The sequence below is a fragment of the Saonia sp. genome, assembly GCF_056326165.1.
The window spans coordinates 92,836-150,506 of sequence record NZ_JBWFBN010000002.1 but is presented as its reverse complement, the minus strand read 5'-3'; the positions used below and the strand labels follow the sequence as shown (position 1 = coordinate 150,506).

Here is a 57,671-nt window from a genome sequence, read left to right as displayed (position 1 = left end):
CAGTTGAAACTTCATGAGTTCCATTAAGTGATTCCCAACCTGTAAGACCGTCTTCAAAACCTCCATTGGCATTCAAAGGTGCAGACGGTGCTTCGTATTCCCTAACATTGACTGCATCCACAAAGAAAGTTTGACCTGTTTCTCCCATATCGAATAACAACCTATATACACCTGATGCAGGTTGAGGAACATCATTCAAAACAAAAGAGAAATATGTCCAGTCCTCTGGAATGTCCAAATTATCTGAGTAGAAGAAATCTGAACCGTCTCCACCATTATATTGCGACATGGAAATTCTGAAGAAACCATCTGGTCCAGCAGCTTTTGCCCAGAAACTTATTTCATAATCATTTCCTGCCACCATATCCAATGGATCAGAAGCCATTTGTGTATCCCAAGGGTTACTGGCTGCACCAGTAGCGGTTAAAGAACTACCTCCACAATAAAATTCAGTGGTAGAAATTTCATGAGTTCCATTAAGTGATTCCCATCCCGTAAGACCATCTTCAAAGCTACCATTGGCAAGGATTGAAGGAGCTATTCCTCCTCCTGCTCCTACTGCCCCAGGAACCAAACCAATATGATCTATTAAAAATGCTCCTGTAGAAGCCCCCATATCCAAAACAGCTCTGTGCTCTGGCAAATCATTAGTTACTGTAAAAGTCCAACTATAAGGCAGCCATATATCCTCTAACACTTTGTCCTCTCCATAAAAATAATCAGCACCATTACCATCCCATTGAGAAATTGAGAATCTAAAGAAAGCACCTTCATCAACAGCTTTTGCCCATAAAATTAGAGTGTATGTTTCACCAAAATTCAATTGTACAGGATCAGAAGCAAATTGATTGTCCCAAGGGTTTCCACTTGCAGGGTCAACCCTCATAGATCTTCCTCCTCCATAGGCGTCTTCTCCAACTACAGCTGTCATTCTATCACCTCCATTTAATTTTTCCCAGCCAGGGAAATCATCCCCAGATCCATCTTGCATTTCTCCATTGGTCAAAACACTTTCACGCGCCATAAAACCTGTTGTAGCAGTAGTTTCTCCATGAATTGAAGATATACCTATTTCCAAAAATTCATCATCTGCCAGTCCGCTTGGAACTGTTACAACCAATTCGGTTGGTGAATTAGACGTTATTGTAGCTGATACACCATCAATTGTAACCACTGGAGTGTATTCAGAGTTAAAACTTAGTCCTTGAATGACCAAATCGCCTCCAACAGGTACAAAAGCATCAAACTTTTGGATAACTGGTATAGGTCTTAGCAATACTTCAAAAGGAGCAGTTACTCTATAGTTATTAGCCATTGCAAAAGTGATGGTGTTATTACCAATCTCAGCACCTTCAGGGACATTAAAGGTAATTATGTCGCCATTCAATTGAAAACTAGCCTGTACATTACCTACAAATATAAATTGTATGGTATTAAAATTGGTGCCTGTAATAGATACTGGGTCACCAGGAAAAGCACTAGTTACATCAAAACTATTTACCTCAACATCTGGTGCAATAAAATCGTCTTCTTCGCAATTGGTCAGTCCAAGCCCCATTAAAATAGCCAAGAAACCAATTAATATTTTTTTATTCGTTTTCATAATATCTAAATGTATATTTATATTAATAACCAGGGTTTTGTTGACTACCAGTTTGATCTATAAAAGATAATGGTATTGGCCATAACCTGTGTCTATCCTGTACATTTGGAGAAGCATCCACATTATGCATTTGAACTCTTTCAACCAATATGTTATTTCTTTTTAGAAAAGACCAGCGATGCCCTTCATGCCCTAATTCTCGAGCATGCTCCTCAACTATATCTTCCAATGTTATACTACTGAAATTCCCAGATGTATCACCGTAAGCTCTTTCTCGTAAAACATTCAATAATTGCATTGCCCTAGCTGCATTTCCAGCTTTAAAGTGTGCCTCCGCCCCAGAAATGAAGGCATGAGAATATCGGTAAACAATAATGTTTCTCCAACCCTCTGCTTGTGCTACTGTTCTACCCAGTGAACCATCTTCCCAGGTTTTAATGGTAGTTGGTTCTACATATCTCCATTCTCTGCCTTCGGTTGGCCATTGTTCTTGTAAGTGATCTAGTGTAACTACATCACCTAAATTTACACCGTCAGGTAAATTTTCAGCATCATCAAAAGTCCATTCCAACTTATGCCATGCAGCTATTCTGCCGTCTGCTTCATCCATAACATCTCCATCATTATCAGTATCAAACAATGTCCAATAATATGCAGATGGCGATAATCTTGACCAAGGACGTCCTCCGTTTTCCATTGTTCTAGCAACTCCATTAACCCTGTCATATAAAGGAACAAATTGTTGAGATTGCCATTGTACTGTTTCTGGAATTGCTTGGTCAAACCCAATTGAAAAAACAACCTCATCATTTGTCTCGGTATCGCCTTCTAAACCAAAAATATTGTCCAAAGGCTGTAACAAATACGATGCGTCAGCAACTAGCTCGTCTGCTGCTGTTGCTGCTGCTGCGTTATTACCCAAATCTAAATTAGCTTCGGCCAATAATATTAAAGTTAGTCCCCTTGTAGGTCTTTCAATAGGCTCCACAATATTCGGATCAACCTCAGCTCTAGTTCTAATTATCGGAAGGGCCTTGTTCAAATCAGAAAGAATTAAACTGTATACTTCAGAACTTTGTCTTTGTTCTGTTTCAAATTGTGGACCATCTTTGTCCAAATCCCTTACGTCTATAATAGGAATATTATCAAATCTACGCACTAATTCTAAATACAGGTAAGCACGCATGGTGTACGCCTGGCCTAAATTGTCAGCACCAGTTTCACCCAGTTCGGCAACAGGTAAATCCCCAAGTGCCGAAATAATTGTATTGGCAAAAACAATACCGTTGTAGTGTCTGTTCCACAAAGATTCTATTTGCTCACTCTGAGCCGAAAAGTTTCCATCATAAGTATTCATTCCAAACAAACCAGAAGCTGGCTCATCTGCTAAATGTGTACCGTTTCTTACAATATCAGTTCCGCATTGCCTGTTGACCGATACCCTAATATCGCTGAAAATGCTTTTTAATTCCGTTACAGCACCTTCAACAATAGCTTGCGCTCCTTTTGCTGTTTGAGCCGAATCACTACCGGATAAAGAGGTTACACGATCTACCTCTAAAATATTCTCTTCACAACTTTCAGTTATAAATGCAACTGAAATCAATGTTATTAATGTTAAAAATTTATTTAATCTTTTCATGATTTTTTTTTTTTAAAATGTAAGATTAACTCCTAATGACCAGTTTCTTGATATAGGATATTGACCTGTATTTGTCTGCTCAGGAGAATAGGCATTTGTATAATCTGTCCAATATTTTAAGTTATTACCTCGAATAGAGAATTTAAGATCACTTATAAAGGTTTTGTCTAAATACTTATTTGGAAAATTATAAGATAATGATACATTACGCAATGCAACAAAACTTGCATCTTCAACGTGAATGGAATTTCTAAACTGACCTCCATTGGTCAAATGTGTACCATCACCCACTCGTGGATAATCATTGGTAGGATTTTCTGGAGTCCAGTAATTAATATTTACAGTATTTCCTCTTGTTTGGTTATATGATCCATAAATTCCATTAATTCTTGACACTCCTTGAACTGCCTCTAATAGAACAGATAGTTCTACATCCTTATATCTAATTACATTATTAAATCCTCCATACCAATCTGGAGTTGGGTTTCCTAAGAATGTTCTATCATCAAAATCGATATTTCCATCTCCATTGATATCGGCATATTTACCATCACCGGGTGCTGGAGTATTACCAAAATGAGTAACAGCTGGTGTTTCATCTAATTGATATACGCCTTCATATTCAAACCCATAAATTTCTCTAATATCCTGTCCAATAAACCATCCATTATCAACATCGTCGTTTTGACCGGTAAGTGTTGTATTTAAACTAACTATTTCGTTTTTACTTTTAGCCCAATTAACTGTAGCGGTCCATCCAAAATCATCTGTACTAACAATATCGGCTTTCAAAGAAACTTCAACACCCTCGTTCTTGGTTTCACCAATGTTAGAAGGATAGAACTCAAATCCATTATTGAGTGCGGGAGGTATGTTTTGGAAAAGAAGTAAATCTGTAGTATTAGTTCTATACACTTCTACCGATCCTGAAATCCTATTGTTAAAAAATCCAAAATCAAGACCCGCATTTAACTGCTTACTAGTTTCCCATTTTATGTTTTTGTTACCAGCAACATTATTTTGTCTAAATGCAGTTGTACCATCTAAAAGAGTAACCAATTGGCTACCTGGCGTTGCAGAAAACGAGGGTACATTGTCATTACCCAATTCACCGTAACTAAATCTGAACTTTAATTGATTCAAAGCATCTCCACCAAACCACCAGTTTTCATTATGTACATTCCATGCAACGGCTGCAGAAGGAAACCAGCCTATTCTATTATCACCTTCAAATTTAGTAGAAGCATCACGTCTTAAAGTTAATGTAAGACTGTATTTTCCACCATAGTTATATCCTAACCTACTGGCAAGATACAGTTTACCCCAATCATCTGATTGAAGTTGAAACCTTTCCATTGCTTGTGGTGCAGCACCTATTCCTAGATATCCTAATTCATCGGAAGCCGTATTTTCCCCAAACATAATGCTACGTCTCCATTCAAATTGCTGAAACCCAAAAACAAAGTTTGCATTGATGCCATGATCGCCCCAATTCTTTTTATAGGTAAGAATGTTGTCAAGCAAATATGTAGTTGACTCTGTATCTTGAATTTCACCTTCGTTATTGGCCCCATCGGTAAATTGACTACTTCTAAATTCACCCGTAAACTCATCACGCTGTTCTACAAAAGAGTTAAGATTATAGGTTAACCCGTCCGCTAATTGCATTTCTATATATGGGTTAATATAAATTCGATCTACTTTTCTGTCAAAAAGACCTTCTTTTAATTGATGTAAGGGATTTATTGCAAATCTATCTTCGGTAGTAAACTTTGTAAAGTTACCTTCCTCATCATACAGATTGCCATATGGAGAAGTCCCAACCGCTGCATTTAAGGTCAAGTCTAACTCTATTGCCCTTTGATCAGCCTTGGATTTAGAAAACTGTACTCGAGAACCAATCTTAAACCAATCGTTAACATTTAATTCTCCATTAAATCTAAAAGAAACCCTATTGTAATCAGCCCCATCAACAGGACCTGTTTCATTATATATATTTCCACCTAAATAGAAATTTCCAAGTTCTGATCCACCAGTGAAAGTTACTCCAGCTGTATTTTGAATACCAGTTCTTAACACTTGGTCCAACCAATTTATTTCTTTACCAGCTATATAATTTGGATATTCAACAGTGGCATCCAACAAACCTAAAATGGTAGCAGGATTGGGCGCATTGGGGTCTCCCGCCTTAGAAATGTCAATAAAAGTTCTAAGCAGTTGATCACCAGTCATAACTGCTGGCCTTTGAGCCAAATCAACAAAACCGGTTGATGTACTTACTTTAACTTGTGTTCTACCAGATTTTCCACTTTTTGTGGTAATAAGGACAACACCATTGGCTCCAGAAGTACCATATATAGAAGCAGATCCTGCATCCTTTAAAATATTGATACTTTCAATATCATCTGAATTAAATTCTGACAAACTCTGATTCACTAAAGGCACACCATCCACAACAATTAACGGTGTGTTATTTTGATCTATAAGCTCACTACCATTAGTTGAAGCCCCAAGCGAATTGTTACCCCTGATTTTAAAGGTTGGTGATGAACCAGGTGTACCAGAAGATCTAGTTACCTGTAGACCAGCTACCTGGCCTCTAAGAGATTCCACAACATTTGGAACAGGTGCTTTACCTATTTCCTCTACATCTACAGTAGTAATTGCCCCAGTTACATTTGCTCTTTCCATAGTTCCGTAACCAACAACAACAACCTCTTCTAGCTGTTGTAAATCTTCAACCATTTTAATGTCAATGGTACTTCTACCTCCAACAGAGATTTCTTGGTTAACAAAACCTATGTAACTAAATTGCAATACGGCATCGGATGGAACAGTAATAGCATAAAGTCCATCAAAATCTGTGGTAGTTCCTGTAGCAGTCCCTTTAACCACAACACTCACCCCAGCCAAAGGAAAGTTTGAATCATCTGTAACCGTTCCGGATACAGAAACATCTTGAGCACTTAATGAATACGATAGCACCAAAAAGAAAAACAGGAAGTGCCATTTCCTATTCACAAGAATGTTTCTCATTAAATAATTGGTCATGTTGTTAAGTTTTAAATTTAATAAGTTAGTTTATGAGGTTTCAACAATAAAACCTAGGTATTATTTTTAATGTGATAAATATACATAAATATTCAAATTATGCAATCGATTGCGTAAAAAATTTGTAAACCAAGCAATATCTTTAAGTAAATTAAGCTTTAGGTTTACACTTAATTTATTTTATATCAATGAGTTACAATAATTTTAGTATGAGAAAATATCAATAGATTATTTAAAAAGAACGAGAAGATCGTTCCAATATGAGAAGGTTTTTATTTACAATAAAAAGAATAATTAGGTATTAAAACATCAATTATTTAAATAAGCAGCATCTAAAATGGTATTATAATATTTAAATTCTAATAAAAAAGTAATATTACATATGAGTTAAATTTCATTTTACCTGTAAAGTGTAAAATGCCCAACATATTGATGCTTGTTGGAATCATTGGCATTTACAACATACCAATAATCACCTGAGGGAAGTTCGCTGCCTTCATATTTTCCATCCCACTTTGATACTTGATCTAATATGGCAACAACTCTACCATAACGATCATATATTTTAACATCCACATTGGCAAACATTTCTCTGTTACGTGGATACCACTCATCATTCATATTGTCCCCATCTGGAGTAAAATAATTTGGAATATCCAACATACCTGTAAAATTGAATGGCATCATTATGGTTGCAGTACATCCGTTCTGGTCTATTACAGTAATGGTAACTGTATCGTCCATATTAATAGTATACACATTATTCTCACCAGATGATTCTCCTTGGAAAAAATATTCATATCCTCCAAAACCACCAGCAGCTATGGCTGTAATCTCGTTAGGACCAGTTGTTGTTGCCTCTAAAGTTAAGGGATCGTATGCATCTATTGTAAATTCTGCCATTGCCACACAACCGTTCTCATGATAAATATATACGGTATGGTCACCAGGTGCCAAATCTCCATAAGTTCTAGTTGTAGAAGCCTCAAGAACATCATCAACATCTAAAGAAAATAGGAGTGACGGCAATAGACTATCATCCAACATTTCAATAGTTGTAGTGCTGTTAGGGAAAATACCATCACAGCCATATTGCACAATCGGTTCCGCAACCAAATCTACCCCAATTCCTACTGGTACAATTACATTAGTTTCACACCCTTGGGAATCTCTTATAAATACTACATGTGTTTCCCCTCCACTAAGATTATCCAAAAACAAAGAGTCATTCTGAACAAAATCAGCATCATCTGCAGAATCTACACTTGTATAGTATGGCGGTGTTCCTCCAAATACTTCCAAAGTAATGGTGCCATCATTATCTCCTAAACAGGTTTCTGGGGTAGAGCTTGCGACTCCACTTACTAAGGCCATTGGCTCTAAAATTTCCAAGGTTTGGGTAATTGTACAACCTAATTCATCCTGTACAATGATTTCATATACTTGGGGTGCTAAGTCTGTAAATGTTTTTCTATTAGGGAACATGGGGTCATCTCCTTCAAAAAATTCACTTAAATTTTGTGAAATAGCATATCTTATATTACCTGTACCTCCACTGGCTTCAATGGTGATTTGACCATCCATTTCACCATTACAACTAACAGGAAACGCTTCAACATATTCTAATACCAAAGGAGGTTTTGGTTCTATAACAATAGGTGTAGATATTGCTGTACAACCACCACTTTGTGCATAAACATAATAAGTTCCAGGACCTAAGTCTCTAAAAATTCCTGAGGATTGTGCCGTTCTCACAGTATTTGATGCTACTGGATTTGGTGGTGTATTGGAGTTTAATAATGTATAAATGTAATTTCCTATTCCTCCAAAAGCTTCTGAACGAATAATCCCTGTCGCCTCACCAGCACAATTTATTGTTGCATTTGTTAAATCCAAGGAAATAACCAAAGGCAATGCCGCATCAAGAGATATTTGGTTGGATTTTTCAAAAGGACATCCATTTGAGTTTTGTACATCATATTGGAATGGTCCTGGGTCTATTGTTATATCTGCTGGAATTTGAACACTAGCTACTCCACTACCAAAAGGCAAGAACGGGTCTGTTGTGCCTGCCCTTCTGTAAAAGTAATCTAGTCCAACTTCAGGGTTTGTAACGGTTAATTCCATAAGACCCACGTCACCACAACCAGGAGGTTGCAACTCAACCAATTCAGCTACAACAACTTCTGGATCCATTACTGTAATAGGAATTGTGGTATAACTACAATCCCATCCATCAAATACAGTAATTGTATAATCTCCTGCAGAAAGGTTTGCAAAAGTAGGTGTTGTTTGCAATCCACTGGTAGAACCATCTATCAATCTATTCAATTGAAATAAATAATTACCTGTTCCTTGACCTCCCGTAATATTGTATGCTTCTATAATCGCATCATTATCATTATTACACTGTAATGGGCTAACAACTTGTATATCTGAATAAATGGCTGTCGGCGGTAATAAATCAATTGTATTAGATGATATACATCCTAACACATCACGAATATTTATTGTATGAATACCACTAGACAAATCTGTAAATATATTATTAGTATTAGGGAAATCTTGAATAACAGTTGTTCCATCTGGAGCAATTACCTGATATTCATACCCTCCCCAACCACCATCTCCAGTAGCAGTTATTTCTCCTAAACCAGGAACAGCACATGTAACTTCGGAAGTTTGTTGCAATGCTACTGTAAGTGCTCTATCTGGAGAGGTCACTGTTGCTACATTACTAACTGTATCGCAAAAAGGAGTGTCCAGTGCCTCTACTCTAACCACCAAATTCCCAGCTGGAAGCCCTGTTATTATTTCTGGCGTAGCAATAGGTGTTGTGGTATCAAAGGTTCCTATTACACCAGTAGTAGTTTCAACCCCAGTGTTATCTCTAGAGAACACCTCATAATTATACACACCTACATAATTATTTATTTCAATGCTTATTTCCCCATCATTTCCATTAAAACAGGTAACCGGTCTATGTTCAGCAATAATGGCTTCTATTGTGTTATAATCTGGAACATTTACAATAGGAGTTAAATAATTACAACCTCCCAGACCTAGATCTCTTACTGCAAAAATATAGTCTCCTGGCGTGCTAATATCCCATGTAACAGTATCTGTACCTCCAGAACTTCTGGGAGCTTCTGATCCCAATGGAAGAATTTCAACTTCATAATTACCCGCACCTTCATTAACTATTATATCTATAGTTCCGGGATTTACACCAACACCAGTAGCATCACAAGTAATTGGGTTTACGTTAAAACTGAATGTTAAATCTGTTGGAGTGTTTATGGTAAAGGTATCTGTTATTTCACATCCATTTTGATCTCTTGCTGTTATGACTATGGTACGATCTACTCCATTGTCTACAACTTCAAAAATATTACTTGTTTGAAAATTTGTACCATCAAAAGCTGCTGTACCATCATCCATACTATAGGTATATGGAGGTGTACCTGTCAAGGTTCCTGAGCCATCTCCATTGGTATCGTTAAATACAGTAATTATTGATGTGTTGAATTTGTTGTTATTGGGGTCACATGTAAAATCTGTATTTGTTGTATTAATTAAAAAATCTGGCGGGTTTATAATAATGATGTCCAATGAACGGTCAGCACATCCTCTTTCCGATACTACCTCAGCTTGGTAAGTACCATCTGTTAATCCAACAAACAACGGAGAAGTTTGTGGCCCATGAAGAACAGTACTAGTGGCTCCATCATATAATGTATAATAAAATGGGCCATCCACATCAGTTCCTGCTTGTAACTCTATTGTGATGCTTCCATCACCAGCATTATAACATGTAACATCATTCTTTGGTGTAGATGAAATTACTGGGGACACAACCAGAGATACATTTACGTCCACATCATCTGTACATAATGGTAATGTGTTAGAATCCAAATCAGTCACCACAATATTATAATTATCTGGCAACAAGCCTGTAAATATATTTGAGCTTTGTGGTGGGCCCATATCCACTAATGTATCCCCATCCCTTAATTGATATTCAAAATTACCACTACCTCCCGAGGTATTTACTGTGATAACACCGTCACCGGCATTACATGTAGGCTCTGTTGTGGCACTTGCAGTAATAGAGAAAAAGTCAAATACCTCAGCTATTACCGTATTTGTACACCCATTACCATCTCTTACTATTATAGTATACGTACCAGGGTTAGGAACTACAAAGTTTGGGCTATTTTGAAAACCACCCCCAATATCGTACTGAAAAGTATCTTCTGGTAGACCTGATCCTGTTGTTAGAGGAGAAGTTATATTTACTGTATAATTGTTTACGGCTATACATTGATTGACCACATTTACTGTTGGCGTAGGAACTCCTGGCCCTTCAGTCACTGTTACGGTGGTAAAACTAATACATCCGCTCGCATCCCTTACGTAGAAGTCATAATCTGAAGGGTAAGGGATTCCAATTTCATATGTTGTGTTTGAGCTATATGCCCCTGAGGCCGGAGCGGGGTCACTGGTCGGAACATATGCAAATTCATAAGGTGCAGTACCCCCATTGGCTCTTACCGTAATCAAAGCACCAACATTACAGGTAGCTGGTATATTACCATCTATAACTACTGTCGGAATATCTTGAGTGATTGTTACCAAAGCACTAGCACTACAGCTTGTATTGTCATCATTAACTAAGATTTGATAATTTCCTGCCTGCAATCCAGTCAAGGTATCACTATAAGGTATTGTCTCATTGGTAAAGCTAATAGGCCCTCCCACAATACTTCCAGTATCTGTATTTTGTATCTGAATGGTAAAATCTGCCGGGCTTGGAGTAATTCCACTAATGGTATAAGATATTTCGCCATTTCCACTAACATCACATGATGCAGTAGTAGCTGTTGCCGCAATTGCAATTGGACTTGGTGATATAATAGGTGGAATTTCTTCTATATAAGTACATCCCAAATTATCTTGCACTTCAACAAAATAAGTTATTCCATATGCAATTTCTCCTGAAAAATCATGTGTATCTGCATCCACGTTTGGAGAAACCAATGGATTGCCTACCAATCCTATTAAATAAGGGCCTGTACCGCCAACAATATCTACTTCATATGTAAAGAAAGGTGTTGTACAATCTGGTGGTGGAACAACATTCACAGGCACTAAATCCAATTGATTCTGTACAATAGTCACTACATCCCTATCCTCACATCCGGTAGCATCTGTAGTTACTACTGTATAGGTTCCCAAAGGAGTATCGGGGAAGTTGGCTGTGGTAGCTGCAGTAGGACCAACGGTGGCTATAACTATTCCATTAATATCTTCCAACGAATATGTATAATTGGCAGTGCCGCCCGAAACTGCGGTAACATCAATAATTCCTTCTACTGCACCTGAAGAACAAACAGCATCAGTGGGTACAACTGTAGCGTCAATTGGGGTACTAGTTCCTATTGTTGCAGAAAGCAAAGGACTTTCACATCCTCTACTATCTCGTACCATAAAATCATTATAAGTACCTGGTGCATACCCAGAAAATACATTTTGCGTGGCGTATGTTGTACCACCATCATTACTATATTCATATGGAGGAATACCTTGGGTTGTATCTGCTGTTACCACTACTACCCCACTTGTTGGGTCTCCACAAACAGTATCTTGACCTGTAGCTGTACCAGCAATCGTTTCAGGAGGAGATATTGTAACCACATTGGTTTCAGTGACACACCCTCTAACATCATATACTTCAAACTGAAAAGTGGTATCTGTAATAATAGAGCCATCATTGGGAATACTATAAACAAAAGAGTTTCCACTTATGTTGGTTGTAGTTGCTGAATAAGGTGCTCCATTGATGCTTACTTCATAATAGTCATAACTTCCTGCAGAAGTATATCCATTACTAATATTTACTTGTATTTGAGCTGCCGGGCCACCGCAATCTAGTTCTTGGATAATTGAAGCAGTTGTAGTTATTTCTGGTGCAATCGTTATTAACACATCATCCCTACAATTATTGGCATCTCTAACCTCTACATCATAATTTCCTGGAGTAAGGCCAGCAAATGAATTTCCTGCCTGCCATATACTATTATTGATTCTATATTCATAAGAGCCTGCTCCTCCAGTTGCATCTACAACAATTGAGGCTGCATCAACATTATCAAAGCAATAATCCGTTGCTGCATTAACAGAAATAGTCGGAGACGACAGGGGTGTTAATATAAAACTATCTGTTAACGTACATCCATTCGCATCATTTACACTTACTTGATAAGTTCCAGCTTGTGATAAATTAGAGAATGTATTGTTATTTGTTGGACCTAGAGTGGAGGTATCGGGCAATGTCAAAGTATATCTATTACCACCCCATCCTCCTGATGTATTTATAGTTACACCACCAACATTTCCATTTTGGCAATCCATTGGAACTACTGATAAACTATCTATAGTAAATGCTACAGAAGGTTCCTCTATAACTAAAGTAGCAGTATCTGTACAGTTTGTATCCTCATCAGTTACTGCAATAACATAACTACCTGCCGCTAATCCTGTTAACGGAATTAAGCCCGCTGTTTGCCCTGTAATTGCTGGTGCAGCATCTATACTATAACTATATGTACCATTAAAACCATCTACAAGAAAACGACCTTCACCATCACTATCTCCAACACATGTAACACCACGTGTAGCTTGGGCTTGGGCAGAAATTGAACTAATATCTGTAATAGCAAAATTTTCATCATACGAGCAACCAACATTATCTGTAACTCTAAAGGTATAAGTTCCCAATGCCAAACCAGTAAATACATTACTAGCTCCATTATTTATAGCGCTTGGGCCTGGAGCAACAATTTCATATGTATATGGCGCGGTACCATCTGTAACTGCCAACGTTACAGAAACTGTACCCGTAAGACAATCGATATTGGATATGGTAAAATCTAAATCTGTTGGTTTATCTAAAGGAGTAAAAGTTATTGGTGTCAATGGCTGTACACAACCATTGGCGTCTCTTACCAAAGCGGTATACGTACCAACTCCTAAATTTGTAAAAACTGATGTGCCACTAAAACCTGCACCAATGCTATACTCATAGCCTCCTGCCCCACCAGAAACTCCGGTAATACTTATTTGCCCACCATTCTCATTAGAACATGTTGGGGATGCATCAATATTCGCAGTTCCAGAAATAGTTGATAAAGTTCCAATTACGGCAGTATCAATAATATCACAAGAAAAAGCACCTTGCTCATACCTTATTACTACATTATATGTGTTTGGAGCTAGGCTACTAAATACATTACTAACTTGAAATGTTGATCCTCCATTAATACTATATGATAAATTATATCCATTGGTATTTGAAACATTAATGGTAATACTACCATCGTTAGCTCCACCACAATTTCCATCATTGGGTGTTATCGTATATGTTGGGGCTGGTATATTTTCTACATCAACAGCTGCTGTATGAGTACATCCGTTAGCATCTTCTACCAAAATTGGATAATTGCCCGCAGATGTCACAGTAAACGTAGTAGAATTTGTATAAGTGGAGCTATAGCTAGATCCGCCATCCAAACTAAACCTATAAGGTGCTGTACCACCAGAAGTATTTATTGTTACATCTACAGATGTCGCACCACAACCAAAACTATCAGTTGCAGTAGCCGATATATCTAATGGACTAATTCCACTTCCAATTACTATTGGGTCACTGTTAATGTCTTGTGTAATAAGTTCTGAACAATCATTGGTTTCAACTCTAATACTGTATGTTCCAGAACTAACATTGGCAAACGTATAGGTATCAGAAGCATTTGGACCAAAAGTATCCACCGTAACTCCGTTTTTTATAAGTCTGTATGTATAAAAACCAGGAACATCAAAAACTTGAACATCTATACTGCCCAACTCTCCACTACATAAAATATCATTTGCAACAACTTCTGCTCTAATATCTGAACTATCAATGGTCACGGTGTTAGATGGGAATAAACATGCTGTAGCAGAAACATTTTTTAAACGAACCCAAACCATATAGTCGCCAGGAGTGGTAACATCAAAATAAGGCGTGTCTTGATAAGGTCCAGTGGAATTATTTAAGCTATATTCATATCCTGCAGGAACATTTGTAATTTCTACTCTCCCTGGGTTTCCACAAACAATATCTTCCTTTATAACCTGTGGATCTAATGGGTTTAAAGAAGATTTAAAATAAAAATATTCTCCAGAATCAACTCTTACTCTAAATTCTCCTCCTGAGTCTAAATCATAAGTAGCGTTTGTACCTACAGTATTCCACGTACAGGTTGAGTTGGTTGTAGGGCAATCTGCAATAACTGATGTTGCACAACTACCAGAATCTAATTTTTGCCATTGGTAAGAACCTCCACTTTGACTTAAGCTTATTGTTCGGATATCACTTGTACCACACAAAAAGAACTTAGCTAAAGTACTACCATCATTTGGACAGACAACTTCTTCATTGGCGCCTTGTATAATTGTCATATACATTGGGGCACTGGTATATATAGAAGTGTTTATATTTTCTGAAGGAATAAATGAATCCTCAGAATTAGTATTTAATTCAGGAGTAATCTTCTCTGGGGTAGAAACAACCATTACATCGGTAATTTCAACGAACAGATTAAATACTTTAGAATTTGCTATCGCTGTAGAACATATTATTGATATAGCTATCAACAATAGAGCATACATAGGATGCCTTGTTTTTTTAGGAAGCATAGGTTAAGTCAGTTTTTAAGAATACTTGTTTGATTTGGGCTCAACAATATTCTTTGGTGTAATTATTTAAACTTATAATTTCTAGTTATATTTAAACAAAAATTTATTTATTCCTTATTAATAATTCTAACGTAAAGAAATGAAAATTAGTGTTGTATGTACCTATTTATTCGTTGTAATGACCTCTCTGTCTTGTGCCCAACAGGCGAAAAACAAAGCGAAAACCCCTGAAAATATTGACTTTATCGCTGAAATGGTCGTAGATGGTCTTTCCGTTCCATGGGGGATGGCATTTTTACAAGATGGCAGCCTTTTAATATCTGAACAATCAGGCGAATTAATTCGTTTTAAAGATGGGGAAAAAACTACTGTTTCTGGTGTTCCAGAAGTTTATTTTAGAGGTCAGGGTGGGCTTTTAGATTTGGAATTACATCCAGACTATGAAAATAACGGTTGGATATATATTTCCTATTCCTCTACTGAAGGTGAAGAAAAAGGAGGTAATACTGCCATTATGAGAGCTAAATTGAAAGGTAATTCTTTAGTAAACCAAGAGGTTTTGTACAAAGCTACTCCTAATACTACCAAAGGACAGCATTATGGTTCTAGAATTGAATTTGACAATGACGGATATTTGTTTTTTTCAGCAGGAGAAAGAGGAGAAAGAGATGTAAATCCTCAAGATATAACACGTGACAATGGAAAGATATATAGAATTCATGATGACGGGAGCATTCCGACCGACAATCCATTTGTAAACAATGAAACCGCTAAAAAAGCTATCTATAGTTATGGACACAGAAACCCCCAAGGATTGGTTAAAAACCCTGTAACTGGAGAAATTTGGGACCATGAACACGGCCCAAGAGGTGGAGATGAAATAAACATAATAAAACCTGGAAAGAATTATGGTTGGCCAGTAATTACCTATGGGATTAACTATAGTGGCACTCCAATTACTGACAAAACTGAAATGGACGACATGGAACAGCCCATTCACTATTGGGTACCTTCAATTGCGCCAAGTGGTGTAACTTTTGTAACATCGGACATTTATCCAGATTGGAAAGGTAATTTATTAGTAGGATCATTGGCATTTCAGTATTTAGAACGATTAGAGATGGATGGTGAAAAAGTAACCAACAGAACAAAACTTCTAGAAGGTATGGGAAGAGTTAGAAATGTAAGACAAGGACCAGATGGTTATATTTATGTAGCCATTGAAGGAAAAGGCATTTATAAATTGATTCCCAAAACCTAACTTTGGCAGAATAATTGCTCTATTAAGATTAATCACTAAAAAACATTATGAAACAGTTTTTCATTGGCTACGTATTGGTAGTAGGAATTCTATTCAATATCATATTTCAAGATAAAGAAATGGAAGAAAGTATTGCACGCGGAAGTGAAATCTATGCAGATTTCTGTGTTACATGCCATTTAGATACAGGGGAAGGCGTAGAAGGTGTTTTTCCTCCATTAGCAAAATCTGATTATTTGATGGATAATAGGGAGAAAAGCATCTTCGGCATAAAATATGGTCAAACTGGGGATATAGTGGTCAATGGAGTTACCTATAGTAACACCATGGTATCACCAGGGTTAGAGGATGAAGAAATAGCTGATGTAATGAACTATATTACCAATTCTTGGGGCAATAAAAATGAAAAAATGGTAACGCCAGAAGAAGTAGCCGCTATTAAAAAATAAGTTATTCTCTAGAGTCTTCCCATATTAATTTTTCATTTGTCCTATCATCAAAAAAGTCTGGACAAAGTCCATCACCGCTCCCGGTAATTCCACCATCTGGAGAGCAGATTGCTTTGCAGTTTTGATCATATAGTGTGCTACTTATGTCACAGCATCTAGACGAAATAAAATAGACCAACTCACCTTTATATTGATAGCTATATATCTTTGAGGGTGGGTTCCATACAGGCTCATTTTCTATATCACTTATTTTTTGATTGATGCAATCTGGAGTATTGGCTTCTATTTCCTCTTTTGGGTTATTAGAATCACAACCTAACAACTCAACAAAAATCAATAAAACAAACACAACTCTTTTCATAACCTCTATACTTAAAAAGCGAAAATTACTTTAATGCATCAATTGCCTTTTTTACCGAACCATATTCCTTAAGGGCTGCTTCGGCATCATTATAGCTTAATTGAAGCTCTTCTATAAGATAACGGGTTCCCCTATCTACCAACTTATTATTGGTCAATTGCATATTGACCATTTTATTTCCTTTTACACGACCTATTTTAATCATTAAGGCCGTAGAAATCATATTTAAAGCCAATTTTTGAGAAGTACCGCTTTTCATTCTAGTACTACCTGTAACAAATTCTGGTCCCACATTAATTTCTATAGGAATTTCCACTGCTTGGGATAAAGGAGATTCTGGATTGTTGGTTATACATGCAGTCAATAAACCCTTTTTCTTTGCTTCTTTTACCCCTCCTATAACATAAGGAGTCGTGCCAGAAGCTGCAATTCCCACTACAGTATCATTTTCCGATATATCAAATGCTTTTAAATCTTTCCAGGCCTGGTCGGTATTGTCTTCAGCATTTTCAACTGCTTTTCTAATCGCAGAATCACCACCCGCAATTATCCCTATCACCCTGTTGAAAGGCATTCCAAAGGTTGGTGGAATTTCCGATGCGTCCAAAATTCCCAACCGACCACTAGTACCAGCACCAATATAGAAGAGTCTTCCGCCTTTAATGAATCTTTCTACCAAGGCGTCTACCAATTTGGTAATCTGTGGAATTACCAATTTAACCGCATTTGCCACTTTCTCATCTTCTTTGTTCATATTTTTAAGAATGGACAAAGTTTCCATTTTTTCCAAATTATCATGGTTTGAAGCTTCTTCGGTAATTTTCTTAAAATTGGACATATATTCTATAAAAGTTGAATGTTTTGGTTTTTTAATGATTTTAATAATGGGTCGTCTGCATCTAACTCCGTAATGATAGTATCTATTGCACTAACATCACATGTTTTATAACGATGTTGGGAATTCAATTTTTCTGAGATAGATAAAAGCACTGTTTTTTTTGATGCATTAATGACTGCTTTTTTTACCTGTACAATATCGTAATCAAACTCAGTCAACCCATACACAGGATCCACATAGCCTGTACCTATAAATCCATAATCCACCTTGATATTGGATAAATTATGAACAGCACCAGCACCAATACTTATCTGAGCATCCTTGGATAATTGGCCGCCAATAAAGATAACCTCAACATTTGGTTTCTTAAGTAATTCCAATGCCACTGGTAAACTCAATGTAAAACATGTAAGAGAAAGTTGGTCTGGTAGTTGGTTAACCAATTCTACACAGGTTGTACCACCATCAATTAAAATAACACTACCATTCTTTAACAACTTAATTGCCTTTTTGGCAATAGATGTTTTCTCTTCCTGCTTATAAATGTTGCTATTCTTTGCGCTGTTATTAATAAAACCCAATGATATTGCTCCACCATGGACTTTTCTCAGTCTATTTTCAGCATCAAGTTCCTTTACGTCCCTCCGAATGGTATCTATGGAAACATCAAGATTTTCTGCTATATCGGTGAGCAATACCCTGTTGTGCAACGCTACTTCGTTCAATATAGTTTTATGCCTTTCTTCTTTAAGCATTTATTCAATTTTTATAACCAAAACAAAGATAATAAAATAATCCACTTGCTGTTTTATGCTATTTAAATATTAAATAAATGTTATTAATTGCAAAATAATGCATTTAATAACCGCAAAAAACAGCATATAATAAATTATTTGCCTATTTTTGCAATATTAAACATCAATTTAGTTCAACCTATCTAAGTCCGTATGAAAACAGTATTAGAAAAAGAAGGCATTGACATAAGTTATAAACCTGTTGGCCAATTTGAAGAAACTCGTTTTGAAAAAATTCATAACGTAATTTTTTCAGATTCAAATGAAGCTTCTATTAAAGTTGCTCAAGAAATTGCCGCACTGATTCGTAAAAAACAAGTCAACAACAAAAAATGTGTTCTGGGACTTGCTACTGGCTCTTCCCCTATACGTGTATATGCGGAATTAGTTAGAATGCACAAAGAAGAAGGGCTAAGCTTTTCCAATGTAATTACTTTCAATCTAGATGAATACTTACCAATGGATAAAAGTAACGAGCAGAGTTATTGGCATTTTATGCATGAACACTTATTTAATCATATTGACATTCCATCTGAAAGCATAAACATTCCAGATGGCACAGTAACTGGAAAAAATGTAATAAAGTTTTGCTTGGCTTATGAAAAAGCTATAAAAAAGACCGGTGGTTTAGATTTTCAATTGTTAGGTATTGGGCGTACAGGGCATGTTGGTTTTAATGAACCAGGGTCGCATTACAATTCGGGAACAAGGGTAATTACGCTAGACCATATAACCAGAGTAGATGCCGCGCCAGCCTTTTTAGGAATTTCTAATGTCCCTCGCAAAGCCATAACCATGGGTATTGCAACTGTAAACAGTGCGAAAAGAATTGTGCTACTGGGTTGGGGAGAAAACAAGGCTTCCATTATAAAGAAAACTATTGAAGGCGATATATCCTCCCACGTACCGGCAACTTATTTGCAAAACCATAAAAACTGCACTTTTGTTTTAGATGAAGGCGCTGGAAGTCAGCTTACAAGAAACAAAACTCCTTGGTTGGTAGATGAATCATTGATGTGGACAGAAAAGCTAACTGCCAAAGCCGTTGTTTGGCTGTGTTCCAAGACAAAAAAGTCCATTTTAAGCCTCACAGACAAAGATTATAATGATAATGGCATGTCTGGATTATTAGCACAAGAAGATTCCTATGACCTAAACATTAGAATGTTCAATAGGTTACAACACACCATTACCGGATGGCCTGGTGGCAAGCCCAATGCGGATGACAGTAGTCGACCTGAAAGGGCTAAACCTGTAAATAAAAGAGTATTGATTTTTAGTCCACACCCTGACGACGATGTTATTTCCATGGGCGGTACTTTTGATAGATTGGTAGAACAGGGACATGATGTACATGTGGTTTACCAAACCTCTGGCAATATAGCAGTATCCAATAGGGATGCCTTGCGCTATGCCGAAATTGCCAAAACAATAAACCCTTCCAAAGAGACCCAAATGCTTATTGATTCAATTCAAAGGGAAAAAGAGGGTGGCTTTGGCTCATCAGATATAAGAAAACTAAAAGGAAACATTAGAAGGGGAGAATCTTATGCCGCTACTAGATATATAGGACTACAAGATTCCAATGTCCACTTTTTGGACCTGCCATTTTATGAAACTGGCACTATAAAAAAGAATAGTCTGTCTGAAGCAGATATTGAAATAATGATGGAGATAATCATGGAAATTAAACCACATCAAATATTTGCTGCTGGTGATCTTGCCGATCCACATGGCACACACAAAGTATGCCTGGATGCTGTTTTTGAGTCCATGAAAAGGTTACAAGAACAACTTTTCATGAAAGATTGTTGGCTATGGTTGTACCGTGGTGCATGGCATGAGTGGGATATCAATGAAATTGAAATGGCGGTACCCATGAGTCCGGACCAAGTACTTAAAAAACGTTATGCCATTTTCTGTCATCAATCGCAAAAAGACGGTGTAATGTTCCAAGGGACTGATGCTCGGGAGTTTTGGATGCGTGCTGAAGAGAGAAATAAAAAAACAGCAGAAAAATATCGCGCCCTTGGACTTTCCCATTATGCTGCAATGGAAGCCTTTGTTCGTCATAAATTCAACTAATCATATCTTAGAATAGTATAAAAGGCATATTTTTAAAGAAAATATGCCTTTTTTGTTCAACAAGAATTCATAAATGATAAAAAAAGATAAATGGGCATGGGCTTGGGTCCCTGTATTATATTTTACGCAAGGCATGCCCTATGTACTTATAGTAACAGTATCTGTTATTATGTACAAAAAATTAGGAATAAGCAATGCAGATATTGGTCTGTACACTAGCTGGCTCTATTTGCCATGGGTTTTAAAACCCTTATGGAGTCCGTTTGTTGATTTAAAAAGCACAAAAAGAAAATGGTTTCTTGGTATGCAATTACTCATTTCTATTGCATTATTAGGCGTTGGTCTTTCTTTACCCACCAATTCTTTTTTTATTACTTCATTGGCCTGTTTTTGGATGGCGGCCTTTGCTTCTGCCACCAATGATATAGCATCGGACGGTTACTATATGCTGGGATTAACCGAAAAAAAACAATCCTTTTTTGTTGGTATGCGTAGTACTTTTTATCGCTTGGCAATGGTTACAGGAGAAGGATTAATAGTAATCATAGCCGGCTTTTTAGAAACCAAATATGGGGACAATACCAAAGCATGGTCTATTACCATGGTTTGTACCGCCTTTTTAATGTTGATTCTTACGGTTTCAAACTTTTTTGTAACTCCAAAATTTGAATCTTCATCAGACATACCTAAAGACAAACCTAAGAGTTTTTTGGAGGTATTTAAGTCTTTCTTTAACAAACCAGGAATAGGTATTGCCTTGGCTTTTATATTGTGCTATCGCCTAGGAGAATCACAATTAGTTAAAATGGCAGCTCCATTTATGTTAGATGAAACCGCAAAGGGTGGATTGGCATATTCCACGGAGAAAATAGGAACCATTTTTGGTACAGTAGGTGTAATTATGCTCTCCATTGGAGGTATTTTAGGAGGTATTTTAATTTCTAGGGATGGATTAAAAAAATGGATGTTACCCATGATTCTCTCCCTCAATATTCCCAATATTCTTTATGCAATTTTGGCATTTACAAAAACCAACAACATTGTTGCGGTTACTACTACTGTAATTTTTGAAAAATTTGGATATGGTTTTGGTTTTGCTGCCTTTCTTATGTACCTCATTTATATTGCGGAAGGAAAATCCAAAACCTCACACTATGCCATCGCTACAGGTTTTATGGCATTGGGCATGATGCTTCCAGGGATGATAAGTGGTTACATACAACAATGGTTGGGCTATCCTGGTTTTTTTGTTTGGGTGGTCCTTGCAGCCCTACCTGCCATTTTTCTTTTGAAATTCATTAAATATCCTGCCGATTTTGGTAAAAAATCCAAAACTGAAAATGAGTAAGCCCCTTCCCTATTCCGAAGCAAAAAATAGATTGACCAAGAAAGAAAAAGTGGGGCAGTTTTTTATGCCTGCTGCTTTTATAAATGACACGGAAGAAGAGGTGCAGTTCATTGAAAACCTCATTAAAAAACATCATATTGGCGGGCTTTGTTTTTTTCACAGCCGGGCCAGTGCCGCCACAAATTTTGAGGGCAAGAAAAAGGTAGTGTACAACGAACAGAGTTTTGATACCCTAAAAAGGTTGATTACACGTTACCAAAAGGCTTCCAAATATCCTTTAATAATTAGTATTGATGCTGAATCGGGCTTGGCCATGCGCATTGAAAACACCCCTCAATATCCCTACGCCATAACATTGGGAGCCATTAAAAATAATACTGATTTACTATATGAAGTTGGTAAAAGCATTGCCAAAGACTGTAAATTGGCAGGCGTCCATTGGAATCTTTCCCCTGTGGTGGATATCAACAACAATCCATTGAATCCCGTAATTGGGTACCGTTCGTATGGGGAAAACAAGAATACGGTTTTGGAAAAGGCCAGAGCCTTTATTTCTGGAACAAAAAACGAAGGGGTTTTAACGTCCATCAAACATTTTCCCGGGCATGGCGACACAGCAACCGATTCTCATTTAGGATTACCGGTAATTGAAAAATCCAAATCAGAATTATGGGAGAATGAGCTATTTCCTTTTAGAGAACTCATTAAAGAAAAAGAAATAGACTCGGTCATGGTGGGCCATCTGGCCGTTCCTGCATTGAGTAAAGGTAAAAAAGTCTCAGCCACCATTTCAAAAGACATTATTACAGGTGTTTTACGAACAGAATTAGGCTTTGATGGTGTTGTAATTACCGATGCTCTGAACATGCACAGTGTTTCCAAAATGTTCCCCATAAAAGGAGAATTGGAATGGACAGCCTTTGATGCTGGTAACGACCTCTTGTGCTTTTCTGAAAATGTTCCCGAAGGCATTGTAACCATTCTCAGAAATGCATCGGAAACCCAAATTGAAGAAAGCTTCGAACGCATATGGAAACTCAAAGAAAAAGCATTTGGAACACCAATGTCTAATCATCATGAATTAACAAACCCAGAAAACCTCAACAAAAAATTGGCGCAAGAAAGCCTCACTCTTTTTCAAGGAACTAAAAATTTCCTAGAGCACTTTAGAAAAGAAGGCTTCTCAAAAATAGCCTTGGGAAAGGAAATTGACAATCAATTCTTTAAGTTGATCCCTGATGAAACTAAAAATTTGGACAATGTTTTAGTAGCGCTTTTTCCACCTAAGATAAAACCCCACAATAATTTTGAAATCCCTGATTCTGCCCTAGAAAAACTAAAAGAACTACTGAATACAAAAAATGTGGTACTCTATCTTTTTGGCAATCCCTATGTACTAAATATCGTTAATTTTGAGAAAGCCAAAGTGGTGGTGGTAGCCTATCAAGATTTTACCATTTTTCAGGAACACGCAGCTGACCATTTCTTGGGTAAATTAAAGGCAAAAGGAAAACTTCCAGTAACTATACATTCATAATATGAAGATATACAAGGTTTTAGGGTTAATGTCGGGCACTTCACTAGATGGACTAGACCTTGCCTATTGCCATATTTGGAATACCAATGGCAAATGGAATTTTTCTATTGAAAACACACACAGTATTTCCTATACTTCAGAAATGCGTTCCAAATTAAAGAACGCCATTGTATTGCCTGCCGAAGAGCTTTTGATATTGAATAATTGGTATGGCACTTGGCTAGGAGAACAGTCCAAAGAATTTATTGTGACTCATAATTTAGATGTAGACTTTATTGCAAGCCACGGACATACGGTACACCACCGGCCCGAAAAAGGACTCACCTACCAAATAGGTTCTGGACAGCATTTGGCCAACACTTGTGGACACACAACTATTTGCGATTTTAGAACCAATGATGTAGCCTTGGGAGGACAGGGAGCACCTTTGGTGCCAATTGGTGACCAACTTTTCTTTGAGGATTATGATTTTTGCCTAAACCTAGGCGGAATAAGCAATGTATCTTTTGAATACAATGGAAAACGAGTGGCTTATGACATTGGGCTTGCAAATATGGTCTTGAACCATATTACACAAAAAATAGATTTGGTGTATGACAAAGATGGATCCTTGGCTCAAAAGGGCAGTATAAATGCCGATTTATTGAAAAAACTAAATGCGCTGGAGTATTACAAATTACCCTTTCCAAAATCTACGGGCTATGAATGGTTTACAGAAAAAGTAGTGCCTTTAATTGATAGTACAGAAGACAGTATAGAAAATTTGCTACATACCTGTATTTACCATATTTGTGAACAAGTGGCCATACAGGCAAAAGAAAATACGACAAAAAAAAGTACGTTATGGGTCACGGGCGGCGGAGCCTTAAATAGCTTTTTAATTAAAACATTGAAAGAAAAAGTAGGGACAGAGATACAAGTTGTTGTCCCTACTCCTACACTCATAGAATTTAAAGAGGCTTTAGTTTTTGCTTTAATGGGTGTTTTAAGAATGGAAAACCAAACCAATGTATTAAGCTCGGTAACTGGGGCTAAAATAGATTCTAGCAGTGGGATAATATATATGCCTAGTTAAAAAATCATTTTTCTTAAATTAGCGAGGACTTCACATGACGCTGAATTGGCAATAATTATATGAAAGAAGAATTCACAGAGAAAGGTTTAGAAAAACAAAAAGCTTTAATCGGTGATTTTATTATACGCTTTGAGAATCTAAATGATTGGATAAGGTTTATTCTACCAAATATTATTTTCAAAAAGCAAATAACGGAACTTGAATTAAAAAATATCGAAACCCTAATAACAGATTTGGGTGCTGAACAATTAAGGTCAAAGTTTGATTCGTTAATATTTGACAATTTTTCTTCTTTTCCAGAATTATCAAAGATTAACAATAAGCTATCTAATAAAGTTTCTGAACTAACAACAATTCGGAATTCAATCGCTCACGGAACTTACAGACTTGGTTGGAAAGATTTTAATGCGGAATTGGGTAATGACACGTTTTCATTGCGCCATAGCAAATCCACAAAGAAAGGTTATAAAAAAAGGTCAAAAATAATATCAACAAAAGATTTAATTGAATTAAATAAACAACTGGAAAAGTTAGCTTTTTGTTATAAATTAATTTCTATAACAATTAGAAACCTATCGAATCACAATAGAATAGATTTAGCAGATAAAAATTTACAAGAACTAGTTAAAAAGATTAATGAAATTGATAAAATTAGCTTGAAACATCTTGACATACTAAACTGACTATTGCCAAGAATGGTAACCGTTACTCAAGCCCTCCTATCACTTGTTTGTAGCTATTGACCACAACTGTTGGCAATATTTACCAGTTCTAAACCAAAAATTAGTAATTTTAATCTCCTAGCAAAAAATTGTAAGAAGCTAACCATAACACTTAAAAATCAGATAAATGGAAAAAATTTGGGCCTTATTAATAGCACTATTTATTTTATTCATATTCATCTTTCTTTTTTGGAAATTGACTCATGGTTATGCCAAAAAGGAATATGGTGCAAAGATGTGGAAACATTGGCCATCGAGATTATACTATTGGCAAGCGGCAGTATTATATAGTGTAGGGTTTACATTTATAACAATGTGCCTTTTAAAATGGGGGAATATTTTAACGTTTTAAAAATTAAAAAACATCGTCTTTAAAACCTAGTTTCTATTGCCCAATCATTATCTTTCCAATATAGCATTCACAACTTATCACACTACTAGTTAGGTGACTTTTGTCTTCATAAAAACATCTTGATAACTACTAAAATAAATGGGATATAAGTATCTTTATTAGGTCTATTTAATTGTAGTACAAACATTAGGAAAACCATGTTGGATTTTAAACCTCTTAATAATTTATCAGTCCACTTAGATCGTCTGGTTAAAGGGCGTTTATGGTTAAAAGTAATCATAGGTCTTTTCTTAGGGGCGGGATTGGGAATTCTCCTTAATCCTTCAACTGGAATTGTTCCAGAAAATGTTAGTTTAAGACTGGCCGATTGGCTTGACCTACCTGGTCAAATTTTTATGCGGTTGGTTCAAATGATCATGATTCCCTTGATTTTCACTTCAATCATAACAGGTATTGTTAGTAATACGTCCGAGAATCTTAAAACCTTTGGGCTACGACTATTACTGTATTTTATTTTTACCACGGCTGTTGCCATCTTCATAGGCGTGGTCGTTACACTTATCTTTAAACCTGGCCAATATATTTTCTCCCTTGGAGGGTTTCCATATAGTGATGAAAATCAAGTAATTTCTAATGAACAAACAGATCTTTTAGAAAGTATTCCCAATGCCATATCCAACCTTATCCCCAATAATCCATTGGAGTCCATATTAACAGGAGAAATGTTGGGAGTTGTAGTTTTCACCATTATTATTGGTGTGGCTATAACCCAATTGAAACAAAACACAGCCGGACCAATAATTCGTTTTTCAGAGGCGGTTCAGAAAATTTGTATGATCGTAGTCTCATGGGCCATGATGCTTGTACCCTATGCCGTTTTTGGCTTAATAGCCGCTTTGCTATCCAGAACGGGTGTTGAAATCTTCCTTGGCTTGGGCTACTATATGGTGGCGGTCATCGCAGGTCTACTCATACTAATGGTCTTCTATCTGGTACTCGTCTTTTTTGTAACCAAAAAAAAGCCGTACAGTTTTCTGGTGGCCATCAAAGAACCCCAACTACTGGCATTTTCTACAGCAAGTTCCGCAGCTGTAATGCCTTTGTCCATGAAAACAGCAGATGAAAAATTAGGGGTTTCCTCTAACATAAGTGATTTTGTAATCCCAATTGGAGCTACAATCAATATGGACGGAACAGCTTTATTTCAATGTGTGACAACCTTATTTATGGCGCAGGCCTATGGAATTGAGTTATCTATACTGAATCTTTTATTGATAACATTCACAGTTGTAGCAGCTTCCATAGGAACACCTGCAATTCCAGGAGGTGGCGTTATTATCCTTGCATCCGTATTGCAAAGTGCGGGAATTCCTGTGGATGGCCTTATTATCATTATAGGGATTGACCGTATTTTGGGTATGTTTAGGACTGCGGTCAACGTTACAGGTGATCTTACAGCTTGCCTAATTTTCAATAAATATTACGGTGCCAAACCAAAATCAGAGACATTTATCAATAAAGCAGAGGCATCCTTAAAGTAAATTGTTCCTTGGAACACGTTAGGTAAGGTAGAAAAGTCTTGTTCTCTAGAATATGTGGTTAGTGGCCTTATATATAAAAACAATTCTATAGATATATAGTGTGATGGCAAATACTTACAATAGTTATTCTCAAACCAAATCTCTATTTTTGTTAAAAATAGAATACAATGCTAATTATTGGAATTGCTGGTGGAACAGGTTGTGGAAAGACTACAGTGGTCAACCAAATTGTTGAAGAATTACCAACCAATGAAGTGGCCATAATTTCCCAAGATTCTTATTACAATGATTTGGCACATATGACCAAGGAAGAGCGTGGACAGGTAAACTTTGACCATCCAAATTCCATAGATTTTGATTTGTTAATTTCCCAAATAAATCAGCTTAGAAAAGGGCAAACCATTAACGTCCCTGTTTATTCTTTTGTTGAGGAAACCCGCATGCAGGAAACCATTCCTATTGAGCCAAGAAAAGTAATTATTGTTGAGGGCATTTTAGTACTTACAAACCCAAAATTACGCGAGCTTTTTGATATGAAAATCTTTGTGCACGCAGATTCAGATGAACGATTAATACGCAGATTGCAGCGAGATATGAAAGAACGTGGACACAATTTGGAGAAAGTGCTGTACCGTTACCAAACTGCTGTGAAACCCATGCACAATGAGTTTATAGAGCCATCCAAAGAATTTGCGGACATTATTATCCCAAACAATCATTACAATACGGTAGCGGTAGATATGGTGCGTACCATTATCAATGAAAAACTAGGATAATATGGGCTGGAAAGAACTAAAAAAGAAAAAATGGTTTTCATGGGCCACCAACATTTATCTATTAGTTTTAACCATTTTTATGGTGTGGATGGTCTTTTTTGATACCAATTCCCTTTTTATCCATTTAGAACTAAAAAAAGAAATTAAAAAATTGGAAAAGCAGCAAGAATTTCTAAAAAAGGAGATTGAAAAGGATAAGAAAATAATGGAAACCTTGTCCGATCCCGAAGAGTTGGAAAAATTTGCGCGGGAACAATACTATCTTAAGAAGAAGAACGAAGAAATCTATTTGATAGAATACGAGGATAGTTTGAAACTAAAAAAGAATGAGTAACAAGGGTCTGTTTGAAGAATTTCCTGAAGTTTCTGCCAAACAGTGGAAACAGAAAATTCAGTTTGACCTTAAAGGAGCGGATTATAATGATACCTTGGTATGGGAATCCCCCGAAGGGATTAAAGTAAAACCTTTTTATCATGAGGAGGATTTAAAGGAAAATTTTACATTACCCACTTCTCCAGCTAGTTGGAATATTTCCCAAGCTATTTATGTAGGTAATGCCCAAATGGCCAATAAGAAAGCCTTAAATGCCCTAGATAGAGGCGTAGAAAGCTTAATTTTTACCATTCCCACAGAAGAAATTTCTATTGAAGAACTTTTAAAAAATATAGATGTTTCTGCGGTTCCACTGTATTTTAATTTTCAGTTTCTGTCCTTAGATTATGTAAAAAATATTGTGGATTTTGCCCAAAACAAAGGCACTATTTTTTTGAACATAGATATTATTGGAAATCTGGCAAGAAGTGGAAATTGGTATTTCAATCTAAAAAAAGATCATGCACTACTTAAAGAAATCCTTAATCTAAACCATAAAAATACACTTAGTGTAGATGTTTCCTTATACCAAAATGCAGGAGCCAACATGGTGCAACAATTGGCCTATGCCATAGCCCACGCCAATGAATATCTAAATCATTTCTCTGTCACCCCGAGGGGAGTCGAGGGGTCTGTCACCTTTAAAGTCTCTATCGGCAGTAACTATTTCTTTGAAATTGCCAAACTAAAAGCCTTGCGATTGCTATGGTCCACTTTAGCCATGGAATATGGAATAGAGTACGACTGCCATATTCTGGCCATCCCTACAAAAAGAAACAAAACTTTGTATGCATATAACACAAATATGTTGCGCACCACTACGGAATGTATGTCGGCCGTTTTAGGAGGGTCAGATTCGGTTTGCAATTTGCCTTACGACACTATCTACCACAAAGACAATGAGTTTGGAGAGCGAATTTCAAGAAATCAGTTGCTATTACTCAAAAATGAAAGTTATTTTAATGATGTTGCAAAAGCCATAGAAGGTACTTACTATGTTGAATCCATTACTCAACAATTAGCAGAAAAAGCCTTAGGACTATTTAAAAATATTGAAAAAGGCGGTGGGTTTCTGAATCAGTTAAAAAGTCACCCACTTCAGCAAAAAATAAAGGAAAGTGCTCAAAAAGAGCAGCAAAAATTCAATTCTCAAGAAGAGGTTTTGGTAGGTACTAATAAATATCAAAATGGAACAGAGCAAATGAAGAGTGAAATGGAACTCTATCCTTTTGTAAAAACCGCACCTAGAAAAACGCTTTTAGAGCCTATTATTGAAAAAAGACTATCCGAAGCATTGGAACAAAAAAGGTTGAAGGATGAGTAGAAAAGACCTTCAACACATACAATTGAGTTCAGAGTTCAGAGTTCAAAGTTCAGAGTCAGGTAGTACTCAAAACTCAAAACTCAAAACTCAAAATTTTGCAGCTGGCATCCCCCCATTTCTAAGAGGCCCCTACTCTACCATGTACGTACGTAGACCCTGGACCATACGCCAATATGCCGGCTTTTCAACTGCTGAGGAAAGCAATGCTTTTTATAGGAGGAACTTGGCAGGAGGGCAAAAAGGCTTATCGGTCGCTTTTGACCTACCCACGCATAGAGGATATGACAGTGACCATGAGCGTGTAGTGGGTGATGTTGGGAAAGCAGGTGTGGCCATTGATTCTGTGGAAGACATGAAGATTTTATTTGATGGTATTCCGTTGGATAAAATGTCCGTTTCCATGACTATGAACGGCGCAGTATTGCCAATTATGGCTTTTTATATTGTGGCTGCAGAAGAGCAAGGTGTAAAACCAGAACATTTGATTGGTACCATCCAAAATGACATTCTAAAGGAGTTCATGGTGCGTAATACCTACATCTACCCACCTACCCCTTCCATGCAATTGGTGGCAGATATTTTTGAATACACCAGTAAATACATGCCAAAATTTAATAGTATTAGTATTTCTGGTTATCATATGCATGAGGCAGGCGCACCTGCAGCCCTAGAACTTGCCTATACTTTAGCAGACGGTATAGAATATATTAGAACTGGTTTAAAAGCGAGTTTAAAAATTGATGAATTTGCCCCAAGATTGTCCTTTTTTTGGGGTATTGGTATGAACCATTTTACAGAAATTGCCAAAATGAGGGCGGCAAGAATGCTCTGGACAAAGCTGGTGAAGCAGTTCAATCCGAAAAATGAAAAATCATTAATGCTGCGTACCCATTGCCAAACCAGTGGTTGGAGTCTTACTGAGCAAGACCCATTTAATAATGTTGCTAGAACCACTATTGAAGCGTTGTCAGCAGTTTTAGGTGGCACCCAAAGTTTACATACCAATGCTTTGGACGAGGCTATTGCACTACCAACCGACTTTTCGGCAGAAATTGCCAGAAACACCCAAATATACCTGCAAGAAGAAACAAAAATTACCAAAACGGTAGACCCATGGGCGGGAAGTCATTTTCTAGAAAAACTCACAAATGATATTGCACAAGAAGCCTGGATTTTAATTGAAGAGATTGAAGAATTAGGAGGTATGACCAAGGCTATTGAAGCTGGCATTCCAAAAATGAGAATTGAGGAAGCAGCAGCACAAAAACAAGCCAGAATTGACAGCCAGCAAGATGTAATTATAGGTGTAAACAAATATCAACTTAAGGAAGAAGATGATATGCAAATTTTGGAGGTCAATAATGAGGAGGTGCGTAAATTACAAGTGGCAAGAATCAATTCGGTAAAAGAAAAAAGAGATATAAAAGCTGTTGAAAGAACATTGAATAAACTTACCAATGGTGCCAAACAAAAAATAGAGTCAGACTCCAACCGTCATCAGAGTAAAGATAATTTACTAGCTTTAGCAGTTGAAGCTGCCAGATGTAGAGCTACTTTGGGCGAAATCAGTAGTGCCATAGAAGCAGCTTTTGGTAGACACAAAGCAAAAACGCAATCGGTTACAGGAGTGTATTCAAAAGAGATAAAGGACGATACTAGCTTTAGAAAAGCTCAGAAACTGGCAAATAAATTTGCCAAAAAAGAAGGTCGCAGACCCAGAATCATGGTCGCCAAAATGGGCCAAGACGGGCATGATAGGGGCGCAAAAGTAGTTGCCAGTAGTTATGCAGACCTAGGTTTTGATGTGGATATTTCCCCTCTTTTTCAAACCCCGGCAGAAGTAGCAAAACAAGCTGTAGAAAATGATGTGCATATTCTTGGTATTTCCTCCTTGGCAGGTGGGCATAAAACCTTGATTCCAGAAGTCATTAGAGAGCTTAAAAAATACAATAGAGAAGACATTATGGTCATCGTAGGAGGTGTTATTCCTAAACAAGATTATAGCTACTTGTTTGATGCCGGTACGGTCGCTATATATGGTCCTGGTACAAAAATTAGTGAAGCTGCTACCCAAATCTTAGAGATTTTGTTGGATTAATCCCGTCCAAATCCTTCATATTTATAACTTTAACTTACTTTAACGTTAGATGAACTAGTTATTCACTTTCTGTTAACAAAATACATTTTTTAGCACCGTAAATAATCGTATTTTTAACCCCTAACTTACTAGACTAATGGGCAAGATTATTGCTATTGCAAACCAAAAAGGTGGGGTTGGCAAAACCACCACTACAGTAAACCTTGCTGCCTCGCTCGGAGTACTGGAAAAAAAGGTGTTATTGATTGATGCAGACCCCCAAGCCAATGCAACATCTGGTTTAGGTATTGATGTGGATGGAGTTGAAATGGGTACGTATCAATTATTAGAACATACCAAAAATGCTGAAGAAACCATAATTGCAACGACTTCTCCCAATGTAGATTTAATTCCCTCTCATATAGACCTTGTGGCGATTGAAATTGAATTGGTGGATAAGGATGACAGGGAGTATATGTTGAAAGGAGCAATTGGACATCTTAGAGAACAGTATGATTATATTTTAATTGATTGTGCTCCGTCTTTAGGGCTTCTTACCCTAAATGCACTTACAGCGGCAGATTCAGTTATAATCCCTATCCAATGTGAATATTTTGCTTTGGAAGGTCTCGGAAAATTATTGAACACTATAAAAAGTATTCAAAAAATACACAATGCAGATTTGGATATTGAAGGGTTGCTATTAACCATGTTCGACTCCAGATTACGACTTTCTAACCAAGTGGTAGAAGAAGTAAAAAAGCACTTTGAGGACATGGTTTTTAATACCATTATTCAAAGAAATGTACGTTTAAGTGAAGCACCAAGTTATGGGGAGAGTATTATAAAATATGACGCCAGTAGTAAAGGCGCGGCCAATTACTTAAACTTGGCCCATGAATTGGTTAAAAAAAATAAGGAGAAAGTATAATGGCAAAGGCAACACAAAAACAAGCACTGGGAAGAGGACTGTCTGCGTTACTTAAGGACCCAGATAATGATATAAAGTCGGCATCGGATAAAAATGCAGACAAAGTCGTTGGTAATATTGTTGAATTGGATGTTGACGCCATTGAGGTAAATCCATTTCAACCACGTTCCAATTTTAATGACGAAGCGCTTCAAGAATTGGCAAGTTCTATTAGAGAACTAGGTGTTATTCAACCCATTACGGTTAGAAAAATTGATTTCAATCAATACCAGCTAGTATCAGGAGAAAGAAGGTATAGAGCTTCTAAATTGATAGGTCTGGAAACCATTCCTGCATACATTCGTATTGCCAATGACCAAGAATCATTGGAAATGGCGTTGGTAGAGAATATTCAACGTCAGGATTTAGATCCAATAGAAATTGCCTTATCCTACCAAAGATTGATTGATGAAATTAATCTAACTCAAGAAAAACTGAGTGACAGAGTGGGTAAAAAACGCTCTACCATTACCAATTATTTACGTTTATTACGTTTAGACCCAATTATACAGACAGGCATCAGAGATGGATTTTTAAGTATGGGGCATGGAAGGACTTTGGTAAATGTTGAAAAACGAAGTGATCAGATTGCACTATATGAGAAGATAGTAGAACAAAATTTATCTGTAAGAGAAACAGAAGCTGCAGTTAAACTCTATCACAATTCTAAAAATGGAACTACAACGCCAACTACAAAAAAGAACATAGAGGTTCCTAAATTCGCTAAAAAATCGCAAGGTATTTTAGAAGAATATCTTTCCACCACTGTAGATATTACATCTTCTGAAAGTGGAAAAGGTAAGATTACAATTCCCTTTAGTTCAAAAGAAGAATTAAAGCGGTTACAAAAATTAATAACTGGTGAGTAAAGACCATCTTTCTTTTTTTCTTGCTTTTCTTTTTCTTGCTTTTGGTTGGGCACAAGAAGAAGCTAACCCAAACCAAGAATTGGATTCTATTCAATCTGATTTAAAGGACAAGGGCATAGTTGTACAAGATTCCTCATTTGCCAAAAGAACTGAAATAAACCCATTGGCTCCCAGTAAAGCCGCTTTTTATTCGGCAGTATTGCCAGGGTTAGGCCAAATTTACAACAAGCGTTATTGGAAAGTTCCTTTAGTATACGGGGCAATAGGAGGAAGTATTTATGCCTATACTTGGAACAATGATAATTATAAACGTTTCCGCACAGCTTTTAAGAGACGTAGAGCTGGCTTTACAGATGATGAGTTTTATGACCCTTTTGATACTGGAAACGGGCCTGTTTTAGACTTAGAAGACTTACAAAATCAACAAGAGCGTTTTCAAAGAGATAGGGATTTGTGGCTTTTGGTCTCCATTCTTATGTACACCCTCAATATGGTAGATGCCAATGTAGATGCACATTTAAAACAGTTTAATGTGGACGACAACCTTAGTTTTGATATGGATATAAAACCCTTCTTAGATTATAATGCTTTAACTGCCAGTCCAAATTACGGAATGGCACTAACAATTAAGTTTTAGTTATATGAACATAGCCTTATTTGGGTACGGAAAAATGGGCAAAATGATTGAACAAATTGCTCTAAAAAGAGGTCATAGCATAGTTGCCAAAGTGGAAATTGATACTAAGGACATAGATTTTCCTCAAATGGATGTTGCCATAGATTTTAGCACTCCAGATTCAGCTTATGATAACATTAAAGGCTGCTTGGAGCATAATGTCCCCATAATTTCTGGAACTACAGGATGGTTGCATAAATTTGATGAGATTTCGGAATTTTGTAAAGAAAAAAATGGTGGGTTTATCTATGCTTCAAATTATAGTTTAGGTGTCAATATCTTTTTTGAACTGAATGAATATTTGGCTAAAATGATGAAAAATTTAAGCCAATATAATGTTTCCATGGAAGAAATACATCACACCCAAAAGTTAGATGCCCCAAGCGGAACGGCCATCACTCTTGCAGAGGGAATCATAAAAAATACTAACTTATCCAATTGGAAATTAGAAAATGCAGATGATGGGGAAATTCCTATTACGTCCAAAAGAATTAATGATGTTCCTGGCACACATACTGTAGTGTATGATAGTGATGTAGATAGTATAGAATTAAAGCATACAGCGCACAATAGAGAAGGATTTGCCTTGGGAGCGGTCGTTGCAGCTGAATGGATTGTTGGAAAAACAGGTGTTTTTACAATGAAAGATGTGTTAAACCTTGGTTAAAAAAAGTAACAAAAGAGCACATTGAGTAGTCTAAAAAAATAAATTCGCAATATGAACGGTACACAGTGGATCATTTTTATTTTAATAATTCAGGTTATTCATTTCTTGGGAACTTGGAAATTATATGTAAAAGCAGGTAGAAAAGCTTGGGAAGCAGCTATCCCCATTTATAATGCAATTGTTTTAATGCAAATAATCAATCGACCAAAATGGTGGGTAATTCTTCTTTTTATTCCTATTATTAATTTATTGATGTTCCCTGTAGTTTGGGTAGAAACCATTCGCAGTTTTGGAAAAAATAGTCTTCTGGATACATGGTTGGTAATACTTACTCTTGGTTTTTATATCTACTACGTAAATTATATGTTGGATGTAAAATATATTGAAGATAGAAGTTTACAGCCTAGAACAGGATTGGGAGAATGGGTAAGTTCCATTGTTTTTGCAATTGTAGCAGCCACATTGGTACATACCTATTTTATGCAGCCCTATGTAATACCAACAGGGTCGCTGGAAAAAACACTTTTAATTGGTGATTTCTTATTTGTGAGTAAGTTTCATTATGGTGCCAGAACACCCATGACCACTGTTGCCGCGCCTATGGTGCATGATACATTGCCTATTCTTAAAACTAAATCTTATCTAGCTGATGTTGACCCTGAAACGTACAAAACATCTTGGAAGAATAAATTACAACTACCATATTTTAGGTTGCCAGCACTTCAGAAAATTAAAAGGAATGACATTGTGGTTTTTAGCTGGCCAGCAGATACTGTCTATCGCTTTTTTAAGAAGGAAAAAGGAGTACGGAAACCTATTGATAAAAAATCCAATTACGTTAAAAGGTGTGTTGGAATTCCAGGAGATTCTCTATCTATTGTTGATGGTTATGTTCACATTAATGGTGAAAAGACTGTTTTACCAGGTAGAGCGAGAGTTCAATATATACATGCAGTCACTACTAAAGAGCCACTAAATAACACTGTGGTGAATCTGCTTGGGCGAGATAATTATATGGGAAGCGTCATCAGTATTCCCCAAGAAGCATTAAAACAGGAAAATGCAAGTGAGCTGATGAACAGATTGAATTTAGAAAAAGTAAAAGAAGATTCCACTACAGTATACTTTGTTGGGTCTAATATAAATCAAAAGGTAAAAACATTTTTACAAGTATCCGATGTAAATAACATAGGGCTTTTTAATATGACCGGAGTAGAGGCTAAAAGTTTTGTCGGTCAAGCAGGGATTACTTCTATTGAAAAATTCGGTTTTGCACAAAGTTCAACACAAACTTTTCCTCAAGACTCAGAGCACACGGGTACCACTGATAATTTTGGCCCTATCTATCTCCCAAAAAAGGGAGAAACCATTCCTTTGAATGTGTCATCACTTTCGTTATACAAGAAAATAATAAAAGAGTATGAGGGGAATACATTATCTGTTTCTGGCAATCAAATCAGGATAAATGATGAAGTAGTTGATTCTTATACCTTTAAGCAAGATTATTATTGGATGATGGGAGATAACAGGCACCGTTCTGAAGATAGTAGGTTCTGGGGATATGTACCAGAGGACCACATTGTGGGAAAACCAGTTTTTATTTGGATGAGCATAGATGGCATTAATGACGGTATTGGAAATTGGAAAATCCGTTGGGACAGGGTCTTTACCACAGTAGGTGGAGATGGTCAGCCAAAATCCTATTTTAAATACTTCTTAATTCTTTTGGCTGGATGGTTTGTCTTTGATTATTTTAGAAAGAAGAAAAAGAAAGCTCGTTCATAAAAACATGAAGGTTTTACTTCATCCAGCATATTTTCCCAATATTGCCAATTTTGCAGTAATGGCTCAACATAATATTTGTTGGGAAGTAAATGACAACTACCAAAAACAGACATATAGAAATCGCTGTTTTATCTGTACGGATATAGGTGAACATATGCTGAATATTCCTATACAGCATGTTGGAAACAAGCAAGGAAGACAAAAATATAAGGATGTTAAAGTAGAGAACCAATATAATTGGCAACGTCAGCATTGGAGAACTCTACAAACGGCCTATAGAACCTCACCGTTTTTTGAGTATTACGAGGACGATATTGCTCCTCTTTATGAAAAGCAACACACATTCCTATTAGACTTTAATATAGAGACTATTCAATGTATTTATGAATGCCTACAAATTGAAGTACAAAAGGACAAAACTAGTGTTTATAACACCATCATAACAGACATGATAGATGGGCGATTTTTAGTCAATGCAAAAAAAAATATAGAATTAAATCAAGAAAAATACACCCAAGTTTTTAATGACAGGAATCCATTTATAAAAAACACAAGTATTTTAGATCTCCTATTTAATGAAGGAACTAATGCAATTACCTATTTAAAAAATGTAAAAATAGACTTCTTAAATGCTTAGGTTTTTTATCCATTATGGCATACATTTTATTGTCCCCATTGCCGTTGGTTTTCTATTTTTTAAAGATAATAGAACAAGAATTATACTGGTATTACTAGCAGGAATATTGATTGATGTTGACCATTTATTAGCCTCTCCAATTTTTGACCCAAACCGATGTAGCATAGACTTTCACCCCCTTCATTCATATTGGATGATTGGAGTATATATTTTTCTTTTACTCTTTAAAAAAACGAGGCTATTTGGTATAGCATTGACTATCCATATTATTGCAGATTTTGTTGATTGTTGGCTATTGGGGTTTGAGTCGTAGAGATGACATTACAGGATAATGGTCTGACAATCTTACATCATAATTTTTGTGGGCAAGCACCTCAAAATCTTGATCTGCTAAAATAAAATCAATTCGTAAGGGATATCCCATAAAATCATATGTCCTACCAAATCCTTTTCCCTTCTCAAGAAAAGTATCGACCATATCCCCTTTAATTAAGTGATATACATTTGAATACTGATTGTTGTTAAAGTCTCCGCAAATAATTTTTTTATATGGAGTCTTCTCAGCATGGTTTAAAAATATTTTAGCTTGCTCCTGTTGCTTAACAAACGAATGGGTTAATCTTTTATAAAGTTTGTCTGAAGGCTCAGATGTAACACCACCTACTGTCGGGATAATCCGCAAAGATTGTAAATGGATACTATAAACCCGTATAGTGTCATTTTTATATAAAATATCAGCATAGATAATACTATTTGAACTTTTGGGAAACTCTACCACCCCCTTATTAAGAATTGGATATTGCGAATAGATTGCTTGTACAACCTTTCCTCTATATTCCCCAAATATAAAATCAACATATTTATACTTATAGTTTTCAAAATCTTTTGACCTAATTTTACGCCAATCAAATTCTTGAAAACAAACAATATCAGGATTCTCTTTTTTAACAAAATCCACTATTTGTTTATCAATGTTAGGAAGCTTAAGCCCTTCATTTTCGTTAAATCCTCTAGTATTAAAACTCATAATTGTCAAATCATCATGGAGCTCTACTTCTTTATCACCATCACTAAACTTAAGAAAGGGTTCTAAAACAAAATATGAAGCTATCAACATGCTGAATGATAGTAATAACATTCTCTTTCTTCTTAATACCCAATAAATTAAGAAAAGAACATTAAAAAACACCAGAACAGATACTGTAAGGTTCAATACAGATAAAAATGGAATGGATTTAACAGAAACATAAGAGCCAAAAAAAGAAAGAAGCAAAAGAATTGCTACTATAAGATTAATTATAAAAATGATCTTATCAATAAAATTGAGTCGCTTCACTAAATTAGTTTTCTTTACCAGCCTTAAATAAAAAATCCTTCTCAGTTTTTGAAAGGCTCTCGTATCCAGATTTGCTAATCTTATCTAAAATAGAATCTATTTTTCTTTGATGGCTTTCTTTATCATACTCAGCTTTACTCTTTGTTTTTGCCTTTTCTTTACGATATACAGTCTTCATTGGTGCTTTTTTCTCTTTCTTCTTAAATACATTTGCTATACCATTCAAAAAATGTTCAAAGCCAGCACCAATATCATTTCCTTTGGTGAGCTGCCTTGCGTATAAATAACCCAGTAGTGCGCCCCCTAGATGCGCTAAATGTCCCCCAACATTTCCGCCAGAGGGTATTTGAACTAAATCCACCAAAACAAAAAAGGCACCTACATACCACAGTTTAATATTAAAAAATAATACTCGTACTTCTTGATTGGGAATGTAAGCACAAATAAATATTAAAACTGCAGTGACTCCTGCCGAAGCCCCTATCAACACAGTGTTTACACCCACTAGGGCAGGAAAAATGTTATAACTTAAAAGAAAAATAATACCTCCAACGATAACACCTAAAAAATATACGTTGATGAACTTCTTTGGGCCAAATAGATTTAGAAAAATCCTTCCTGAAAAATAGAGCATCAGCATGTTCCAAAAAAGATGCCCAAAACCACCATGAAAGAACGAATAGGTAACAATAGACCAAGGTTGGCCTATAAAATTCATAAAATCTTTTGGAAGCTCAAACCACTGAGAAATAATACTTTCAGGTAATTTTAAAAGGAAAGTGAAAATTCCATTCACAATAAAGACCAAAACATTTATAGCAATTAACTTCTCAGCTATATTGAGTCGGGCAAATTGATATTTTAAATCTCCAGCCACTCTAATTCCAACGTTTATTATTAAACTGATTCTTTTTCCAATACCACATCATAATAAAACCAAACAATGCCCCACCTACGTGAGCAAAATGAGCAATACCACTTCCAAAAATAGAATAACCAGTTACACCAGAAAACAAATCTAATCCTATTAAAACTGGTATAAAATATTTAGCTTTTACTGGAACGGGAATAAACATTAAGAACAATTCGCTATTAGGATAGGACATACCAAATGCCACTAAAACTCCATAAATTGCCCCAGAAGCTCCTACTGCAGGCGTACTATATGCACTTAAGAAATTATCTATTGTGCTTTTAGAGGCTAGGTTATACCAATCTGGACTATATCTTCCACTGGAAACAATTTCCATAATTTCTGCTTTGGCCATACCAGAATTTATTAATACATCCATCCCCTCGTTAAAATAGTAGTAATTAACACCCGTATGTATCAATGCAGCACCAATCCCAGCAGAAAAATAAAAGAATAAAAACTTGTTACGTCCCCACATTCTCTCAAGAGGTGAACCAAAGGCATATAAGGCATACATATTGAACAAAATATGCATAAGCCCTCCATGCATAAACATATGTGAGATTATTTGCCAAAGACCAAAATTCTCATTCTTGGGAAACCAAAGGGAAAACCATTGGTACATTTGATCTCCATACAATGAGGTTGCCACAAAAAACAACACATTTATAATAATCAAATGTTTTACTGCATCTGTAATTCCCCTCATCTAATTAAATTTTTTATCAATATCATTCTCAGTAATCGTTATATAAATAGGCTTATTAAACGGACTCACCCTAGACTCTTTACAGGCAAACAAATCGTTTACCAAGGCTTGTTGCGATGTATAATCCAAAACCGCTCCTGTCTTTACCGATAGAGTTTTTGACAGGTTTTTTGCTAAAACATCAGTTTGCGAAAAACTATCACCCATTATTTCCTGTTGATGATCGGCAATGATTTGTTCCAAAACCATAGTCACATCACCCTCTGGAACCAACAAAGGCAATCCAGTAACTTCCACTTTTTCATCATCACTGACATTTAGTACAAAACCTATGCCTACCAAATTATCTTCCAATTCTTTTAAAATTGAAATATCAGACTTTGAAAAAGATAGGGATAAAGGAAATAATAATTGTTGACTTACCGCTTCCTTTATAGTCGCATTTCTTAAAAACTTCTCATATAATATTCGCTGGTGTGCCCTACTTTGATCAATAACTACCATTCCAGATTTTATAGTAGTCACAATATATTTTCGCCTTAATTGAAAGGTAACTACTCCACTTTCGGCATCTTCATTTTCTTTAAATATAGAACCTGTTATAACATCGGACTCAAAGGTTAGGTTTTCAAAATTAGTTTCATTTCCTGCTTTTGACTCCAACCCTACAAACATATTTTCCCATCCTTTAGAACTTTCTTTTTGGTAACTAGCTTTAGAAGAAAAAGTTTTTTGCTGTGTGTTTTCACTAAAAGGATTAAATCCAGCATCCACTACAACCTGCGGTGGTGCCGCTTCTTTATTTTTATAGGCATAGGGAGTTTCTAAGTTTTTATCATGTTCAAAATCCAATGCTGGAACTACGTTGAACTGACCTAAGCTATGCTTAAGTGTTGACCTAAGAATTGCATACACTGTATGTTCATCATCAAACTTTATTTCTGTTTTTGTTGGATGAATATTAATATCGATACTTTTAGAATCCACCTCCAAATACAAAAAATAACCAGGATGGTTGGTGCTTTTAATTAGTCCTTCAAAAGCAGAAACCACAGCATGATTCAAATAAGGACTTTTAATAAACCTATTGTTAACAAAGAAAAACTGTTCTCCCCTGCTTTTTTTGGCAAATTCTGGTTTGCAAATAAATCCAGATATTTTAACAACTTGAGTGTCTTCTTCAACCGGAACCAACTTTTCATTAAACCTACCTCCAAAGATATGCACAATTCGCTGCCTTACGTTTGTAACGGGCAAGTTGAACAATTCACTTCCGTTGTTATAAAAATGGAACCCTATTGAAGGGTGTGCCAACGCTACCCTATGAAACTCATCTGTAATATGCCTGAGCTCTACTTGGTTTGATTTTAAAAAATTTCTTCTCGCCGGGATATTAAAAAAAAGGTTTTTAACTGCAATAGAAGTGCCTGTTGGCGTTACAGTTACTTCTTGAGAAATAATCTTGCTGCCTTCTATTTTTATATGAGTACCTACTTCAACATTTTCTGGTCTGCTGTGCATTTCTACATGAGCGATTGCGGCGATGGAGGCCAATGCCTCTCCTCTAAAACCTTTAGTATTAAGCTGAAATAAATCTTCTGCACTTTGTATTTTAGATGTGGCATGTCGTTCAAAACTAAGTCGAGCATCAGTTTCACTCATACCAATACCGTTGTCCACGACTTGTATGAGAACTTTACCGCCATCTTTTATTATTAATTTAATAGATGTTGCCCCTGCATCAATGGCATTCTCCAATAATTCCTTAACAACAGATGCCGGTCGTTGAACAACTTCTCCTGCTGCAATTTGGTTGGCAACATGGTCTGGCAAAAGTTTTATAATATTTGTCATTATTTTTTATAGAATATGGATAGGTCAAAATCAATTATATAAAGAAAAATTAAAATTAAAATGGCAATTATTATTGTCATTCTAACCTTAAGGTTGCGGTCTCCAGATCTTTTCAAATCTTCCATCGCATTGGTCAATTTACGTTTTAAGCCACGATTAGATTGTGCAGTACTTCTAAATTGGTCTAACCTAGGTTCCATTTTAAATGGACTTCCCTTACCCTTATCATCATAATAACGTGGAGAGTAGCTATACTTTTTGTTTTTACCTTTTAAAAATTTTCGAAAGACACCCATTGCTCCAAAGTTACTTAAAATGAGAAAAAACTAGTGTAAACAGATGCCAAAAATTGTTAACATCATAAGGATATAATAGCACCCTTATTATCCTAAAGCAGCCATTTTTATGGCAGCAATAGCAGCTTCGGTTCCTTTATTTCCGTGAATACCCCCACTACGTTCTATGGCTTGTTGCATGTTATTGTCTGTTAGTACACAGAATATAACAGGAACATTATGCAATACATTAAGATCTTTTATTCCTTGAGCAGTAGCACTGCATACAAAATCAAAATGTTTGGTCTCCCCTTGTATGACACTCCCAATAGCAATGATAGCATCTACTTTTTGTTCATCAATCATTTTTTTGCAACCAAAAACTAGTTCAAAACTCCCAGGAACATTCCATCTAAGAATGTCTTCTTCTTTTGCGCCGCAGTCTAGTAAAGCTTCAAAGGCTCCCTTAAAAAGGCCTTCAGTTATTTTAGGATTCCACTCAGAAACAACAATCCCAAACCGAAAATCTTTCGCGTTTGGGATTGTTGTTTTATCGTAAACCGATAAATTTTTATTAGCCGTGGCCATTTTTAATTGCTTTTAGCCTTTCCTATAAATGCATCTATTGTAGTTGCTTCGTCAGAAGTTGAAAAATCATCTTTTATTCTTTGGAAATACTTCAACGCCTTTTCGTTCTGACCTAATTCCAATGCAACAACACCAGCCTTATACAAAAATTTTGGTGTAGTATAATCGTTTGCATTATGCGAAATAGCTTTTTCATAGTACCCCAAAGCATCTTCAGGTTGGTTCAATTGCATAAAAGCATCCCCTAGTCCTCCCTTTGCCAAGGCACCTAAAATAGCATCATCAGAAGAAAAATCCTCTAAATAATCAATTGCATTATCATATTGTTGCATATTTAAATAAGCCATGCCAGCAGAATATGTAGCAATATTGGCAGATTTAGTTCCTTTATATTCCTCAATAATATCCAAAAAACCATATTTACCGTCCGCTCCGTTCAAAGCTAAATTATAAAGTGAATCTCTTTCAGCACCAGCTCCATTTACTGCTTGGTCAAAATATTGTTGAGGATAATACATTTCATTGGCGGCATTGGCATCTTTTGGTTTTTGCACAAACTGCATATAGGCCAAATAGCCTAAAACAGCTAAAGCAATGACTCCTATTACCCCTAGTATATAATTTTGGTTTTTGGAAACCCATTCTTCTGTCTTAGATGCACTTTCATCCAACGTACTAAAAACCTCAGCTGTTGTACTGTTTTGTTCATCCAACTCAATCTCCTCCGCTTTACTCTTAGGTTTGTATCCGCGCTTCTTGTATGTAGCCATTATTAATTTTATTAATCGGGCAAAAATAAAGTTTTTATCCAAAAACAAAAGGTAAATTATTCGTTATTTTTGGATATTTTGCGGCTTACTCATTTACACTTGAAAATAAACTTTTGTTCTCTCTGAATGTTTCTGAAGAAATTATCACTTATTAATTACAAAAATTTCGACTCTAAAAATTTTGAATTCGATGCTAAAATCAACTGTTTTGTTGGTAATAATGGCGTAGGAAAAACCAATGCTCTAGATGCTATTTACCATCTTTCTTTTGGTAAAAGCTACTTTAATCCTGTTGCCACCCAAAACATTAAGCACGGTGCCGATTTTTTTGTTGTTGATGGTGAGTTTGAAAAAAATGAAAGGGAAGAAAAAATTATATGCAGCCTTAAACGAGGCATGAAAAAGGTGATAAAACGAAACGGAAAAGCTTATGAAAAGTTTTCCGAACATATTGGTTTTCTTCCTTTGGTCATTATATCGCCCGCGGATAGAGACCTCATTGTAGAAGGTAGTGATACCCGTAGGAAGTTTATGGATGGGGTAATATCACAATCAGACCAAAGATACCTTAAAGACCTGATTAATTATAATAAGGTCCTGGGGCAAAGGAATTCCCTCTTAAAGTACTTTGCGATAAACCAGACTTATGACAAAACCACTTTGGAAGTCTACAATGAACAGTTACAGGTCTATGGTTCTGAAATTTTTAAAAAACGTGCTGCTTTTTTAAAAACCTTTATTCCCATTTTTAGAGAACAGTATGAGAAAATTTCGGGTGGAAGTGAACTGGTTTCGCTCTCCTATGATAGTAAATTGCTTCAAGCAGATTTAAAATCATTGTTGGAACAGAATGTAGATAAAGACAGAGCTCTGCAATACACAAGCGTGGGCATACATAAGGACGATTTGGACTTTAGGATAGAAGACCATGCTATTAAAAAATTCGGCAGTCAGGGACAGCAAAAATCATTTCTAATTGCCTTAAAACTGGCTCAATTCAATTTTATAAAAAATCAGGCACAGACAACCCCCATTTTAATTTTAGATGATATTTTTGACAAGTTAGATGAAAACAGGGTAGCGCATATAGTAAACATGGTGGATGATTCACATTTTGGGCAGATTTTTATAAGCGACACGCATCCAGATAGAACTGAAAATGTGGTAAAAAACACCCATCAATCTTATAAAATATTTAAATTGTAAAATGCGCTCAACTTTCATAATTTTATTACTATTTCTCTTCTCTGCATGTGCCAAAAAAATCTCCCTAGAGGATTTAACACATTTAAATGGTTATTGGGAAATAGATACTGTAACTTTCCAAGACGGAAGCACAAAAGAGTATAAAGTAAATACAAGTGTTGATTATATTGAGGTGAATGACTTAAAAGGATTTAGAAAAAAAATGCAACCAAAGTTTGATGGTTCTTTTACAACATCTAACAATGCAGAATTCTTTACAATTCTAGAAACTAATGGTGTCTATAAAATGTATTACAAAACCAATTTAAGTGATTGGACGGAACAACTAATTGCTATTTCTGAAACAAATTTTTTAGTGCGCAATGAAGAAAATGTAACTTATAACTATCGAAGATTTCAACCCATCAATATTAAAGAGTAATGGCAAAAAGAGAAAATACCCCTATACCACTAAGTGGAGCCTTACAAGAGTTCATTAAAAAGAACAATTTGGAAAAGGGTATGGATAAGGTGAATGCCCGTGAAGCATGGAAAAGTTTAATGGGTAATGGAGTTAACAATTATACAACCGCCATTGAACTAAGAAATGAAACCTTGTTTATCTCCTTATCATCATCAGTTCTAAGAGAAGAATTAAGTCATGGAAAATCTAAAATAATTACCATGATAAATGAGGAATTGGGCAAGGAACTTGTAAAAAAATTAGTTCTTAGATAACAAAAAAAAGCTGTCCTATGGACAGCTTTTTTTATTTACATTTCTTATTTCTAGTATACTTCTCTTCCTGAAAAATGAAAAGAACCCTCTATTGCAGCATTCTCATCACTATCGGAACCGTGAACAGCATTTTCTGCAATATCTGTAGCAAATAACTTTCTAATTGTACCCTCAGCAGCTTCAGCTGGGTTAGTTGCACCTATCAATACTCTAAAATCTTCCACGGCATTTTCCTTTTCCAAAATAGCAGCAACAATAGGGCCTCTTGTCATAAACCCTACCAATTCACCATAAAATGGACGTTCTTTATGAATTGCATAGAATTCTTGAGCATCTCTTTTGCTCAATTGGGTATATTTCATAGCCACAATCTTAAAACCGGCAGAAGTTATTTTTTCTAAAATAGCTCCAATATGGCCGTTCTCAACAGCATCGGGCTTAATCATTGTAAAGGTTCTGTTTGTAATCATTTCATAAAATTTTGCGCAAAAATACGTTATATACAGGCAACGTACAACAATATGTTTAATGTAATAATTGTACGCCGCGCAAGTATTTGCTACTTCTATTCTATCAAAAAAGAGAAGCTTGGATGCACGACTATGTTATAAAATTGTATCTTTGGATGCATGAATTTAGAGGACATACAGGTCACTAAGGAGCTACTTTCCAAAGAACAAAAAATCGTTATTATACCTCATAAAAACCCCGATGGAGACGCTGTTGGTTCTACATTGGGATTATGGCACTACTTAAAAAGTAAAGGGCAACAAGCAGCTATTGTTTCCCCTAATGATTATCCAGATTTTCTAAAATGGATGCCTGGAAATGAAGAAATTGTAAATTTTGAAACTAATTCAATAGGGGCAAAAAAGTTATTTCATGAAGCTACATTGATTTTTACATTAGATTTTAATCATTTAGGCAGAATAGGACAACTACAATCTTTAGCTGAAGAATCCTCAGCTACATTTATAATGATAGATCACCATCAAGAGCCATCAGATTATGCTAAGATTATGTATTCTGATGTTAGCATGAGCTCAACCTGTGAAATGGTCTATAATTTTATCGAATTTTTAGGTGATGTAGATAAAATTTCTTCAGATATAGCAAGTTGTCTATATACAGGGATAATGACAGATACAGGTTCTTTTAAATATAAATCCACTACCAGTAGAACCCATAACGTTGTTGCCCATCTTATTGATAAGGGCGCCGATAATACAAAGATTCACAATAAGGTCTATGACACCAATTCTCCCAGCAAATTACACCTATTGGGTTGTGCTTTAAAGAATATGGTGATTTTACCAGAGTACAGCACAGCCTACATTACCCTTTCACAAGATGAACTGGATACATACAATTTTAAAAAAGGAGATACGGAAGGTATTGTGAATTATGGTCTTACATTGAGTGGTATTAACCTCGCTGTCATCTTCATTGAAAATAAGGAAGAAAAAATTATTAAAATATCCTTTAGGTCAGAAGGAAGTTTTTCTGTGAATGAATTTGCGAGAAATTATTTTGATGGAGGTGGGCATACTAATGCCGCGGGAGGGAAAAGCGATGTGTCCTTGGAAGAAACAACCGCTTATTTTAAAACTCTATTAGAACAATATAAAGACGATTTAAATAAATGAAAAAATATTTCTTTTTAATATTAATTTGTTGTGCAGCCTGTGATGGTCCCGAACCAAGAAAACCAGTTAAGGTAAAAACTGCAAGTTATATCAAAGAATCTGTAGAGAGAAATAAGAAAATGTTGGAAATGGAAGAAAAGATGATTTCTGATATCATTAAAATGGATTCATTGCACTTCTATCAAAACAGTTCCAGTGGATCGTGGTTCTATTATTTGGTCAAAAATGATTCTGCCCAGTACACCCCAAAAACAGATGATATAGTCACACTAAATTATAATATTGTCAATTTTAAAAATGACACTATTTATACCAAGGAAGATATTGGTGTTCTTACATATGTAGTGGACAAACAAGACCTTTTCCCTGGCCTAAGACATAGTGTTAAAGTATTAAAAGAAGGTGAAACGGCGGTCTTTTTATTTCCTTCATCTTTAGCTTATGGCTACCATGGGGACAATAACAAAATAGGACCAAACGTTCCTGTAAAAAGTACAATATCAATCCTACATATAGAAAAACAAAAAGATAGTATTCAAAATTAAATTCAAAATGAAAATAGAAATGAAAAAGTCATATGTATTGTTCCTAATGGTTATCTTGACATTGGTTGGTTGTAAGACAAGCCAGCATGCAGATTTAGGTGATGGTGTTTTTGCTGGCATACAGACAAACAAAGGAAATATTATCTTAAAATTGGAACATGAAAAAGTACCATTAACGGTAGCAAATTTTGTTTCCTTGGCAGAGGGAAAAAGTCCCTTTGTATCAGATGAATTTAAAGGAAAAAAATATTTTGATGGGCTTACTTTTCATAGAGTCATGAAAGACTTTATGATACAAGGTGGTGACCCATTGGCAAATGGTACAGGAGGTCCGGGATATAAATTTATGGATGAAATAAATGATTCATTAATTCATAATAAAAAAGGGGTATTATCTATGGCAAACCCTGGACCCAATTCTAATGGCAGTCAGTTTTTTATTACACATAAAGAAACACCGTGGTTAGATGGTAAACATGCCGTTTTTGGAGAGGTTATAGAGGGGATGGATGTTCTGGATTCCATAGCCAATGTACCTGTGACTGCTGGAAGCAATAAACCAACAACAGAGGTAGTAATGAGTATTGTAGAAATTATTAGGAATGGTAAAGACGCCAAAAAGTTTGATGCCATACAGATTATGACCGATTATTTTGCAGAGGAAGAAATAAAAGCCAAAGCTTTTGAAGAAATGAAGTCTGGTTTCCTAACTGAAATTGCTAAACAAAAAGAGGTAGCAGAGGTATTTCCTTCTGGTTTAAAAATTTATAAAATAACTGAGGGAACTGGAGAAAAGCCTAAAATTGGGGAAAAAGCCAATGTATATTATGCTGGCTATTTTGAAGCAAGCGGTGACCTTTTTGATAGTAATATTGAAGAAGTTGACAAAAAGTACAATAAGTATGATGAAAAGAAAAGATTAGGAGGCATGTATAATCCTTATCCTATGGATTATAGTCCAGAAGCCCAACTAGCAGCTGGATTTAGAGAAGCATTACTTACCATGAAAGTAGGAGACAAAATAAGAATTTTTGTACCACCTCATTTAGGATATGGCGAGCGTAATTACGGTCCCATTCCTGGAAATTCCCATCTGGTTTTCGATATGGAAATTGTAGAGTAATAATTTTATTATAATCGCTGTAGCATGAAGAGATTACTGTCCATTTCACTTATCATTTTGTTAACCTTAATAGGGTATATTGGTTGTTCCTCATCATCTGAGGCGCCAGACCAAGAACAACAGGTTGCAGAAGAACAAAATGAAGAAAATGAAGTAGGGCAAGAGGAAGGTGAAGAAGAAATAGAAAGTGAAACTCCAGTATTTAATTCTGTTGTGGAACAATATGGGCAACTAAGCGTAGATGGCAGTAAAATTGTTGACAAAGATGGAAATCCAGTACAGCTAAGGGGAATGTCATTTTTTTGGAGTCAATGGATTGGCAAATATTATACACCAGAAGTTGTTAAATGGCTTAAAGATGACTGGCAATGCACAGTGGTAAGAGCAGCTTTGGCTGTTGAGGAAGGTGGTAATGGCTACATAGCCAATCCAGAAATTGAAAAACAAAAAATATTTACAGTAATAGATGCAGCTATTGAAGAAGGTATTTATGTTATTGTAGATTGGCATAGCCATCATGCGGAAGATTATGTTGCAGAAGCCAAAGCTTTTTTTGCCGAAGTTGCAGAAAAATATGGTAATTATCCCAACATTATATATGAACCTTATAACGAACCATTGGATGTATCATGGAGTGCTGTCCTTAAACCTTATCATGAAGAAGTTATTGCTTCTATTAGAACGTATGATTCTGATAACATTATAATTTGTGGTACTAGGACTTGGTCTCAAAGAGTAGACGAGGTTATTGGCAATAAAATAGATGATGACAATGTGGCTTATACTTTGCATTATTATGCCGCAACCCACAAACAAGAATTAAGGGATATTGCCCAATTGGCAATAGACAATAATATTCCTTTATTTATAACAGAATATGGGGTAACACAGGCTTCTGGAGACGAATCCATAGATGAGACAGAGGCTGGAGTTTGGTGGAGTTTCTTGGATCAAAATAAAATCTCTTGGTGCAACTGGTCCATTGCCGATAAAGAAGAACTGGCAGCGGCTTTAAAACCAAATTCCAGTACATTAGGAGGATGGAGCGCAGATGATCTAACACAATCTGGTACCATGGTACGAGCAGAAATAAAGAAAAAAAATCCTTCCTATAATAAATAATTTTATTGCTCGGGAATATTCTTAAGAATCTGCAAAACGAATTTCCAGAATTTTTGAACAGAAGATATATTTACCCGTTCATCTGGTGAATGAGCACCTTCTATGGTGGGGCCAAAACTAATCATATCCATATTAGGGTAATTCTGCCCTAAAATACCACACTCAAGTCCAGCATGGCATGCAGCCACTTTTGGTTTCTCGCTAAAAAGTAATTCATATTGAGATTCAAGTACTTTTAGAATATCAGAATCAGGATTTGGATTCCAACCTGGATAATCACCTCCAAAGGTTACTGAACAATCTGCCAGTTCAAAAGTTGATTTTAGTGCATTTGCCAAATCCATTTTGGCCGAATTCACAGATGAACGGGTTAAACATCCTATTTTAATGTTTCCATCCTTTACCACTACCCTAGCCAAATTATTTGATGTTTCAACCAAATCTTTGATAGAAGCACTCATAGCATACACTCCATTGTGAGAAGCATAAATTGCCTTTAATAATTTCTTTTGAACCTCATGACCCATAACTTTTTTTGGAACATCAATTTCTTGTATGTTAATTGATAGGTTTGGTTCCATAACAGATAGTTCGTTCATTATTGTAGTACTCCATTCTATTAAACTATCTTCAATAACACTCTTTTTAGAAGCATCAACTACAATTTTAGAAAAACTCTCGCGAGGAATCGCATTTCTAAGTCCTCCCCCATTAATTTCAGAAATCCCAATCCCGTAATGCTCGGTGGCATTATACAGTAAACGATTCATTATTTTGTTGGCATTCCCTAAACCCTTATGAATCTCAATTCCGCTATGACCACCATTTAAACCTTTTACGATAAGTTGATACCCAATCACATTATTTAGAACATTTTCTTCTACATATTCTCCTGTAACGGTAACATCAATTCCACCAGCACAACCAATATCCAATTCATCATCCTCTTCAGTATCTAAATTGAGTAATATTTCACCTTTAAGAACCCCAGCTTTTAACCCCATGGCACCAGTCATTCCCGTTTCTTCATCAATTGTGAACAGGGCTTCAAGTGGAGGGTGGGCAATATCCGTACTTTCTAACAAAGCCATTATTGTAGCGACACCAAGACCATTATCGGCTCCTAAAGTTGTTCCTTTTGCTCGTACCCAACCTCCATCTACATACATTTGTATACCTTGACTGTCAAAATCAAAATTAGTATCTGCATTTTTTTGATGCACCATATCTAAATGAGACTGTAACGTAATTATTTTTCTGTTTTCCATACCAATAGTGGCAGGTTTCCTGATAATGACATTACCAACATCATCTTTAAAGGTCTCTAATTGTAACGAGTTTCCATAATCCAACATAAATTGAATTACTTTTTCTTCCTTTTTTGATGGTCTTGGAACTGCATTTAAATCAGCAAATTTGTTCCACACCTCTTTTGGTTCCAATTGACGAATTTCTTTACTCATAGAATGTTAAGTTGCTGCCAAAAATAAAGTATTGCCAAGAAACTATCTGGATTAATTGGCTATTTTTGGTTTAATGAACAATAGGACTAAAAATTATATTGCAATCTCAATAATCCCGCAAATATTATTGGTAAAATGGCTTGGAAGCCACCCCGAGATAGTTGAGAAATATTATAGTAATGGGTTATATCCAATCATATCCAAAATCTCACGGACACTTCTTGGGTGGATTCCTTTTTCAATTGGAGATATTTTAATTGCCATTGCAATCTTTTTCTTGGCTCGCTATCTCATCATCAAGAGAAGATACATTCGTTCAAAACCAAAAATTTTTGTTCGGAACATTTTTTTTGTGCTCTCAATCGCCTATTTCTTTTTCAATTTTCTCTGGGGATTAAATTATTATCGAATCCCAGTAAAAGAAAAACTGGGAATTACTGAAGACTGGAAATATTCTGATGAAGACTTACTTTCCTTTACAGAAAACATCATTAAAAAAACAAATGCCTTGCAATTTTCAATTATGGGCGATACAGCCAAAGCGGTGGTTGTTCCATACAGTCATAAAGAAATATTGGCCATGACACGTAATGGGTATCAAAAAATGGAGGAAAACCCATTTTTTAAACCATACAGACCGCAAAGCATTAAAAAATCTATGTTTAGCACTCCTTTGTCCTATATGGGCACTTCTGGACACTTAAATCCTTTTACATTAGAAGCCCAATTGAATACCAATATTACCGACTACTATTTTCCTTATGTCGCTTCTCATGAAGTAGCACACCAAATTGGGTATGCCGCTGAAAATGAGGCTAGTTTTATTGGCTTCTTGGCAGCCATCAATCAAGATGATGCTTATTTTCAATATTCAGCTTTGACCAGTATTTTAAACGATTGTCTTATAAAAATCCGAATTAGAGATGATGCTGCATTTCAAAAAATAAGAAATACCATTAATAGTGGCATTTTTAGGAATTACCAAGAATCTGTTGAAAACAACAAAAAGTATGAAAATCCTTTGGAGCCCTATATTAAAAAATTCTACAGTTCTTTCTTAAAGGCCAATAGTCAAAAAGAGGGAATTAAAAGCTATGGTGGTGTGGTGGACTTACTCATTGCATATCATGTAAAAGGAAAGCTAAATATTTCCATATAATCAGTTTTTCTCTTCCAAAAAGTTATAGGCATAAAAAAGAGTGTCATATTAGTTATATTATCATCACTTCTCTTATCTTTAGTGAGGCTAATTAACTTAATTACACTCAATATGAAAATGAAACTTCTACTGCTCGCCATGCTTTGGTGCGGTATTTCTTTGTTTGCACAAGATTATTTCCCAAAAAATGATGGTGTAAAATCAAAGAACAACAATTACACAGCATTTACACATGCTAAAATTTATGTGGCTCCAACCCAAGTGTTGGACAATGCCACACTGCTTATCCAGAATGGAAAAGTGGTACAAGTAGGCAAATCCATTACCATTCCAAAAAATTCTGTTGTAGTAGATTTGGAAGGAAAATCAGTATACCCGTCTTTTATTGATATTTATTCTGATTTTGGTGTAGCTAAACCCAAGCGCGCTCCAAGTGGTGGCAGATCTGCACAGTATGAACCTAGTAGAGAAGGCTTTTATTGGAACGATCATATTATGCCAGAAAATGCAGCTATCAGCGTTTTTATGTATGATGACAAAAAAGCAAAAGAGTTAAGAGATGCAGGTTTTGGGGTTGTAAACTCTCATATCCAAGACGGTATTGCCCGTGGCACGGGTGTTTTGGTTGCCTTGAACGGAACTGGGAACGATGGGGACAGGGTTTTGGACGATAAATCCGCCCAATATTTTTCTTTTACCAAGAGCATTGCCAAAAGACAATCGTACCCATCTTCTTTAATGGGAGCCATGGCACTTTTGCGCCAGTTTTATTCTGATGCAGATTGGTATTCTAAAGGTAATTCTTCAACCAAAGACCGTTCTATAGAGGCATTGTTGGAGAATAAAGGTTTGGTTCAAATTTTTGAGGCCAAGGATAAGAACAACATTTTAAGAGCAGATAAAATTGGTGATGCCAACAATGTTCAATATGCAATTGTTGCGGGAGGAAATGAGTATGAGAATATTGCAGACATTAAAGCTACAAACGCCAAATTAATTGTCCCTATCAACTTTCCGGCTGCATATGATGTATCCAATCCTTATGAAGCGAATCTTGTTTCTTTACAGGATATGAGAAAATGGAACCAAGCTCCATCCAATCCAAAAGTCCTTGCTGAAAATGGTATTTCTTTTTCTTTTACTTTGTTCGATTTAAAATCAGCTTCCAAATTTAAATCCAACTTATTAAAAGCCATTGAATACGGACTTCCAAAAACAAAGGCTTTGGAAGCGTTGACAACCGTTCCGGCATCAATTTTAGGGAAGTCAAGTAAAATTGGAACCTTACAAGTAGGTAGTTACGCTAATTTTTTAATTACTTCTGGAGATGTCTTTGATAAAGAAACCATTCTCTATGAGAACTGGGTACAGGGCACTAAAAATGTTATCCATGATAAAAATCAAAAAGACATTCGTGGCACTTATGACTTATCTGTAGGTGGACTTACCTATAGTCTTTCCATAAGTGGTGAGCCAGCCAAACCAAAATTGGAAATTAAACAAGACACCATAAAACTAAAAGGAAAATTGGCCTATAAGAACAATTGGTTGGATTTTTCTTTCACAGACTCTAATGACAAACCTTATCGAATGACTGGTTTGGTGTCAAAAAAATCTGACAATATTGATGGTAAGTTAGTTTTACCAAACGGAACGGAATCCACTTTTAAAGCTATTAAAACATCAACCTTTTCTAAAAAAGAAAAAGAAAGCAAAGAAAAGGAAACACCAACAGTAATGCCGATTACTTTTCCAAATGTAGGTTATGGCTATGCAAGTAAACCTAAATCACAAAACACCTTATTTAAAAATGCCACTGTTTGGACAGGTGAGGAAGCTGGAGTTATAGAAAACACAGATGTGCTTGTAAAAGATGGTAAAATTGTAAAGATTGGCACTAATTTAAATGGCGGCAATGCCACAGTGGTAGATGCGACCGGTAAACACTTAACAGCTGGGATTGTGGATGAACATTCGCATATTGCTGCTCTAGCAATAAATGAGGCTGGGCACAACTCCTCTGCGGAAGTAAAAATGACTGATGTTATTGACCCAGAACATATGGGAATCTATAGGGATTTAGCTGGTGGCGTTACCACCATTCAACTACTGCACGGTTCTGCCAATCCTATTGGAGGACGTTCTGCCATTCTAAAGTTAAAATGGGGCGAAAGTGCTGAAAATATGATATATCCCAATGCTCCTAAATTTATAAAATTTGCTTTGGGAGAAAATGTAAAGCAATCTAACTGGCAGAGCTTTAGCAGGTTTCCACAAACCAGAATGGGTGTTGAACAAGTATTTACCAATTACTTTCAAATGGCAAAAGAATACGATACTAAGAAGAAAAGTGGAAAGCCATATAGATATGATGAGGAAATGGAAACTTTAGCTGAAATATTGAATGGAGAGCGTTTTATTAGCTGTCATTCTTATGTGCAAAGCGAAATAAATATGGCTATGAAAGTAGCAGAGAAATTTGGTTTTACTATTAATACGTTCACACATATTTTGGAAGGTTATAAAGTTGCGGACAAAATGGCAAAACATGGTGTAGGAGGTTCTACTTTTAGTGACTGGTGGGCCTATAAATATGAAGTGAATGATGCTATTCCATATAATGCGGCTATTATGCACAGTCAGGGAATTACCGTTGCCATTAACAGTGATGATGCTGAAATGTCCAGAAGATTAAATCAAGAAGCTGGGAAAACAGTTAAATATGGTGGCCTATCCGAAACAGAAGCGTGGAAAACTGTCACCTTGAACCCAGCAAAACTATTACATATCGATGATAAGGTAGGAAGTATTAAAGAAGGGAAAGTAGCAGATTTGGTTTTATGGACAGACCATCCATTATCTGTTTATGCAAAAGCTGAAAAAACCATGATAGAAGGAACCATCTATTTTGACTTGGAAAAAGACAAGCAACAGCGAGAAGCCATCAAAAAAGAAAGAAATACCTTGATACATATGATGTTGAAAGAAAAAAGTGGTGGTGGAAAAATGCAGGGGCCTAAGCAAAGTAAAAAAGAGAGTTTTCATTGTGATAGTTTATAAAATATAAGAAGATGAAAAAAATAAAAAATATACTAGTAGCTGTGTTGCTTGTTTTTATAGGAAGTTCCTATGCTCAACAAACACCAGCCAATAAGCAAACCGAAGCTATTTCCATAACTGGAGCAATTGCCCATATTGGGGATGGCACTATTGTTGAAAACTGTACACTAGTTTTTGAAAATGGAAAAATTACAGCATTAGGCAATGCGGTGGCCACAAAAGGAACCATAATTGATGCATCTGGCAAGCATGTATACCCCGGCATAATTGCACCAGCTAAATCTTTGGGACTAATAGAAGTAAATGCCGTGAGGGCAAGTAATGACCAAGATGAAATTGGTGATTTTATTCCGCATGTACGCAGTTTAATTGCATATAATGCTGAATCCAAAGTGGTAGAAAGTATGCGTCCAAATGGAGTGCTTTTGGGACAGATAGCACCACAAGGTGGTAGAATTTCTGGAACATCCTCTATTGTACAATTTGATGCTTGGAACTGGGAAGATGCAGCAATTAAAGTGGATGATGGTATTCACCTAAATTGGCCCAGTGCCTATAGAAGAGGTAGATGGTGGTTGGGAGAACCAAGAGGGTTAAGCCCCAACAAAAACTACCAAAAACAATTGGAAGAAGTTGTAGATTTTATTGCTAGCTCCGAAGCTTATGACATGGACCCTTCCAGTGAAATGAATCTGGGATTTGCCGCCATGCATGGTCTTTTTAATGGTTCACAAAAACTCTACGTTTACGCAGAAAGAGAAAAAGAAATCATAGATGCCATTTCCACTCTTAAAAATACTGGAATACAGGAAATTGTTTTAATTGGGGGCTATGAGGCTCCCAAAATAACTAACTTTTTGAAAGATAATAATATTCCCGTGCTTGTGGGTTACACTCATGACCTTCCAAGTTATGACGATGATGATTATGATTATCCATACAAATTACCAAAATTATTAATGGATGCTGGGCTTTTGGTTGGTTTACAAAATGCGCATGCAGAAAATTTTCAAACAAGAAACCTTCCATTTTATGCTGGCCAGGTTGTGGGACAAGGAATGGATAAAGAAAAAGCTCTACAAATGCTTACAGGTAACAATGCCAAGATTTTAGGTATAGATGCAGAATATGGAACCTTGGCAATTGGTAAAAGTGCTACTTTGTTTATTTCTGAAGGAGATGCCTTGGATATGCGCACCAATCAACTAACTCATGCATTTATTGATGGAAGAAATATATCTTTAGAAACCCATCAGACAGAATTATGGAAAAGATATATGGGCAAGTACAACGGAAAATAAAATGTCTTTTTTATTGATTCGTGTACCTTTGTATCTATGGATGGCACAAAAAATATCAGCAGCACACAGAACAAGCTGATTAAAAATATAATCTTATTAAAAGAAAAGTCCCGTGAACGAAAGAAAACGGGGCTTTTTGTTCTTGAAGGGTTACGTGAGCTTCAACTGGCAGTGAAAGGCAACTATGTGATTGAGCAGGTTTTATTTGAACCATCTATTATTTCCTTTTCAGAAATCAAGGAACTCTTACAATCGGTTACATTAAAACTAGAAATCATTGAGATTTCAAAAGAGGTATATCAAAAAATAGCCTATAGGGAAACAACCGAAGG

Annotated in this window: 45 protein-coding genes and 1 pseudogene (1 of these 46 running past the window's edge); 30 read left to right on the top strand and 16 right to left on the bottom strand. The window is 36.0% G+C overall.

The annotated features are described in order from the left end of the window. The 4 genes from AC000W_RS03355 to AC000W_RS03340 form a co-directional block, all read right to left on the bottom strand. A protein-coding gene (locus AC000W_RS03355; protein WP_474746007.1) for a carbohydrate binding domain-containing protein crosses the window boundary here: on the bottom strand, positions 1-1,603 show its 5' portion. Its footprint begins 374 nt before the window's first position; 1,603 of the gene's 1,977 nt are visible here — the first part of the coding sequence; it begins with the start codon at positions 1,601-1,603; its stop codon lies beyond the left edge, outside the window. Between the two features lie 22 nt (positions 1,604-1,625). After that, positions 1,626-3,245: a RagB/SusD family nutrient uptake outer membrane protein gene (locus AC000W_RS03350; RefSeq protein WP_474746006.1), complete on the bottom strand. Its 1,620-nt coding sequence runs from the start codon at positions 3,243-3,245 to the stop codon at positions 1,626-1,628. A gap of 12 nt (positions 3,246-3,257) precedes the next feature. After that, on the bottom strand, positions 3,258-6,296 hold the full coding sequence (locus AC000W_RS03345) for a SusC/RagA family TonB-linked outer membrane protein (RefSeq protein WP_474746005.1): 3,039 nt from the start codon (positions 6,294-6,296) through the stop codon (positions 3,258-3,260). 399 nt (positions 6,297-6,695) lie between these two features. Further along, positions 6,696-15,035, bottom strand: a complete 8,340-nt coding sequence (locus AC000W_RS03340) for a T9SS type B sorting domain-containing protein (RefSeq protein WP_474746003.1) — start codon at positions 15,033-15,035, stop codon at positions 6,696-6,698. Between the two features lie 139 nt (positions 15,036-15,174). Between AC000W_RS03340 and AC000W_RS03335 the strand changes: the two genes are divergently transcribed. Both AC000W_RS03335 and AC000W_RS03330 read left to right on the top strand, forming a co-directional pair. Next, positions 15,175-16,296, top strand: a complete 1,122-nt coding sequence (locus AC000W_RS03335) for a PQQ-dependent sugar dehydrogenase (RefSeq protein ID WP_474746002.1) — start codon at positions 15,175-15,177, stop codon at positions 16,294-16,296. Between the two features lie 47 nt (positions 16,297-16,343). Further along, positions 16,344-16,745, top strand: coding sequence for a c-type cytochrome (locus tag AC000W_RS03330; protein ID WP_474746000.1), 402 nt, complete (start codon positions 16,344-16,346; stop codon positions 16,743-16,745). A gap of 1 nt (position 16,746) precedes the next feature. Here AC000W_RS03330 and AC000W_RS03325 read toward each other — a convergent pair whose 3' ends face one another. Genes AC000W_RS03325 through AC000W_RS03315 form a run of 3 tightly spaced genes read right to left on the bottom strand, consistent with a single transcriptional unit; the run spans position 16,747 to position 18,699 of the window. Continuing rightward, the gene (locus AC000W_RS03325; protein ID WP_474745999.1) at positions 16,747-17,106 is read right to left on the bottom strand and encodes a DUF6970 domain-containing protein; all 360 of its coding nucleotides are present in this window, start codon (positions 17,104-17,106) and stop codon (positions 16,747-16,749) included. A 25-nt stretch (positions 17,107-17,131) separates the two neighbouring features. Then, positions 17,132-17,944, bottom strand: coding sequence for an N-acetylmuramic acid 6-phosphate etherase (murQ, locus tag AC000W_RS03320; protein ID WP_474745998.1), 813 nt, complete (start codon positions 17,942-17,944; stop codon positions 17,132-17,134). A 5-nt stretch (positions 17,945-17,949) separates the two neighbouring features. After that, complete coding sequence (locus tag AC000W_RS03315) at positions 17,950-18,699, bottom strand: DeoR/GlpR family DNA-binding transcription regulator (RefSeq protein WP_474745996.1); 750 nt, start codon at positions 18,697-18,699, stop codon at positions 17,950-17,952. 192 nt (positions 18,700-18,891) lie between these two features. Between AC000W_RS03315 and nagB the strand changes: the two genes are divergently transcribed. From nagB to AC000W_RS03230, 17 genes are all read left to right on the top strand, one after another. Beyond that, the gene (nagB, locus tag AC000W_RS03310; RefSeq protein ID WP_474745994.1) at positions 18,892-20,823 is read left to right on the top strand and encodes a glucosamine-6-phosphate deaminase; all 1,932 of its coding nucleotides are present in this window, start codon (positions 18,892-18,894) and stop codon (positions 20,821-20,823) included. Positions 20,824-20,896: 73 nt separating this feature from the next. Further along, positions 20,897-22,171, top strand: coding sequence for an MFS transporter (locus AC000W_RS03305; RefSeq protein WP_474745993.1), 1,275 nt, complete (start codon positions 20,897-20,899; stop codon positions 22,169-22,171). Then, positions 22,164-23,708 (top strand): glycoside hydrolase family 3 protein, encoded by a 1,545-nt coding sequence (locus AC000W_RS03300; RefSeq protein ID WP_474745991.1) that lies wholly within the window; start codon positions 22,164-22,166, stop codon positions 23,706-23,708. Before AC000W_RS03305 ends, AC000W_RS03300 begins: the two co-directional genes overlap by 8 nt. 1 nt (position 23,709) lies before the next feature. Continuing rightward, complete coding sequence (locus AC000W_RS03295) at positions 23,710-24,783, top strand: anhydro-N-acetylmuramic acid kinase (protein WP_474745989.1); 1,074 nt, start codon at positions 23,710-23,712, stop codon at positions 24,781-24,783. A gap of 59 nt (positions 24,784-24,842) precedes the next feature. Further along, the gene (locus tag AC000W_RS03290) at positions 24,843-25,466 is read left to right on the top strand and encodes a hypothetical protein (protein ID WP_474745987.1); all 624 of its coding nucleotides are present in this window, start codon (positions 24,843-24,845) and stop codon (positions 25,464-25,466) included. Positions 25,467-26,054: 588 nt separating this feature from the next. Continuing rightward, positions 26,055-27,398, top strand: a complete 1,344-nt coding sequence (locus AC000W_RS03285) for a dicarboxylate/amino acid:cation symporter (RefSeq protein ID WP_474745986.1) — start codon at positions 26,055-26,057, stop codon at positions 27,396-27,398. A gap of 167 nt (positions 27,399-27,565) precedes the next feature. After that, the gene (gene udk, locus AC000W_RS03280) at positions 27,566-28,174 is read left to right on the top strand and encodes a uridine kinase (protein WP_474745985.1); all 609 of its coding nucleotides are present in this window, start codon (positions 27,566-27,568) and stop codon (positions 28,172-28,174) included. A gap of 1 nt (position 28,175) precedes the next feature. Then, on the top strand, positions 28,176-28,508 hold the full coding sequence (locus AC000W_RS03275) for a septum formation initiator family protein (protein WP_474745984.1): 333 nt from the start codon (positions 28,176-28,178) through the stop codon (positions 28,506-28,508). Beyond that, positions 28,501-29,871, top strand: coding sequence for a methylmalonyl-CoA mutase subunit beta (locus AC000W_RS03270; RefSeq protein WP_474745983.1), 1,371 nt, complete (start codon positions 28,501-28,503; stop codon positions 29,869-29,871). Before AC000W_RS03275 ends, AC000W_RS03270 begins: the two co-directional genes overlap by 8 nt. After that, positions 29,864-31,969, top strand: coding sequence for a methylmalonyl-CoA mutase (gene scpA, locus AC000W_RS03265; RefSeq protein WP_474745982.1), 2,106 nt, complete (start codon positions 29,864-29,866; stop codon positions 31,967-31,969). The genes AC000W_RS03270 and scpA overlap by 8 nt, the downstream gene beginning before the upstream one ends. Before the next feature lie 136 nt (positions 31,970-32,105). Next, positions 32,106-32,879 carry a ParA family protein gene (locus AC000W_RS03260; protein ID WP_474745981.1) on the top strand — a complete coding sequence of 258 codons (774 nt, stop codon included), beginning with the start codon at positions 32,106-32,108 and terminating at the stop codon, positions 32,877-32,879. Beyond that, a complete protein-coding gene (locus AC000W_RS03255) occupies positions 32,879-33,787 on the top strand; it encodes a ParB/RepB/Spo0J family partition protein (protein ID WP_474745979.1) in 909 nt (302 codons plus the stop codon). Before AC000W_RS03260 ends, AC000W_RS03255 begins: the two co-directional genes overlap by 1 nt. Continuing rightward, complete coding sequence (locus tag AC000W_RS03250) at positions 33,780-34,424, top strand: DUF5683 domain-containing protein (RefSeq protein ID WP_474745978.1); 645 nt, start codon at positions 33,780-33,782, stop codon at positions 34,422-34,424. Before AC000W_RS03255 ends, AC000W_RS03250 begins: the two co-directional genes overlap by 8 nt. Positions 34,425-34,428: 4 nt before the next feature. Beyond that, positions 34,429-35,130 (top strand): 4-hydroxy-tetrahydrodipicolinate reductase, encoded by a 702-nt coding sequence (dapB, locus tag AC000W_RS03245; protein ID WP_474745976.1) that lies wholly within the window; start codon positions 34,429-34,431, stop codon positions 35,128-35,130. Between the two features lie 51 nt (positions 35,131-35,181). Continuing rightward, positions 35,182-36,915, top strand: coding sequence for a signal peptidase I (lepB, locus tag AC000W_RS03240; protein WP_474745975.1), 1,734 nt, complete (start codon positions 35,182-35,184; stop codon positions 36,913-36,915). Positions 36,916-36,919: 4 nt separating this feature from the next. Then, positions 36,920-37,552: a WbqC family protein gene (locus tag AC000W_RS03235; protein ID WP_474745974.1), complete on the top strand. Its 633-nt coding sequence runs from the start codon at positions 36,920-36,922 to the stop codon at positions 37,550-37,552. Beyond that, a complete protein-coding gene (locus AC000W_RS03230; RefSeq protein WP_474745973.1) occupies positions 37,545-37,865 on the top strand; it encodes a DUF6122 family protein in 321 nt (106 codons plus the stop codon). Before AC000W_RS03235 ends, AC000W_RS03230 begins: the two co-directional genes overlap by 8 nt. On the opposite strand, the gene AC000W_RS03225 is transcribed toward AC000W_RS03230, so the two are convergent. The 7 genes from AC000W_RS03225 to AC000W_RS03195 all read right to left on the bottom strand — a co-directional run bounded on the left by AC000W_RS03225 (position 37,845) and on the right by AC000W_RS03195 (position 43,997). Then, complete coding sequence (locus AC000W_RS03225) at positions 37,845-38,888, bottom strand: endonuclease/exonuclease/phosphatase family protein (RefSeq protein ID WP_474745971.1); 1,044 nt, start codon at positions 38,886-38,888, stop codon at positions 37,845-37,847. The genes AC000W_RS03230 and AC000W_RS03225 overlap by 21 nt on opposite strands. Positions 38,889-38,892: 4 nt before the next feature. Further along, positions 38,893-39,765 carry a rhomboid family intramembrane serine protease gene (locus AC000W_RS03220; protein ID WP_474745970.1) on the bottom strand — a complete coding sequence of 291 codons (873 nt, stop codon included), beginning with the start codon at positions 39,763-39,765 and terminating at the stop codon, positions 38,893-38,895. A 1-nt stretch (position 39,766) separates the two neighbouring features. Next, on the bottom strand, positions 39,767-40,510 hold the full coding sequence (locus AC000W_RS03215) for a rhomboid family intramembrane serine protease (protein WP_474745968.1): 744 nt from the start codon (positions 40,508-40,510) through the stop codon (positions 39,767-39,769). Continuing rightward, positions 40,511-42,364 carry a DNA mismatch repair endonuclease MutL gene (mutL, locus tag AC000W_RS03210; RefSeq protein WP_474745967.1) on the bottom strand — a complete coding sequence of 618 codons (1,854 nt, stop codon included), beginning with the start codon at positions 42,362-42,364 and terminating at the stop codon, positions 40,511-40,513. After that, positions 42,364-42,660, bottom strand: coding sequence for a riboflavin synthase subunit beta (locus AC000W_RS03205; protein ID WP_474745966.1), 297 nt, complete (start codon positions 42,658-42,660; stop codon positions 42,364-42,366). Before AC000W_RS03205 ends, mutL begins: the two co-directional genes overlap by 1 nt. Positions 42,661-42,747: 87 nt before the next feature. Beyond that, complete coding sequence (gene ribH, locus AC000W_RS03200; protein WP_474745965.1) at positions 42,748-43,227, bottom strand: 6,7-dimethyl-8-ribityllumazine synthase; 480 nt, start codon at positions 43,225-43,227, stop codon at positions 42,748-42,750. Between the two features lie 2 nt (positions 43,228-43,229). Beyond that, entirely contained in the window at positions 43,230-43,997 is a 768-nt protein-coding gene (locus tag AC000W_RS03195; RefSeq protein WP_474745964.1) for a tetratricopeptide repeat protein, read from the bottom strand. A 126-nt stretch (positions 43,998-44,123) separates the two neighbouring features. Here AC000W_RS03195 and recF point away from each other — a divergent pair, with 126 nt between their 5' ends. From recF to AC000W_RS03180, 3 genes are read left to right on the top strand one after another with little or no spacing between them, the layout of a single operon-like run. Continuing rightward, entirely contained in the window at positions 44,124-45,203 is a 1,080-nt protein-coding gene (gene recF, locus AC000W_RS03190; RefSeq protein WP_474745962.1) for a DNA replication/repair protein RecF, read from the top strand. 1 nt (position 45,204) lies between these two features. Next, positions 45,205-45,624 carry a hypothetical protein gene (locus AC000W_RS03185; RefSeq protein WP_474745961.1) on the top strand — a complete coding sequence of 140 codons (420 nt, stop codon included), beginning with the start codon at positions 45,205-45,207 and terminating at the stop codon, positions 45,622-45,624. Then, a complete protein-coding gene (locus AC000W_RS03180) occupies positions 45,624-45,920 on the top strand; it encodes a DciA family protein (RefSeq protein ID WP_474745960.1) in 297 nt (98 codons plus the stop codon). Before AC000W_RS03185 ends, AC000W_RS03180 begins: the two co-directional genes overlap by 1 nt. A gap of 50 nt (positions 45,921-45,970) precedes the next feature. Here AC000W_RS03180 and AC000W_RS03175 read toward each other — a convergent pair whose 3' ends face one another. Further along, entirely contained in the window at positions 45,971-46,390 is a 420-nt protein-coding gene (locus AC000W_RS03175; RefSeq protein WP_474745959.1) for a nucleoside-diphosphate kinase, read from the bottom strand. Between the two features lie 159 nt (positions 46,391-46,549). Between AC000W_RS03175 and AC000W_RS03170 the strand changes: the two genes are divergently transcribed. Genes AC000W_RS03170 through AC000W_RS03155 form a run of 4 tightly spaced genes read left to right on the top strand, consistent with a single transcriptional unit; the run spans position 46,550 to position 50,356 of the window. Then, entirely contained in the window at positions 46,550-47,566 is a 1,017-nt protein-coding gene (locus tag AC000W_RS03170; RefSeq protein WP_474745958.1) for a DHH family phosphoesterase, read from the top strand. Further along, positions 47,563-48,111: a gliding motility-associated peptidyl-prolyl isomerase GldI gene (gene gldI, locus AC000W_RS03165; protein ID WP_474745957.1), complete on the top strand. Its 549-nt coding sequence runs from the start codon at positions 47,563-47,565 to the stop codon at positions 48,109-48,111. Before AC000W_RS03170 ends, gldI begins: the two co-directional genes overlap by 4 nt. Before the next feature lie 19 nt (positions 48,112-48,130). Next, positions 48,131-49,234, top strand: a complete 1,104-nt coding sequence (locus AC000W_RS03160; RefSeq protein WP_474745955.1) for a peptidylprolyl isomerase — start codon at positions 48,131-48,133, stop codon at positions 49,232-49,234. Positions 49,235-49,258: 24 nt separating this feature from the next. Beyond that, positions 49,259-50,356 (top strand): glycoside hydrolase family 5 protein, encoded by a 1,098-nt coding sequence (locus tag AC000W_RS03155; RefSeq protein WP_474745954.1) that lies wholly within the window; start codon positions 49,259-49,261, stop codon positions 50,354-50,356. 2 nt (positions 50,357-50,358) lie between these two features. Here the strand turns inward: AC000W_RS03155 and AC000W_RS03150 are convergent, their stop codons facing one another. Next, the gene (locus AC000W_RS03150; RefSeq protein ID WP_474745953.1) at positions 50,359-51,819 is read right to left on the bottom strand and encodes an aminoacyl-histidine dipeptidase; all 1,461 of its coding nucleotides are present in this window, start codon (positions 51,817-51,819) and stop codon (positions 50,359-50,361) included. A 73-nt stretch (positions 51,820-51,892) separates the two neighbouring features. On the opposite strand from AC000W_RS03150, the gene AC000W_RS03145 reads away from it, so the two are divergent. The 4 genes and pseudogenes from AC000W_RS03145 to AC000W_RS03130 form a co-directional block, all read left to right on the top strand. Beyond that, positions 51,893-52,978 (top strand): DUF3810 domain-containing protein, encoded by a 1,086-nt coding sequence (locus AC000W_RS03145; RefSeq protein WP_474745952.1) that lies wholly within the window; start codon positions 51,893-51,895, stop codon positions 52,976-52,978. 111 nt (positions 52,979-53,089) lie between these two features. Continuing rightward, the gene (locus AC000W_RS03140; protein ID WP_474745949.1) at positions 53,090-56,038 is read left to right on the top strand and encodes an amidohydrolase family protein; all 2,949 of its coding nucleotides are present in this window, start codon (positions 53,090-53,092) and stop codon (positions 56,036-56,038) included. An 11-nt stretch (positions 56,039-56,049) separates the two neighbouring features. Then, positions 56,050-57,339 carry an amidohydrolase family protein gene (locus tag AC000W_RS03135; RefSeq protein WP_474745947.1) on the top strand — a complete coding sequence of 430 codons (1,290 nt, stop codon included), beginning with the start codon at positions 56,050-56,052 and terminating at the stop codon, positions 57,337-57,339. A 36-nt stretch (positions 57,340-57,375) separates the two neighbouring features. After that, a pseudogene (locus tag AC000W_RS03130) lies at positions 57,376-57,671 on the top strand (RNA methyltransferase); the annotation flags it as partial.

What these genes read in the sequence shown, in the direction of transcription:
- AC000W_RS03350 (WP_474746006.1), bottom strand. Translation starts at nt 3,245, where the DNA reads ATGAAAAGATTAAATAAATTTTTAACATTAATAACATTGATTTCAGTT.
- AC000W_RS03345 (WP_474746005.1), bottom strand. Translation starts at nt 6,296, where the DNA reads ATGACCAATTATTTAATGAGAAACATTCTTGTGAATAGGAAATGGCAC.
- AC000W_RS03340 (WP_474746003.1), bottom strand. Translation starts at nt 15,035, where the DNA reads ATGCTTCCTAAAAAAACAAGGCATCCTATGTATGCTCTATTGTTGATA.
- AC000W_RS03335 (WP_474746002.1), top strand. Translation starts at nt 15,175, where the DNA reads ATGAAAATTAGTGTTGTATGTACCTATTTATTCGTTGTAATGACCTCT.
- AC000W_RS03330 (WP_474746000.1), top strand. Translation starts at nt 16,344, where the DNA reads ATGAAACAGTTTTTCATTGGCTACGTATTGGTAGTAGGAATTCTATTC.
- AC000W_RS03325 (WP_474745999.1), bottom strand. Translation starts at nt 17,106, where the DNA reads ATGAAAAGAGTTGTGTTTGTTTTATTGATTTTTGTTGAGTTGTTAGGT.
- murQ (WP_474745998.1), bottom strand. Translation starts at nt 17,944, where the DNA reads ATGTCCAATTTTAAGAAAATTACCGAAGAAGCTTCAAACCATGATAAT.
- AC000W_RS03315 (WP_474745996.1), bottom strand. Translation starts at nt 18,699, where the DNA reads ATGCTTAAAGAAGAAAGGCATAAAACTATATTGAACGAAGTAGCGTTG.
- nagB (WP_474745994.1), top strand. Translation starts at nt 18,892, where the DNA reads ATGAAAACAGTATTAGAAAAAGAAGGCATTGACATAAGTTATAAACCT.
- AC000W_RS03305 (WP_474745993.1), top strand. Translation starts at nt 20,897, where the DNA reads ATGATAAAAAAAGATAAATGGGCATGGGCTTGGGTCCCTGTATTATAT.
- AC000W_RS03300 (WP_474745991.1), top strand. Translation starts at nt 22,164, where the DNA reads ATGAGTAAGCCCCTTCCCTATTCCGAAGCAAAAAATAGATTGACCAAG.
- AC000W_RS03295 (WP_474745989.1), top strand. Translation starts at nt 23,710, where the DNA reads ATGAAGATATACAAGGTTTTAGGGTTAATGTCGGGCACTTCACTAGAT.
- AC000W_RS03290 (WP_474745987.1), top strand. Translation starts at nt 24,843, where the DNA reads ATGAAAGAAGAATTCACAGAGAAAGGTTTAGAAAAACAAAAAGCTTTA.
- AC000W_RS03285 (WP_474745986.1), top strand. Translation starts at nt 26,055, where the DNA reads ATGTTGGATTTTAAACCTCTTAATAATTTATCAGTCCACTTAGATCGT.
- udk (WP_474745985.1), top strand. Translation starts at nt 27,566, where the DNA reads ATGCTAATTATTGGAATTGCTGGTGGAACAGGTTGTGGAAAGACTACA.
- AC000W_RS03275 (WP_474745984.1), top strand. Translation starts at nt 28,176, where the DNA reads ATGGGCTGGAAAGAACTAAAAAAGAAAAAATGGTTTTCATGGGCCACC.
- AC000W_RS03270 (WP_474745983.1), top strand. Translation starts at nt 28,501, where the DNA reads ATGAGTAACAAGGGTCTGTTTGAAGAATTTCCTGAAGTTTCTGCCAAA.
- scpA (WP_474745982.1), top strand. Translation starts at nt 29,864, where the DNA reads ATGAGTAGAAAAGACCTTCAACACATACAATTGAGTTCAGAGTTCAGA.
- AC000W_RS03260 (WP_474745981.1), top strand. Translation starts at nt 32,106, where the DNA reads ATGGGCAAGATTATTGCTATTGCAAACCAAAAAGGTGGGGTTGGCAAA.
- AC000W_RS03255 (WP_474745979.1), top strand. Translation starts at nt 32,879, where the DNA reads ATGGCAAAGGCAACACAAAAACAAGCACTGGGAAGAGGACTGTCTGCG.
- dapB (WP_474745976.1), top strand. Translation starts at nt 34,429, where the DNA reads ATGAACATAGCCTTATTTGGGTACGGAAAAATGGGCAAAATGATTGAA.
- lepB (WP_474745975.1), top strand. Translation starts at nt 35,182, where the DNA reads ATGAACGGTACACAGTGGATCATTTTTATTTTAATAATTCAGGTTATT.
- AC000W_RS03235 (WP_474745974.1), top strand. Translation starts at nt 36,920, where the DNA reads ATGAAGGTTTTACTTCATCCAGCATATTTTCCCAATATTGCCAATTTT.
- AC000W_RS03230 (WP_474745973.1), top strand. Translation starts at nt 37,545, where the DNA reads ATGCTTAGGTTTTTTATCCATTATGGCATACATTTTATTGTCCCCATT.
- AC000W_RS03215 (WP_474745968.1), bottom strand. Translation starts at nt 40,510, where the DNA reads ATGAGGGGAATTACAGATGCAGTAAAACATTTGATTATTATAAATGTG.
- mutL (WP_474745967.1), bottom strand. Translation starts at nt 42,364, where the DNA reads ATGACAAATATTATAAAACTTTTGCCAGACCATGTTGCCAACCAAATT.
- AC000W_RS03205 (WP_474745966.1), bottom strand. Translation starts at nt 42,660, where the DNA reads ATGGGTGTCTTTCGAAAATTTTTAAAAGGTAAAAACAAAAAGTATAGC.
- ribH (WP_474745965.1), bottom strand. Translation starts at nt 43,227, where the DNA reads ATGGCCACGGCTAATAAAAATTTATCGGTTTACGATAAAACAACAATC.
- AC000W_RS03195 (WP_474745964.1), bottom strand. Translation starts at nt 43,997, where the DNA reads ATGGCTACATACAAGAAGCGCGGATACAAACCTAAGAGTAAAGCGGAG.
- recF (WP_474745962.1), top strand. Translation starts at nt 44,124, where the DNA reads ATGTTTCTGAAGAAATTATCACTTATTAATTACAAAAATTTCGACTCT.
- AC000W_RS03185 (WP_474745961.1), top strand. Translation starts at nt 45,205, where the DNA reads ATGCGCTCAACTTTCATAATTTTATTACTATTTCTCTTCTCTGCATGT.
- AC000W_RS03180 (WP_474745960.1), top strand. Translation starts at nt 45,624, where the DNA reads ATGGCAAAAAGAGAAAATACCCCTATACCACTAAGTGGAGCCTTACAA.
- AC000W_RS03175 (WP_474745959.1), bottom strand. Translation starts at nt 46,390, where the DNA reads ATGATTACAAACAGAACCTTTACAATGATTAAGCCCGATGCTGTTGAG.
- AC000W_RS03170 (WP_474745958.1), top strand. Translation starts at nt 46,550, where the DNA reads ATGAATTTAGAGGACATACAGGTCACTAAGGAGCTACTTTCCAAAGAA.
- gldI (WP_474745957.1), top strand. Translation starts at nt 47,563, where the DNA reads ATGAAAAAATATTTCTTTTTAATATTAATTTGTTGTGCAGCCTGTGAT.
- AC000W_RS03160 (WP_474745955.1), top strand. Translation starts at nt 48,131, where the DNA reads ATGAAAAAGTCATATGTATTGTTCCTAATGGTTATCTTGACATTGGTT.
- AC000W_RS03155 (WP_474745954.1), top strand. Translation starts at nt 49,259, where the DNA reads ATGAAGAGATTACTGTCCATTTCACTTATCATTTTGTTAACCTTAATA.
- AC000W_RS03150 (WP_474745953.1), bottom strand. Translation starts at nt 51,819, where the DNA reads ATGAGTAAAGAAATTCGTCAATTGGAACCAAAAGAGGTGTGGAACAAA.
- AC000W_RS03145 (WP_474745952.1), top strand. Translation starts at nt 51,893, where the DNA reads ATGAACAATAGGACTAAAAATTATATTGCAATCTCAATAATCCCGCAA.
- AC000W_RS03140 (WP_474745949.1), top strand. Translation starts at nt 53,090, where the DNA reads ATGAAAATGAAACTTCTACTGCTCGCCATGCTTTGGTGCGGTATTTCT.
- AC000W_RS03135 (WP_474745947.1), top strand. Translation starts at nt 56,050, where the DNA reads ATGAAAAAAATAAAAAATATACTAGTAGCTGTGTTGCTTGTTTTTATA.